This is a genomic window from Arthrobacter bambusae (assembly GCF_022606295.1).
Classification (GTDB): Bacteria; Actinomycetota; Actinomycetes; order Actinomycetales; family Micrococcaceae; genus Arthrobacter; species Arthrobacter bambusae_A.
On sequence record NZ_JAHHZS010000018.1, the window covers coordinates 1 to 57,671 of the forward strand.

General features: G+C 63.1%; 52 protein-coding genes and 4 pseudogenes (1 of these 56 running past the window's edge). 26 read left to right on the forward strand and 30 right to left on the reverse strand.

All coding sequences use genetic code 11. The features are described from left to right. The 4 genes from KNN17_RS13385 to KNN17_RS13400 all read right to left on the reverse strand — a co-directional run. Positions 1–1,043, reverse strand: a 1,043-nt coding sequence (locus tag KNN17_RS13385; protein ID WP_443627621.1) for an IS30 family transposase, incomplete at its 3' end; no start/stop codon positions are given. Between the two features lie 1,537 nt (positions 1,044–2,580). Then, positions 2,581–3,201, reverse strand: coding sequence for an AAA family ATPase (locus tag KNN17_RS13390; RefSeq protein ID WP_241709532.1), 621 nt, complete (start codon positions 3,199–3,201; stop codon positions 2,581–2,583). Between the two features lie 36 nt (positions 3,202–3,237). After that, positions 3,238–4,533, reverse strand: coding sequence for an MFS transporter (locus KNN17_RS13395; RefSeq protein WP_241709533.1), 1,296 nt, complete (start codon positions 4,531–4,533; stop codon positions 3,238–3,240). A 61-nt stretch (positions 4,534–4,594) separates the two neighbouring features. Further along, on the reverse strand, positions 4,595–5,242 hold the full coding sequence (locus KNN17_RS13400; RefSeq protein ID WP_241709534.1) for a bifunctional 4-hydroxy-2-oxoglutarate aldolase/2-dehydro-3-deoxy-phosphogluconate aldolase: 648 nt from the start codon (positions 5,240–5,242) through the stop codon (positions 4,595–4,597). A 91-nt stretch (positions 5,243–5,333) separates the two neighbouring features. On the opposite strand from KNN17_RS13400, the gene KNN17_RS13405 reads away from it, so the two are divergent. Both KNN17_RS13405 and KNN17_RS13410 read left to right on the forward strand, forming a co-directional pair. Continuing rightward, positions 5,334–6,167: a DeoR/GlpR family DNA-binding transcription regulator gene (locus KNN17_RS13405; RefSeq protein WP_241709535.1), complete on the forward strand. Its 834-nt coding sequence runs from the start codon at positions 5,334–5,336 to the stop codon at positions 6,165–6,167. Between the two features lie 536 nt (positions 6,168–6,703). Next, positions 6,704–7,848, forward strand: a pseudogene (locus KNN17_RS13410) (IS3 family transposase). A 63-nt stretch (positions 7,849–7,911) separates the two neighbouring features. Here the strand turns inward: KNN17_RS13410 and KNN17_RS13415 are convergent. After that, positions 7,912–8,835, reverse strand: coding sequence for a helix-turn-helix transcriptional regulator (locus tag KNN17_RS13415; RefSeq protein WP_241709536.1), 924 nt, complete (start codon positions 8,833–8,835; stop codon positions 7,912–7,914). A gap of 128 nt (positions 8,836–8,963) precedes the next feature. On the opposite strand from KNN17_RS13415, the gene KNN17_RS13420 reads away from it, so the two are divergent. The 6 genes and pseudogenes from KNN17_RS13420 to KNN17_RS13440 all read left to right on the forward strand — a co-directional run bounded on the left by KNN17_RS13420 (position 8,964) and on the right by KNN17_RS13440 (position 13,056). After that, positions 8,964–10,337: an MFS transporter gene (locus tag KNN17_RS13420; protein WP_241709537.1), complete on the forward strand. Its 1,374-nt coding sequence runs from the start codon at positions 8,964–8,966 to the stop codon at positions 10,335–10,337. A 79-nt stretch (positions 10,338–10,416) separates the two neighbouring features. Next, positions 10,417–11,274, forward strand: a complete 858-nt coding sequence (locus tag KNN17_RS13425; protein WP_241709538.1) for an aldo/keto reductase — start codon at positions 10,417–10,419, stop codon at positions 11,272–11,274. Positions 11,275–11,616: 342 nt separating this feature from the next. Next, on the forward strand, positions 11,617–11,976 hold the full coding sequence (locus KNN17_RS13430) for a flavodoxin (protein WP_241709539.1): 360 nt from the start codon (positions 11,617–11,619) through the stop codon (positions 11,974–11,976). A gap of 24 nt (positions 11,977–12,000) precedes the next feature. Beyond that, entirely contained in the window at positions 12,001–12,297 is a 297-nt protein-coding gene (locus KNN17_RS13435; RefSeq protein WP_241709540.1) for a hypothetical protein, read from the forward strand. 8 nt (positions 12,298–12,305) lie between these two features. Continuing rightward, positions 12,306–12,437: pseudogene (locus KNN17_RS22680) on the forward strand (NmrA family NAD(P)-binding protein); the annotation flags it as partial. A 46-nt stretch (positions 12,438–12,483) separates the two neighbouring features. Beyond that, a complete protein-coding gene (locus tag KNN17_RS13440) occupies positions 12,484–13,056 on the forward strand; it encodes an NAD(P)H-binding protein (RefSeq protein WP_308196810.1) in 573 nt (190 codons plus the stop codon). 6 nt (positions 13,057–13,062) lie between these two features. Here KNN17_RS13440 and KNN17_RS13445 read toward each other — a convergent pair whose 3' ends face one another. From KNN17_RS13445 to KNN17_RS13470, 7 genes and pseudogenes are all read right to left on the reverse strand, one after another. Next, a complete protein-coding gene (locus tag KNN17_RS13445) occupies positions 13,063–13,590 on the reverse strand; it encodes a low temperature requirement protein A (RefSeq protein ID WP_372489683.1) in 528 nt (175 codons plus the stop codon). A gap of 10 nt (positions 13,591–13,600) precedes the next feature. Then, a pseudogene (locus KNN17_RS22685) lies at positions 13,601–13,792 on the reverse strand (low temperature requirement protein A); the annotation flags it as partial. A gap of 52 nt (positions 13,793–13,844) precedes the next feature. Continuing rightward, positions 13,845–14,255: pseudogene (locus tag KNN17_RS13450) on the reverse strand (low temperature requirement protein A); the annotation flags it as partial. Positions 14,256–14,407: 152 nt separating this feature from the next. Beyond that, the gene (locus KNN17_RS13455; RefSeq protein ID WP_241709543.1) at positions 14,408–15,430 is read right to left on the reverse strand and encodes an alpha/beta hydrolase; all 1,023 of its coding nucleotides are present in this window, start codon (positions 15,428–15,430) and stop codon (positions 14,408–14,410) included. Between the two features lie 101 nt (positions 15,431–15,531). Continuing rightward, positions 15,532–16,563 (reverse strand): alpha/beta hydrolase, encoded by a 1,032-nt coding sequence (locus KNN17_RS13460; protein ID WP_241709544.1) that lies wholly within the window; start codon positions 16,561–16,563, stop codon positions 15,532–15,534. After that, positions 16,560–17,009: a cupin domain-containing protein gene (locus tag KNN17_RS13465; protein WP_241709545.1), complete on the reverse strand. Its 450-nt coding sequence runs from the start codon at positions 17,007–17,009 to the stop codon at positions 16,560–16,562. The genes KNN17_RS13460 and KNN17_RS13465 overlap by 4 nt, the downstream gene beginning before the upstream one ends. Next, positions 16,999–17,319, reverse strand: coding sequence for a carboxymuconolactone decarboxylase family protein (locus KNN17_RS13470; RefSeq protein ID WP_241709546.1), 321 nt, complete (start codon positions 17,317–17,319; stop codon positions 16,999–17,001). The genes KNN17_RS13465 and KNN17_RS13470 overlap by 11 nt, the downstream gene beginning before the upstream one ends. An 802-nt stretch (positions 17,320–18,121) precedes the next feature. On the opposite strand from KNN17_RS13470, the gene KNN17_RS13475 reads away from it, so the two are divergent. From KNN17_RS13475 to KNN17_RS13500, 6 genes are all read left to right on the forward strand, one after another. Next, the gene (locus tag KNN17_RS13475; RefSeq protein WP_241709547.1) at positions 18,122–18,307 is read left to right on the forward strand and encodes a helix-turn-helix domain-containing protein; all 186 of its coding nucleotides are present in this window, start codon (positions 18,122–18,124) and stop codon (positions 18,305–18,307) included. Beyond that, a complete protein-coding gene (locus tag KNN17_RS22690) occupies positions 18,229–18,507 on the forward strand; it encodes a helix-turn-helix domain-containing protein (RefSeq protein ID WP_372489680.1) in 279 nt (92 codons plus the stop codon). The genes KNN17_RS13475 and KNN17_RS22690 overlap by 79 nt, the downstream gene beginning before the upstream one ends. A 326-nt stretch (positions 18,508–18,833) precedes the next feature. Continuing rightward, positions 18,834–19,628, forward strand: coding sequence for an IS110 family transposase (locus tag KNN17_RS13485; RefSeq protein ID WP_241709548.1), 795 nt, complete (start codon positions 18,834–18,836; stop codon positions 19,626–19,628). A 105-nt stretch (positions 19,629–19,733) separates the two neighbouring features. Next, complete coding sequence (locus KNN17_RS13490; RefSeq protein WP_241709549.1) at positions 19,734–20,042, forward strand: type II toxin-antitoxin system RelE family toxin; 309 nt, start codon at positions 19,734–19,736, stop codon at positions 20,040–20,042. Positions 20,043–20,109: 67 nt separating this feature from the next. Next, the gene (locus KNN17_RS13495) at positions 20,110–20,361 is read left to right on the forward strand and encodes a hypothetical protein (RefSeq protein WP_241709550.1); all 252 of its coding nucleotides are present in this window, start codon (positions 20,110–20,112) and stop codon (positions 20,359–20,361) included. Between the two features lie 177 nt (positions 20,362–20,538). Further along, positions 20,539–21,396: a prephenate dehydratase gene (locus KNN17_RS13500; protein WP_241709551.1), complete on the forward strand. Its 858-nt coding sequence runs from the start codon at positions 20,539–20,541 to the stop codon at positions 21,394–21,396. On the opposite strand, the gene KNN17_RS13505 is transcribed toward KNN17_RS13500, so the two are convergent. Together KNN17_RS13505 and KNN17_RS13510 are read right to left on the reverse strand one after the other, a co-directional pair. Further along, positions 21,386–21,673: a hypothetical protein gene (locus tag KNN17_RS13505; protein ID WP_241709552.1), complete on the reverse strand. Its 288-nt coding sequence runs from the start codon at positions 21,671–21,673 to the stop codon at positions 21,386–21,388. The two genes, KNN17_RS13500 and KNN17_RS13505, sit on opposite strands and share 11 nt — an antisense overlap. Before the next feature lie 143 nt (positions 21,674–21,816). After that, positions 21,817–23,136, reverse strand: coding sequence for an MFS transporter (locus tag KNN17_RS13510; RefSeq protein ID WP_241709553.1), 1,320 nt, complete (start codon positions 23,134–23,136; stop codon positions 21,817–21,819). A gap of 559 nt (positions 23,137–23,695) precedes the next feature. On the opposite strand from KNN17_RS13510, the gene KNN17_RS22560 reads away from it, so the two are divergent. Continuing rightward, the gene (locus KNN17_RS22560) at positions 23,696–25,093 is read left to right on the forward strand and encodes an MmgE/PrpD family protein (protein ID WP_241709554.1); all 1,398 of its coding nucleotides are present in this window, start codon (positions 23,696–23,698) and stop codon (positions 25,091–25,093) included. Positions 25,094–25,784: 691 nt separating this feature from the next. Here KNN17_RS22560 and KNN17_RS13520 read toward each other — a convergent pair. The 7 genes from KNN17_RS13520 to KNN17_RS13550 form a co-directional block, all read right to left on the reverse strand. Next, entirely contained in the window at positions 25,785–26,681 is an 897-nt protein-coding gene (locus KNN17_RS13520) for an IS3 family transposase (protein ID WP_241709623.1), read from the reverse strand. A gap of 17 nt (positions 26,682–26,698) precedes the next feature. Next, positions 26,699–26,992 carry a transposase gene (locus KNN17_RS13525; protein ID WP_241709555.1) on the reverse strand — a complete coding sequence of 98 codons (294 nt, stop codon included), beginning with the start codon at positions 26,990–26,992 and terminating at the stop codon, positions 26,699–26,701. Positions 26,993–27,445: 453 nt separating this feature from the next. Then, entirely contained in the window at positions 27,446–28,264 is an 819-nt protein-coding gene (locus tag KNN17_RS13530; protein ID WP_241709556.1) for an HpcH/HpaI aldolase/citrate lyase family protein, read from the reverse strand. 68 nt (positions 28,265–28,332) lie between these two features. Beyond that, positions 28,333–29,232, reverse strand: a complete 900-nt coding sequence (locus KNN17_RS13535; RefSeq protein WP_241709557.1) for a cytochrome b/b6 domain-containing protein — start codon at positions 29,230–29,232, stop codon at positions 28,333–28,335. A 767-nt stretch (positions 29,233–29,999) separates the two neighbouring features. Next, a complete protein-coding gene (locus tag KNN17_RS13540; RefSeq protein WP_241709558.1) occupies positions 30,000–30,971 on the reverse strand; it encodes an electron transfer flavoprotein subunit alpha/FixB family protein in 972 nt (323 codons plus the stop codon). Between the two features lie 19 nt (positions 30,972–30,990). After that, positions 30,991–31,767, reverse strand: a complete 777-nt coding sequence (locus tag KNN17_RS13545; RefSeq protein ID WP_241709559.1) for an electron transfer flavoprotein subunit beta/FixA family protein — start codon at positions 31,765–31,767, stop codon at positions 30,991–30,993. A 179-nt stretch (positions 31,768–31,946) separates the two neighbouring features. Next, on the reverse strand, positions 31,947–32,645 hold the full coding sequence (locus tag KNN17_RS13550) for a GntR family transcriptional regulator (RefSeq protein ID WP_241709560.1): 699 nt from the start codon (positions 32,643–32,645) through the stop codon (positions 31,947–31,949). Positions 32,646–32,878: 233 nt separating this feature from the next. On the opposite strand from KNN17_RS13550, the gene KNN17_RS13555 reads away from it, so the two are divergent. From KNN17_RS13555 to KNN17_RS13570, 4 genes are all read left to right on the forward strand, one after another. Further along, a complete protein-coding gene (locus KNN17_RS13555; protein ID WP_241709561.1) occupies positions 32,879–33,340 on the forward strand; it encodes a MaoC family dehydratase in 462 nt (153 codons plus the stop codon). A 37-nt stretch (positions 33,341–33,377) separates the two neighbouring features. Then, complete coding sequence (locus KNN17_RS13560; protein ID WP_241709562.1) at positions 33,378–35,330, forward strand: AMP-binding protein; 1,953 nt, start codon at positions 33,378–33,380, stop codon at positions 35,328–35,330. Between the two features lie 10 nt (positions 35,331–35,340). Then, positions 35,341–36,501 (forward strand): acyl-CoA dehydrogenase family protein, encoded by a 1,161-nt coding sequence (locus tag KNN17_RS13565; protein WP_241709563.1) that lies wholly within the window; start codon positions 35,341–35,343, stop codon positions 36,499–36,501. Between the two features lie 184 nt (positions 36,502–36,685). Beyond that, positions 36,686–37,579, forward strand: coding sequence for an HpcH/HpaI aldolase/citrate lyase family protein (locus KNN17_RS13570; RefSeq protein WP_241709564.1), 894 nt, complete (start codon positions 36,686–36,688; stop codon positions 37,577–37,579). A 532-nt stretch (positions 37,580–38,111) separates the two neighbouring features. Here KNN17_RS13570 and KNN17_RS13575 read toward each other — a convergent pair. The 5 genes from KNN17_RS13575 to KNN17_RS13595 form a co-directional block, all read right to left on the reverse strand. Beyond that, positions 38,112–39,059, reverse strand: coding sequence for an NAD(P)-dependent oxidoreductase (locus tag KNN17_RS13575; protein WP_241709565.1), 948 nt, complete (start codon positions 39,057–39,059; stop codon positions 38,112–38,114). A 2-nt stretch (positions 39,060–39,061) separates the two neighbouring features. After that, a complete protein-coding gene (locus KNN17_RS13580) occupies positions 39,062–39,439 on the reverse strand; it encodes a carboxymuconolactone decarboxylase family protein (protein ID WP_241709566.1) in 378 nt (125 codons plus the stop codon). Between the two features lie 22 nt (positions 39,440–39,461). Further along, positions 39,462–39,992 (reverse strand): cupin domain-containing protein, encoded by a 531-nt coding sequence (locus KNN17_RS13585; RefSeq protein WP_241709567.1) that lies wholly within the window; start codon positions 39,990–39,992, stop codon positions 39,462–39,464. Positions 39,993–40,102: 110 nt separating this feature from the next. After that, positions 40,103–41,074: an NAD(P)-dependent oxidoreductase gene (locus tag KNN17_RS13590; protein WP_274619722.1), complete on the reverse strand. Its 972-nt coding sequence runs from the start codon at positions 41,072–41,074 to the stop codon at positions 40,103–40,105. A 16-nt stretch (positions 41,075–41,090) separates the two neighbouring features. Beyond that, positions 41,091–42,572 carry an aldehyde dehydrogenase gene (locus KNN17_RS13595; protein WP_241709569.1) on the reverse strand — a complete coding sequence of 494 codons (1,482 nt, stop codon included), beginning with the start codon at positions 42,570–42,572 and terminating at the stop codon, positions 41,091–41,093. Positions 42,573–42,799: 227 nt separating this feature from the next. Between KNN17_RS13595 and KNN17_RS13600 the strand changes: the two genes are divergently transcribed. The 3 genes from KNN17_RS13600 to KNN17_RS13610 all read left to right on the forward strand — a co-directional run bounded on the left by KNN17_RS13600 (position 42,800) and on the right by KNN17_RS13610 (position 48,379). Further along, positions 42,800–44,017, forward strand: a complete 1,218-nt coding sequence (locus tag KNN17_RS13600) for a CaiB/BaiF CoA transferase family protein (protein ID WP_274619723.1) — start codon at positions 42,800–42,802, stop codon at positions 44,015–44,017. Positions 44,018–44,022: 5 nt separating this feature from the next. Further along, the gene (locus KNN17_RS13605; RefSeq protein ID WP_241709571.1) at positions 44,023–45,438 is read left to right on the forward strand and encodes an MmgE/PrpD family protein; all 1,416 of its coding nucleotides are present in this window, start codon (positions 44,023–44,025) and stop codon (positions 45,436–45,438) included. A 1,648-nt stretch (positions 45,439–47,086) separates the two neighbouring features. Continuing rightward, the gene (locus KNN17_RS13610; RefSeq protein WP_241709572.1) at positions 47,087–48,379 is read left to right on the forward strand and encodes an MFS transporter; all 1,293 of its coding nucleotides are present in this window, start codon (positions 47,087–47,089) and stop codon (positions 48,377–48,379) included. A gap of 1,320 nt (positions 48,380–49,699) precedes the next feature. Here KNN17_RS13610 and KNN17_RS13615 read toward each other — a convergent pair. Beyond that, entirely contained in the window at positions 49,700–50,089 is a 390-nt protein-coding gene (locus KNN17_RS13615) for a cupin domain-containing protein (RefSeq protein ID WP_241709573.1), read from the reverse strand. 175 nt (positions 50,090–50,264) lie between these two features. Continuing rightward, positions 50,265–50,933: a GntR family transcriptional regulator gene (locus KNN17_RS13620; RefSeq protein WP_241709574.1), complete on the reverse strand. Its 669-nt coding sequence runs from the start codon at positions 50,931–50,933 to the stop codon at positions 50,265–50,267. Positions 50,934–51,210: 277 nt separating this feature from the next. On the opposite strand from KNN17_RS13620, the gene KNN17_RS13625 reads away from it, so the two are divergent. The 3 genes from KNN17_RS13625 to KNN17_RS13635 are packed head-to-tail and all read left to right on the forward strand — an operon-like array spanning position 51,211 to position 54,018. After that, on the forward strand, positions 51,211–52,362 hold the full coding sequence (locus KNN17_RS13625; RefSeq protein WP_241709575.1) for an acyl-CoA dehydrogenase family protein: 1,152 nt from the start codon (positions 51,211–51,213) through the stop codon (positions 52,360–52,362). A 2-nt stretch (positions 52,363–52,364) separates the two neighbouring features. After that, positions 52,365–52,823: a MaoC family dehydratase gene (locus KNN17_RS13630; RefSeq protein ID WP_241709576.1), complete on the forward strand. Its 459-nt coding sequence runs from the start codon at positions 52,365–52,367 to the stop codon at positions 52,821–52,823. A gap of 43 nt (positions 52,824–52,866) precedes the next feature. Then, on the forward strand, positions 52,867–54,018 hold the full coding sequence (locus KNN17_RS13635; RefSeq protein WP_241709577.1) for an acyl-CoA dehydrogenase family protein: 1,152 nt from the start codon (positions 52,867–52,869) through the stop codon (positions 54,016–54,018). 759 nt (positions 54,019–54,777) lie between these two features. Here KNN17_RS13635 and KNN17_RS13640 read toward each other — a convergent pair. Further along, complete coding sequence (locus KNN17_RS13640; protein ID WP_241709578.1) at positions 54,778–55,971, reverse strand: CaiB/BaiF CoA transferase family protein; 1,194 nt, start codon at positions 55,969–55,971, stop codon at positions 54,778–54,780. Then, entirely contained in the window at positions 55,968–56,762 is a 795-nt protein-coding gene (locus KNN17_RS13645; RefSeq protein ID WP_241709579.1) for an enoyl-CoA hydratase/isomerase family protein, read from the reverse strand. Before KNN17_RS13645 ends, KNN17_RS13640 begins: the two co-directional genes overlap by 4 nt. 81 nt (positions 56,763–56,843) lie before the next feature. Here KNN17_RS13645 and KNN17_RS13650 point away from each other — a divergent pair, with 81 nt between their 5' ends. Further along, positions 56,844–57,671, forward strand: the 5' portion of a protein-coding gene (locus KNN17_RS13650; RefSeq protein ID WP_241709580.1) for an FAS1-like dehydratase domain-containing protein. 57 nt of this gene lie beyond the right edge of the window; only the first 828 of its 885 coding nucleotides appear in the window; it begins with the start codon at positions 56,844–56,846; the stop codon falls past the right edge of the window.

A 57,671-nucleotide genomic window follows, 5' to 3' on the forward strand; every position in this document is an offset into this window, starting at 1 on the left:
ATGCTGAATGCCTTGTGTTTGGCCATTTCGGCGCCTTGGTCCCAGGTCAGGGATCCCCGCAGGTGCGCCGGGAGGGTGGACATGGTTTTGATCAGCCCGTCGCGGACCGATTCGGCGGTGTGATCCACCGGCAGGTGCACCAACATCACGTAGCGGGTGGTGCGTTCCACCAGCGTGGCGATCGCCGACTGGTTGTATGCTCCGGTCACCAAATCCCCCTCCCAATGGCCCGGCACGGCGCGGTCTTCGACCTCTGCGGGGCGTTCGGAAATGTTGATCATCGGGTCCCGGAAACGACTGGTGCGTTCCTCGGGATTCCTGTGCTGCTTGCGGCGTGTCCGCCCGCTGCGCAGGGCCTCTTTGACCTCGCGTTTGAGTCCGCCGCGGGCCTGGAAATAGAGGGCCTGGTAGATCGTTTCGGTACTCACGCGCATCTGCTCGTCATCGGGAAATTCCTTGATCAGCAGCTTCGAAATCTGTTCCGGGGACCAACGGGTGAGGAGCTTGGTCTTCACGTAGTCGTGCAGTTCCCCGGGTTCTGCCAGCTTACTGTCCTTCGGCCGTGCCCGGGCCGCAGTGGCGGCCCGGTGAGCACCGTAAGGCCGGTAACCCAGCATGGGGTGGCTGTTGCGTTTGATCTCCCGGCTGATGGTGCCCACGGACCGGCCCAGGGCCCTGCCGATCGCCTGCATGGAAGTCCCGCGGGAGAGCAGGTCCGCGATCCTCTCCCGCTCTGACAGGGAAAGGTAGCGGGCGCTGATGGGCTGCTCCAGAGCTTCCAACGCCACCGCGGCGGGCGCCTGCTTCGTCACTGAGACTGGCAGCTCCGGCACCGCCGCTGCTGTCAGCTCTGGTGCCGCTGCAGGGGCCGGCGGTTCCGCGAATGTAGTTCTCACCTTCTGTGTATACGGCAGATCCACGGCCTGGCCTTGGGTCGCGGCCGTGTCCTTTGCCGCCTGTTGCCGGTCCCAGTTGTAGGAACTCGGTTTGCTGGCACCGACGGCGAGGGCGGCGTCCCTCCGGCCGGCTCCTTCCTGGCGCAGGCGCAGGTAGTGAAGCTGCTTCGCCGAGGGGCGTCGCAGACAGGTGGAGGCCATTCCGGCATCGATGGCCCAGTTCGAGCAGGTGGAGCGGTTAAGGCCCAACTGTTCCGCCGCGGCGCTGACGCTGCCGATGTCACGCAGCAGACCCAGGAACTCCTCAATCACCGCCGGTGAGTAGCGTTGGGCCGGATCGGCCTTCACAGTCCTCATGGCCCGTGGTTTTCTCGCGGCAGGATTGACCCTGCCGGCCCAGTTCTGCGCCGTGCTGATGTTCAATCCCAGCTCCTCGGCCGCGGCGGTAATGGTGCCGGTCCGGTCCAGAACGGCATAGAAGTGGTCCCTGTCCGCCTGGCTGTACAGGCGCTGCGGCCTGATCCCGGCAGCGTTCGCCCACTTCTGGCACGTGCTCCTGTTAATGCCGAGTTCCGTGGCCGCAGCGGCGACAGTTCCCAGACGCGCCACGGCGGAAAGGAAATCCTGTCTTTGGGCACGGGTATGGGACTGCTGGGAACGTTTCCCGAGCGTCCCGGTCCTCGACGCCGGGTCTTCCGTTAAAGGAGATTCTTTCCTTAACGGGAGACTATTTTTCGATGTTGATTCCATGGTGTTGCAACTCCCGATTATCCAGAGGTGTTGCAACGATGACTAGAACTCGCCTCAGTGGGCATTTCCGTGGCCGCCTATGGGCAGTTTTTCATGGCCGCTAACACACCTATCACTCAAGGTTCAAGGACGCGCCACGGGGGTACTTCGATAGCGATGTCCTGCGGCCTGCGTTACCGGGAACGAAGAGGGTAGATTAGAGATTCGGGTGCCGATGGCTACTGCGAAGGATATCGATGCGGCCCGGCATCTGTCGCAGGTCGTGGGCGTTCCGGAGGTAACGGGGCTCGTTCCCGTGCGAGGATGGCGGGCCGCAGCGGGTAGTCACCCGAACCACTGACGGAATTGTCGCCTCACCTGCGCGTCAGACCGGCCCATGTCCTCCTAATGTCATGCGTGGGACGAAGGACCTCGTGGCTGGTAGCTATGCGTGCCCGCGGAAGAGGGATTGCGTCGAGATATTTAGTCGGGTGCATGGGGCTGGCTGCGGTTCGAATGATGCGCTGACGGTGACAAGACATTCGCACGAGTCCGACGCGCGCATGACGGTTCGTCCGTTATCGCTTCAAGAATCGGCCTGACTTGGTTGATTCTTTACCGAATGGCTTTGGCGCCCGCGCGCTTGCCCTGTTCGATCTCGAAAACTCCGAAAGGATACGCGGGGCGGCCGACGGCCCTAATGGGGGGAAGGTCGCTGCCCAAGTCTGCGAGGCCGTTACGGGGAAGATGTACCAGGGCAGCGTGCGGACGAGGGTGGCGGGACTCCTCCCTATCAGGTCCCATACGCTTCCCACCCGGATCCAAAACAAGGTCCCCCGCCCGCCTCATTTTGGTCAGACTGTCCATCGGGCAGAAGGAGTCGTCATCAGCGCCCTATTGACGAGTCAAAACGGCGTTACGGAGCAATCGATGGGCTTGTCCCGTTTCGCTGCGTTCAGCTGACGCGTTGTCCCGCCGCCGGGAGGCTGCGTGTCTCGTCCGCCGCCAGCGCCGCGGCGAACGCGGTGGCGTCGGCGGCCTGGGCGCTGTTGTCGAACTCAAGGTGCCGTGCGCCGGTCCACTGGCAGGAGTTGGCCTGGGCGCCGGACCAGAACGTTTCCCAGTTCGCCAGTTTCCATTCATCCCGCGGGTAGCCGCGGGCGATCAGGCGCTCCCGGAGTGCCTCTCCGGCCAGCTTCACATGTACCACCACGAGTTCGGCGTCGGGCCATTCGTGGCGGACCCGGATCTTGGCGAGGTAGTCGTCGTCGGGAAAGAACTTCCCGAACGGCGCGTCCAGGACCACGGAGTTCCCTGCCGCCAGGTTGTCCCGGGTGAGGTCCAGGATGGACGCGTACTCCAGGGGCATGATGGTCGATTGGTAGAACTCGTTGTTGTCCCGCTCATTCGGGTCCGAGTTGTTGAGCTTGAGCAGCAGCTCGGTGAACCGGATGGTGGCTGTGTCCTTGTCGATATAGGCAGCCCCGAACCGCTGGGCAATGAGCCGGCTGACGCTGGATTTCCCGGAGCCAGCCGGCCCAATCACAAAGAACACTTTGGGGAGGGTGGTAGTCAAGAGACGGTTCTTCCTTGAACGTTGTGCAAGCGGAGGTCAGGCGCGGCCGGCCGGCCGGCGGTCCTTGACGAAGAAGCCGTAGGACAGGGCGCCGACAATCAGCAGCACGCCGCCGATCAGAAACACCAGCGTATAGTTCCCGCCGGTTTCATTCAGGATGTAGCCGGTGACGATGGGAGCCACTGCGGCGCCGAGGAAGCCGCCGAAGTTCTGGATTGCACCCAGGGATGCCACTTGGCTGGAGTCCGCGATGTCCGAGGCCAGGGTCCACAGCACGCCGATCGGCACCTGAGCCGCGAAGTAGCCGACAGAGAGGAGCACGATCGCCAGGGTCGTGTTTTCGACGTACGCCACCGGCAGCACGGCGGCGGCGGCGAGCAGGGCGCCGCCCACGATCGGGATCTTGCGGGCGGTGATGGTGGGAATTCCGCGCCTGATCAGCTTGCCGGAGAGGATGCCGCCGGTGAGGACACCGATGATGCCGCAAAGGAACGGCAGCCCGGCGAGCCAGCCGATCTGGCTCAGGCTGAAGCCACGGGCTGTCTGGAGGTAGCTCGGCAGCCAGGTGAGGTAGACCCAGACGGTGTAGAAGATTCCGAAGGCACCCAAGACCATGAACCAGGTGTTCTGCTTCTTGAGCAGTTCGCCCCAGCCGGCCTGCTTCTCCTTGGGCTTCTGCTGTTCCTCGAACTCATCACCCTTGATGATGAACTGTTCCTTCATGGTGGGGTCACGGTAGATGCGGAGCCAGACGAGGGCGATCACAATGCCCAGGGCACCGATCACGACGAACATTCCGCGCCAGCTCATTGTGAGCATCAGGAATGTCAGCAGCGGCGGTGCGATCGCGTTGGCGAGCTGTGAACCGGTGTTAATGATGGATACCGGGAGTGCCCGCTCCGTCTTGTTGAACCACTTGTCAGCCACTTTCAGCCCGGAGGTAAAGAACGGCGACTCGGCAATGCCGAGGGCCACCCGGGCGGCGTAGAGGAAGCCGAAGGAGTTGGCGAGCGACGAGAGCATCGACACGATGGACCACAGCCCAGCGGCCCACGCGAACATGCGCTTCGGGCCGAACTTGTCAACGAGGTAGCCGGCGGGCAGGTTGGCAATAGCGTACGGCCAGGAAAACGCGGACAGAAGCAGGCCCATCTGGAAGGTGTTGAGTCCGAACTCCTTGGCGATCGTGGTGTTCGCGATGCTCAGGTTGTTGCGGTCCAGGTAGTTGATGATGCCGCCGATCACGAGCAGCGCGATCAGGTACCACCTGATCCGCACGTTCTTCGCGGGCTTTACCTCGGGTGTTGCGATTTCTGCGGAAGCTTGGCTCATGCAGCTCACTCCTTTGTGTTCTGTCGACATTTTCTGTCGGATGTAGTTGTGGTGCCAGACCCTACGGCCGGGCGTTATCTATCGCCGCGAGGAACGTCCGGGCAGCCCGGGCAACCAGCCCGTAGTCGCCGTCGTTCTGGGCGGCCTTGGTGACGAAGCTGCCAACGCCTACCGCGGTCACGCCGGCGGCGAACCACGCACCGACGTTCTCAGGGGTCACTCCCCCGGACGGCATGATCGGCGCCTGCGGCAGCGGCGCCAGGATGGTCTTGACGTAGGCGGGGCCGCCGAGTTCAGCCGGGAAGAGCTTGACGATGTCGGCACCGGCTTCCAGCGTGTTGAGGACCTCGGTGGGGGTAAAAGCGCCGCTGGCTGTGACCGCCTGGTAGCGGTTGGCCGAGGCGATCATGTTCGGGTTGAGCTGCGGGCTGACGAGCAGCCGAGCCCCGGCGGACACCGAAGCGTAGGCGGCCTCGGCGTCGAGCACGGTGCCGGCACCCACGACGATCCCCTGATCGCCGTATTTGTCGGCCAGCCGTTCGATGACACCGAGCGCGCCGGGAACGGTCAACGGGACCTCGACGGCGCGGATGCCGCCGTCGATGGCAGCCTCTGCAACCCGGTAGGCCTCGTCGGCCGAGTCCAGCCGCGCGATGAGCAGTGCGCCGGTGCGGACGATGGTTTCGAGTACTTCAAACTTGGTTAACATGATTTAAGAGATTAGCCCAAAGTTTCACAAATCAGAACACCTTGTGAAAAATTGTTAGGCTTGTTACGTCCCCATTCCAAAGGAGTCCTGCGTGAACCCGCCAACCCGACCGCTCATCCCGGAACAGCGCCACCAGGAGATTCTGCGCCTGCTGCGGCGCGAGGGCGTGCTGAGCATCCGCAACCTTACGGACTACATGAATGTCTCGCACATGACCGTGCGGCGGGACATCACGGCGCTCGAGGAGCTGGGTCAGGTGGCATCGGTGCCCGGCGGTGTCCGGCTGGCCGACTGGACCAGCCAGGAGCCGCCTCGTGAGCGGGAATTCCGGGCCCAGCTGGAACTGCCGCGTAAGCAGGCGATCGCCGAGCTCGCGGCGCAGTTCGTGGAAAATGACATGGTGGTGTTCCTGGACGCCGGAACCACCTGCCAGTCCGTGGTGCCGTACCTCGGAGGGCTGAAGAACCTCACCGTGGTCACCAACGACTTCTATGTGGTGACCAGCCTCTTCGCCTTCCCGAATGTGGAGACCATTCACACCGGGGGCGTCGTGGATCCTTCCAGCGCCTCCAGCTGCGGCCGCATCGCCGCTGACGCTGTCAAGGGCATCAACATTGACCTCTTCTTCCTCAGCACCGGCACGTGGAACATGTCCCGCGGCGTGACCACCCCCTCACTGGACAAGGTAGAGATCAAACTCGCGGCCCTGGAGGCGTCGTCGTCATGTTTCCTGCTGGCTGACAGCACCAAGTTCGGCACGGTCTCGAAGTTCCGGGTGGCACCCCTGGACAAGCTGGATGCGGTGGTCACCGACGACCAGCTCCCGAGGGAAATGCAGGAGAGCATCCGCGAACTGGGCGTGAGCGTCCATGTCGCAGCCCTTCCAAGCCGCGCCTTACATGGCACCTCAGGCGTTTCAATTTGAGATCTGGCCCGGGGATACCCCCAGCCGGTTTTCCTGCCCACCGACGACCGACCAAGGAACGCGGTGGAGGGACCTTGTTGTCGGGAGTACCCGCAAGGTCACGTCACGTATGCGGGAACCAAACCGATCGCCACGTCTCAGCACAACTAAGCCATCCGATGACTAAATCACAGATCCGCCGCCGGGCATGGCGCTGAGCTTTTACTGATGGTTGTTGGCACACGGCAGCAGTCCTCGTGACGGGCTCTTGGTGCGTCGCGCATCAATAGCATCCATTGCGCGAACGGTCACTGCACTGATGTGGTCGAGGCCGTCCAACTTGATGAGAGCGCGGCGGGCGGATTTTCGCGTCTCACACTCATGGGCGCCCATTCTAGCCATCGTCGTTCGCTGGCCAATTTAAGATCCCCGGCGACGGGCGTTAACTCATGACACAGCAACCGTGGCCTGCGAGCCGCAGAGTTACGTGGGGGACTGCCCCCGGTTTTGTTGACTCCTTGACCTAGCGAGCTTGTGCTCGTGGAAGGATGTTGACCATGCCCACGGCTTATGGGGCGGAGTTCCGCCAGGATGTTATTGATGTGGCCCGTAAGGGTGAGGCGCCGCTGGCGCAGATTGCGAAGGATTTCGGGCTGTCGGTCACGACGCTGAAACGGTGGATTGCCATCGCCGAACGTAAAGATTCCGGAGCCGGCCCGGCAGCGGACGAGTCGGTCGAGCTGCGGGAGCTGAAGAAGCGCAACCGCCTGTTGGAGCAGGAGAACGAGATTCTGCGCCGGGCTGCTGCTTATCTGGCGAGGGACATCAACCCAAAATGATCTACCCGCTGGTCACGGATCTTGCCGCCGACGGTGTCCCCGTGGCGGTGACCTGCAGGGTGTTGGGATTCAGCAAGCAAGGCTATTACCGGTGGAGGGCCAGCCCGGTGACGGACCGGGACTGGGCGGATGCGCACCTGGTCAACGCCGCCCTGGACATCCACGACGACGATCCCGCCTTCGGATACCGTTTCATCGCCGATGAACTTCCCGAGAAAGGCATCATCGCCGGCGAGAACAGGGTCCAGCGCTTGTGCGGGGACCACGGGATCTGGTCCGTGTTCTCCAAGAAGCGTGGCCTGAACCGGAAGCCGGGACCACCGGTCCACGACGACCTGGTGGAGAGGGACTTCACCGCCGAGGCGCCGAACGAGCTGTGGCTGACCGACATCACCGAGCACCCCACTGCCGAGGGGAAGCTCTACCTCTGCGCGGTGAAGGACGTCTATTCCGGGAGAATCGTCGGGTAATCGATGAACTCGCGGATGAAATCCTCGCTGGCCGTCGCCGCACTGGAGAACGCGGTGCGCTCACGCCGCCCGGCCGGAACGGTGGTGCATTCGGATCGGGGATCCCAGTTTCGATCCCGCCGCTTCGTCGAATCGCTCCGGCGCCACGGGCTCGCAGGGTCGATGGGCCGGGTGGGCGCGTGTGCGGACAACGCCGCGATGGAATCCTTCTTCTCGCTGCTGCAGAAAAACGTCCTGGACCGCCAGAGATGGCTCACACGCCAGGAGCTCCGCCTGGCGATCACCACCTGGATCGAAAGGACATACCACCGCCGGCGACGGCAAAGACGGCTGGGAAAACTCACGCCGATCGAATATGAAACAATCAACCGGACCGCGCTCTTAGCGGCCTAAGACCCCGAGTCAACAAAAGCCGGGGCAGTCCCTGGTGCGTTTTTTCGGACGGTTATGTGACACTCATGGGCGGTCCTGCGACTCGCTTTCGGGTGGCGGACTCGTTGTGGTGTGCGCGTTGGCTGGAGCCGGTTCGGCCGGACGTTTTCCGGTTGTGCTCCAGCTGGTCAGGAAGTCGAGTTGTTCCTGGGCATGGGATCCGGGGTCGGCGGTGTAGGCGATGACGGTCAGATCCTCGCCGGGTAGTTTGAGGGAATCGCCGGTGAGTTCGATGTCTCCAACGAGCGGGTTGTGCAGTGTCTTGCGGGCCGAGCGGCGGAAACGGACGTTGTGCCGTGCCCAGCGCATGGAGAATTCCGTGCTTCCCGTGGCGAGGTCACCAATGAGGCTGCTGAGGCCCCTGTCATGTGGGTTGCGTCCGGCTTCGGCGCGGAGTCCTGCGGCGAGGTCATCAGCGAGCGTCTCCCAGTCGAGAAAGAAGTCTTGGGAACGCGGATCCAGGAAAATGAACCGTGCGAGATTCAGCGGCAGCGTCTCGGGGCTGAGGACGCCGGCGTAGAGGGCGAAGCAGAGGCTGTTCGCGGCCACGATGTCCATGCGCGAGTTACAGACGTAGGCGGGCGTGCCTGTCATCCCGGCCAGGATCCGCCCAACGCTGGGGCGCACTTCCGCCCGGACCCGGCGGGTTCCCGGTGCCCGCGCTGGCCCGGCAGCCTTGGCGAGGTCGAACAGGTGGGCCCGTTCAGCCTCATCGAGCTGAAGTGCGCCGGCGAGGGACTCGAGGACACTTTCGGAGACTCCCCGCAGGTTCCCCCGCTCGAGCCGGGCATAATATTCGGTGCTCACGCCGGTAAGCATGGCCACTTCCTCGCGCTTGAGCCCCGCCACGCGCCTGGTCCCGCCGTAGGCGGGCAGCCCGGCCTGGGCCGGAGTGATGCGCGACCGCCGGCTCGTGAGGAACTCGCGGACGTCTTGACTGTTCTCCATGGCCTCTACGCCACGACGCCCCGGTCCGGCCTAACAGGAACTGCCAGTACACCGCACAACAGGCACTCCCGCGCGCAGGAATTGGCTGGTTTTCTTGAAGAAGTCCAGTTCCCCATCCTGCGAGGACCATGTCTGTATCCACCCTCAGCCCCCCGACAACAGTGGCCCGGCCGCGCGCGTCCCTGGCGGTCGCCATGCTGGGATTCTTCGTCGTTGCCCTGGATGCCCAGATCGTCAACGTCGCCCTGCCCGCGATCCGGAACGACCTTGGAGGCGGCCTGTCCGGCCTGCAGTGGATCGTCACCGGCTACACCCTGATGTTTTCGGCCCTGCAACTGTTCTCCGGGACCTTCTCCGACCGGGCCGGGGCCCGCCGCGCCTACGGCCTGGGCATGGTCCTGTTCACCGTTGCGTCCCTGGCGTGCGGGCTCAGCCCGAGCCTCCCGGTGCTCATCGCCAGCCGCATCCTGCAGGGCATCGGCGCGGCGATGATCACCCCCAGCTCTCTGGCCCTCATCCGTGAGGCCTATCATGACGCGGCACAGCGCGGCAGGGCCATCGTGTACTGGGGCCTGGGCGGCTCTGTCGCCGCCGCGGCCGGTCCGGTGCTCGGCGGCGTCCTGACCCAGATCGACTGGCGGCTGATCTTCATCGTTAACCTTCCCGTCGGGGCGGCAGCACTGTTCGTGCTCGCCCGCGTCGCCCCGTCGCCGCGGCGCCCGATGCCCTTTGACTGGATCGGGCAGATCACCGCCGTGCTGGCCCTGGCCAGCCTGACCTACGGCATCATCGAAGGCGCCGAGGCCGGCTATGGCAACCCCGGAATCCTCACCCTGTTCGCTGTGTTCGCGGCATCGGCGGCCGCCTTCGTGCTGGCCCAGGCCCGCGGAAAACACCCCATGGTCCCGCTGGACCTGTTCCGTTCACGCACGGTCTCCACCACCCTGGCCATAGCCGTTGTCACGATGGCGGCCTTCTACGGCGTCGTCTTCCTCCAAAGCCTCTACTTCCAGCAGCAACGCGGAGCCACCGCGCTGCAGACCGGGCTGCTGTTCCTGCCGATGACCGGCCTCCTCACGCTCCTCAACCCCCTCGGGGCCCGGCTGATGGCCCGCTACGGGAGCGTCGCCATGATCGCCGCCGGCCAGCTGATCATGGCCGTGGGCCTGGCCGGCCTGTGGCTGCTTCCCGCCGACGCCCCGCTCCTGCTCGTGTCCGTCATCATGGTGCCCGTCGGCGTCGGCGGATCCTTCACCGTTCCTCCGATCATCGCCCTGGTCATGGACCACGTTCCCGCAGAGAAGGCAGGGACCGCCAGTGGCGTCGTCAACACCGCCCGGCAGGTCGGCGGCTCCCTCGGGGTCGCGATCTATGGCGCCCTGCTCGCCGGAAACGCCTTCATGGGCGGGCTCCGCCTTGGTCTCGGCACCACCGTTGTCGTCCTGCTCATCCTCATCGCCGCGTCCCTGCGACTATGGCATGCGGACGCGCCACAGCCCTAACGTCCGTGCCGGAACCACAGCCCCGGCCACGGCCTCCGTCCGCAAACCACCGATGCCCACACACCAATAAAGGAACCCCATGAACAACGTGACCCTCAACAACGGCGTCCAGATGCCGATCCTGGGCTTCGGCGTTTTCCAGATCCCCGACGACGAGACCCAAGCCGCGGTCGAGGCCGCCCTCGCCGCCGGCTACCGCCATCTGGACACGGCCGCCTCCTATGGCAACGAGGCGGCCGTCGGAGCAGCCATCAAGGCAAGCGGACTTGCCCGCGAGGAGCTCTTCATCACCACCAAGCTCTGGATCCAGCACGCACCCACCGGCAGCGTTCAGGACGACACCAGGCGCGCCTTCGAAAACTCCCTCAACCGGCTCGGACTGGACTACCTCGACCTGTACCTGATCCACCAGCCGCTCGGGGACTACTACAGCGAGTGGCGGGCCATGCAGGAGATCAACAAGGAAGGCCTGGCCCGTGCAATCGGCGTGTCAAACTTCCATCCCGACCGGCTGGTCGACCTCATCGACCACAACGAGATCGTCCCTGCCGTCAACCAGATCGAAACCCACCCCTTCCACCAGCGCGCCGCCGATCAGGCGCTGATGCGCGAACACGGCGTCCAAATCGAGTCCTGGGGGCCATTCGCGGAGGGCAAGAACAACCTGTTCACCGATCCGGTCCTCCGCGCCATCGCCGGGGCACATGGCAAGTCCGTCGCCCAGGTCGTGCTCCGCTGGCTCATCCAGCGCGAGATCGTCGTCATCCCCAAGTCCGTCCGTCCCGATCGGATGGCCGAAAACCTCGACGTCTTCAACTTCGAGCTCACCGAGGACCAGACGAGCCAGATCGCAACCCTGGACACCGGCGCCAGCCTCTTCTTCGACCACCGCGACCCCGCCATGGTCAGCTGGCTGGGCGCACGCCGCTACAACTAATCCGGCTCTCCGTCCGTTGGGGTGACCAGCCGGTCACCCCAACGTACAGTCTCCGCAACGGGCAGTGGCCGCACCTTTAACCGCGAGCAGGGGTGCCCACGCTGGCCCTACACCCGACCCGGAGACCCGTGATGACCACAAATCCAAAAACGATTAGCCGGCGCTCGGTCCTGCAGTTTGCAGCCACCGGCCTGGGCGCTGCCATGATCGCTATCGGCACATCAGGCTGTGCCCCGGAGGAAAGGAACACGCCCATGCCCCCAAACCCAACCACCCCCGGCTCCGCCCAGGGGATGCCTGGTCCCGGAAATGGCGGACGAGTTCTGCTGGCCCAGTTCTCCCGTGCCGGGGAGAACTACTACTACGGGGACCGCTCCAACCATCGCCACCCCCCTGCCCTCCATCGACCAGTACGACACCGTGCTGCTGGCCAGCGGCATCTGGAACGTCCGGGCACCCATGATCATGACGACCTTCACCGAAGGCCACGACTTCACCGGCAAAACGGTCCACCCCGTGACCACCCACGCCATGAGCGGACTCGGCACCACCGAACGCGACTACACCCGCTCCTGCCCGGGGGCGACCATCGGCGAAGGGCTCGCGGTGCGGGGAGAGGAAGTCCGCGACGCCGGACCGGCCATCGAATCCTGGCTGCGCCGCACCGGACTTCTTCAAGATCGACCAAGCGCTACAGGCTGATCCCGTCAACCAACCGGTTCCTGGATGCTGGATGCCGTGACGAGCGCGCCGATGTGGGTGCGGGTTCGCATGGACTGCGTGGCAGCCAACCCGCTCGGGCGAGAACTCGACCCGCCGATGTGTGAGGGCCCGGCGAACAAAGGGAACACCGCCCGACCCGTGTTCCCAAAACCCGCCGCGGTGCCAGACGGGGTGATCGGCGAGGCCGCCGTCCTGGCCGGCGCCAGCGGCCGAGGGGACGGGTTCAACGGCTCGATCACGAAGCTCCGCGACGAAGAAGATGAAGAAAAGCAGCCAGCAACAACTAAGGAACGATCATGACTGAAGAAATGTCCACAGTGCTCGTCGTCGGTGCAAGCGGCAGCATCGGACAACTCGCCGTCGCGCAGGCGCTCGAGGCGGGCTTTGACACGCGGGCCTTGGTACGTGACGAATCCCGGAAGGACCGGTTCCCGGAAGGTACCGAGGTTGTCGTTGGCGACCTCACGGACGCGGGGAACCTTCGGGGTGCGATCAAGTGTTACCGGAATCATTTTTACCCACGGAAGCCACGGCGGCGCCCAGGAAGCCGAAGAGGTGGACTACGGTGCCGTGCGCAACGTCCTGAGCGTCCTGGAAGCTCCGGCTCGAATCGCCCTGATGACCGCGATCGGGGTCACGAAGCACACTCCCGGTCACGATTGGAAGCGCCGCGGGGAACGGCTCGTCCGGGCCAGCGGTATGCCGAACACGATCGTCCGCCCGGGCTGGTTCGACTACAACGGTGCCGACCAACACCGGCTCGTCATGCTGCAAGGCGACACCCGGTGGGCAAGCGATCCCTCTGACGGTGTGGTCTCCCGCGCCCAAATCGCGCAAGTCCTCGTCGCGTCGCTCACATCGGATGCCGCCGACCACAAGACGCTGGAGCTCGTCGCGGAAACGGGGCCGGCGCAGACTGACCTAAACCCGCTCTTCGACGGCTTGCAAGCGGACCGGGCGGGCGCGCTCGATGCCGTCCTCGACCGCGACAACATGCCACTGGACCACGAGCCGGCCGGAGTCGTCGCCGAACTCGACGCCGTCCGCAGACGCTTCTGAACCAGACTATTCGCTGCCGTACTGCTGTCGGAGATCGGCGAAGCGCACTCGTTCGAAAACGACCAATGCGGCTAGGACTGCGGTGACGGAGGCGAGGGCCGCCAGCGCGGAAAGCAGCCCGATCACGGACGAGAGTGCGGCCAGGACGAGGATCGTGCTGCTGCGGGCGATGTTCCTCGCCCGCAGCACACGTCGGTCGAAGATCAGGTGCCCAGCCAAATGGAGGATCACTCCGCCTGCCAGGCAGAGCCCGTAGAACGTGCCGATCGGTTCGGGAGTGTCTGCCAGCCGCAGGGTGCCGTCGACGCCGACGGCGGCCATGACGATCCCTGCGATTAGGGGGAAGTGGCCGTAAACGTAGGCTTCCAGCGCGACCCGGACGCGTCGCGCTCCGGCCAGTTCCGCGATGCGGCGTTCGGTGGCGGGGGCCACCAAGTCGAAGTACAGCCACCAGAGGCAGATCGCAAAGCCGACCCCCCGGCCCGGCCACGATCCGGAGCGGCAGGCTGAGCGGGTGTCCCTCGGCGCAGACACCGACGGCGACAAGGGATTCGCCCAGGACGATCAGAACGAACAGTTCATACCGCTCCGTCCAGTGGGAGGGGCTGTGAATTCTCCAGCTGCCCCGCCAGGACATGAGGTAGATGGACAGCCACTCGCCGAGGACCGCTACGGTGAACAGGATCATCTGCGCGTCGCCACCGATGGCAGCCCCGAGAATCAGCAGCACGCCCATGCACCCGCGGCAGCCAGGAGATGGCGATCTGCCTGCGCAATCCCTGGTCGCCCTGCGCGGCGATGGTGTAGACCACGCGAACGAACAGGTACGCGCAGACCAGGACGGCTGGGCCAGGTAGGCCGCTGTCCGCGTGTTCCCAGGCGGTGGGAATCGACAGGGCGACGACGAAGACACCGACGGTCGCGAGACCGAAGCCGACCATTCCAATGCCCGCGTCGGCACGGACTTGATTACCCAGCCAGGTGAATGCGCACCAGGTCCACCACAGCATGCCGAGCAGGATCAGGCCGTGGAGGATGCCTATGACGCCGTGTTCGTGCATCATCAGGCCGGTGACCGGGGTAGCGGCGAAGACGAAGACCAGGTCGAAGAACAATTCGAAAGCCGTCGCGACCTCGCCCGCATGCGCGCCGGCAGGCCAGCGTCGTCCTCGTGCCGGAGCCGGTGACGTGCCATCCATTTAGTGGTTCTCCCGCCTCAGACGGGAACGACTCGCACTGCGTCCCGGGGCATGTTCGAGTGCACCCTTCCAAGCGCCGTGTTCCGCGACGCCCGCGGAGCGGCGCTCTCGGGTGGCTCAGGCAGCGGCGTCGCTGGAGCCCTCTATTTCGTCTAGACGGTTCGGGCGTAGAAGGCCGTCAGCTTGTCCAGCGCGGCGTCCACGTACTCATCGATCCAGTACGTTTCGATGTGCCGGGCACCCTCGATGAGGAACAGCTCCTTATCCTCGGTGCCGGTCGCCTTCGGGATCGCGTCCTCGCTCATATACCTCGTATCCGCCTCGCTTCCAGCGATCATCAGCAATGGCACGTCGATGAGCCCAAGCTGGTCGGCAGCGTCGAAGGCCATCAGGTCCAGCAGGCTGCTCATCGTGTACTTAAAGGTCGAGCCCGGGCAGGCGTGGGTCCTCCAGTAGTACTCGTACCCCTGCCGGTACAGGTCAAACGGGAGGGCCGCGATCTGCTTGTCCGTCAGGTCCGCATCCCCGGCGTAAAGGACTTCGCCGCCGGCAGCTTCCTGGGCGCGGGCCTCGGATGCCTGCCGCAGGCGGTCCTGGGTGGTGTCCAGCGCCGAGTCCTGGAGCCCGTTGCGGCGGACGCGCCCGGAGTTGAACATGCTCACCGTGGCGACGGACTTGAAGCGCTTGTCGGACTGGGCCGCCTTCAACGTGTACCCGCCGCCGCCGCAGATGCCCAGCGCACCCAGCCGGTCGACGTCCACGCCCGGGAAACCGGCGATGAAGTCGGCCATGCCGTGAATGTCGTCGGTGCGGAAGAAGGGCTTATCCACGCTGCGGGGCTCGCCCTCACTGTGTCCCTGGTAGGCGGCGTCCGCGGTGATCGTGATGTAGCCCTGCTCCGCGAGGCGCTGAGCGTACCGGCCGGCGACCTGCTCCTTGGTGCCACCGTTGGGGTGCGCCACGGTGATCGCCGGATATTTGCCGTTCGGGTCGTAGCCTGCCGGGGTGTAGACGTTCGCGGCGATCGTCAGCCCGCGCAGCGTGTAACTGACGGGGTGGATGTTGACCTTACCCGGTTCGTTCTCCGTGATGGCGTACTCATAGACGAGGCCGAACGGGTTCTGGCGGTAGTCGTGCACCGGACCCGCTTCCGCGGCGATGTTCGTGTCGTTCATGTACATCTCCTTTTCACTCGTATGCCCGGGCTGGCAACGTTGCTGCTGTTCTCGCGTCGTCAGCGTGGCGGCGCCCTGGCGTGCCCTCCTGACCGGTGCGATCAATCGAGCTTCTTCTCGGCGAGGAACGCCGCGATCTGGTCGGCGATCTTCTGGTTGTTGAGGTCGCTGAACGCGAAGTGGGTGTTGCCGTGAATGCCCTGCTCCGGCAGCGACACGAACGTCGCGTCGCCACCGTGGCGGTTGATCGTGTCGACCCAGATGCGGGCCATGGCGACCCTAACCCGCCAGTTGTCGCGGCCCGCGATGTCGGTCGGCTCGGTCGGGATGTTGTCGCCGTAGTAGACGATGATCGGCACCCGTGCCAGCGCCTCGAACTCTTTGAGGGGAACGGGCACCGGTCCCAGGGTGCCGTTCGAGCTGGGCATCGGTTCGGGCAGTTCGCCCTCGGGGAAGACGAATCCGCTGCCGGGTTCGATGCTGACAACGGCACGGACGTTGTCGTTGCGCAGCCGGGCGAGCCACCCGAAGCCGCCGGCGTGGGAGTGCGTGACCAACACGAGGGGACCGATGCGGTCGATCGCCGCCGATGCTCCCGCAACGATCACCTCGGTGTCCAGCGGGCCGGTGTCTGGCACCATGGCCCGGAAGAACTGCTCCAGCGCCGCCGGGACGGAGGAGAACTGGCCGCCCTCGTACAAGTCCGGCCACAGGCCGAGGCGGAACTGGTTGAAGAACCACTGCTCGTTCGGCCCGGTGCCGATCTCGGCGGCCATCGTCGTCTTGCCCGCCGAACCGCGCCGGGGCTGATCGAGCAGATACACACCGTACCCGCGGCGTAGGAACAAGGTGCGGAACCCTTCACGGCCGTCAGGTGTGGTGTCCCAGCAGCTGCTGTCTACCCACCAGCCGTGCCAGAACAGCAAAGGCACTGGTCGCGCAGCAACCGGGACCTGATAGCTGACACGGGCGTGGTCGCCGTGCAGCGTCTGCCCCGCGGGGTCCACAGGGTTCCGTGGGTCAAAGCTTCCGCCCCTGGTCACGATGGTGCCGCCGACGGCGAAGCTGCCTTGCGCCGCGACGGCCAGCGGAGCGGCTGCCTCCCCGGATGCTGTCGAACCGTCGGGCGTCATCGGGTCCTCGTCGTGGCCTCGCCACTGGCTGCGGCGGTGGCGTACTCGTCGTCACCGACGTGTCCGTCCCATTCGACATCTCCGCCGGCGACGGAAAGTGCCAGGTGCGTCATGAAGGAATCGGGTGCCGCGCCGTGCCAGTGCCAGGTGCCGGGCGGGGTGTAGACGGCGTCTCCGGGAATCATGACGATCGCATGCCCGTCGCGGCTGCAGACGATCCCGCGCCCGTCGGTCACATGCAGGGTCTGGCCATTGGCGTGGCGGTGCCACGCGGTGCGCGCGCCCGGCGAGAAACGTACGGCAGCGAGCGTCGCCGTGCCGGGACCGGCCCCATTCGTAATGCCATCCACCCACACGTCGCCCGTGAATCGGTCCGCTGCCGCCTTCACCGTGGCGGGCGCGGGCAGGACGACCATCGGGTCTTCGCTCACGTCGTCAGCGGCCATCGAGGACCTGCTTGAGCGTGGTGGCCGCGCTCATCCCGGCCGGCCACCCGGCATAGAACGCGAGGTGGGTAGCGAGCTCAGCCAGCTCCCCCTGGGTCACGCCGTTGTCCAGCGCCAGACCCAGGTGGGATCGAAGCTGATCAGTGCGTCCCAGTGCGGTCAGCGCTGCGACAGTGATCAGACTGCGATCCCGCGGCGAGAGCCCGGGGCGCGCCCACACGTCGCCGAACAGCACCTCGTCGGTCAGCTCCGCCAACTTCGGGGCGATATCACCCACCAACTGCTGCGCTCGGCTCTTCTCCTGTGCCATGCAATACCTCCTGAGATAAGTGAGAACCGTTCATTCCCACCTCCGACGCTACACCGCTCGACGGAAGAAGGGAGGAACTGTCATTACACCCATCGGGCGCTCATCGCGGGTCCGCCGCATCAGCCTCCAGACACCAGTGCCTGTTGACCACGGCCGCAACTACTCAGCCGCGCGACGGTCGCCGCGATGACGAGCGCGGCATAGCAGGCACCGACATCCGGCAGCGCCAGCCGAGCGGGACCGCTGACCGGCGACGAGACCCGGTAGAGCGGCACCGCCATAGAAGATCAAATCATGGCGAGCGTGCGCGCCCGCTCCTCCGCGACGACATGAGCGAGGGCCGCCCTTACCGGTGTGGGTTTCGGATCGTGATGATGGAGATGATGGCGACGGCGGCGTAGCCGATCGCATCGAGTGGGGGCACCGCCGATAGTGTCCAGCAACAAGTCCTGGCGCCGCGGCGCCGCCGGAGGAGATGAGGTCGAGCTTCGCGAGCACGCCGAATCGTTCTGACGGTGTCGTCCAGCTAAGGACAGTGCGCATCCCGCCTGTGTTCGATATCCCTTGCACTGCGACAGCCACGAAGCTGACGATCAGGAAGGGCGCCATTGCGTCGGCGTGCACGAAAGCGACGACGGCGATGGGACGCCACCCCACTCTCAAGGTCGCCGAATCCCACGGCGGCCGACCGCTGCTGCCACTCGGCAAGGACGCCGCGGTTTCTCATCATCGTCGAAACACCTGACTGAAAAGGGTGCTGTTTATGGGACGTTCGGCGCGTCGTTTACGGAAAATGGGGCCTGTGGGCCTGGTCGATAAGCGGCCCGGATATGTTCAGCTCATGAAGGACGGGCATTCGAACTTAGCGGCATGCAGGATCCTCGGTATCAGCCGCAACACGGGAAGCCGTTGGCTGAACGGCCGCAATGGCGTGCCCGGGTTGCGTCAACAGGTCTGGATCCGCGCCGGCGGCTTCCTGTTCCGGTAGCCAGTGGGTCCAGCCGTTATCTGTCCGAAGATGAGCGGGTTTTCATCGCTGACCGTTTGTTGGCACGATCAAGCCTTCGATCCATCGCCCGTGAGCTGGGGCGCTCCCCATCAACGATCAGCCGGGAGCTGGCTCGCAACCGCCCGGACACGAGGCGATACCCTTCGATCAGCTCCAATTTCCGTTGGCCCTGTCGATAACCACGCCGGCACGTCCTTACCCGATCAATGTCGTAGGTCTCAATCTCTAATGGTGGATGGCTGGTCTGGGACTGGCTGGCAGACTGGCGTCCGATCCCGCTTCGCGTGGCTCGGTCTCTATCTGGCCCCTCCGGGGTGCCTTTCCGCTGACTTGCCCGGGTTGCGGGGTCGGCGTTGGTCTGGCCTGTTCCGATGGCTTGATAGAAGGTTGCCCGCGTCCGGAGGATCTCCGGCCCGCGTGGCTCGGTAGAGATGCGCCTCGCAACAGCTCCTCTTCCAGACCGACGCCGATTGGCAATATCCCTCGGCACGGAAGGAGCCATGGCGTGACCATCGTGGCAGAGCAATACCAACATGTCATCGGCGTGGACACCCACGCCCAGACGCACACCTACGCAATACTCAACGCCGGCACGGGACGCACCGCGGGCTCGGCGACGTTCCCCACGCACGCGGCCGGACTGGCCCGCGCGGTGACCTGGATACAGCGACGCTCGGCCGGGAAGGTGCTGGTCGCGATCGAGGGCACGGGCTCCTACGGGGCGAAGCTCACCCGCACCCGCCGGGCGGAAGGCATCGCGGTCTGTGACGTCCGTCCGCCCAGACGTGCTTCCCGCACCGGGAAAGGTAAGTCGGATGAGATCGATGCCGTGGCCGCGGCCGGTACAGCCCTTGCCTCGGAGGCAGAAGCGCTGGCGGCCCCAAGAGCGGACGGAATCCGCTCAGCATTGAGGGTTTTGCTCGTGGCTCGGCGCGCAATAGACAGCCGTAGGACCGGGGACCGGAACCTGCTCACCGCGCTGCTGCGCAGCTTCGATCTCGGCATCGATGCCAGGAAGCCTCTGACCGACGCCCAGGTGCGCGCCGTGGCCGCTTGGCGGGCCCGGCGTGACGACGACACGCCCACCCGGACGATCCGGGCCGAAGCGCGCAGGCTCGCGGCTTCGGTCCTTGATCTGACCCGACAGATGGAGGACAACCACGCGGCACTGACCAGCCACGTCAGCGAACTCGCGCGATTCACCGGACCTTCCTGTCCTCCTTCGCGGACGGCAATCGGGACGGGATCGGCGACTTCGAAGGCGCGAGGCCCACTTGGGTTATCTGGGTGGCCGGCGTAGACACCATCTGGTTCAACCCCTGCTTCGCTTCCCCCTTTCCGGAACGCCGGTTAAGACGTCGCCGGCTATCTCACGGTCGCTCCGCGATACTGGAGCAGTGAGGACATGGTTGCGTTCATCACCCACGCCAGGCGCCGGGGGAATCCGGGTCCTGTTGGACCTTGTCGCCGAGCTCTGCCCTGCAGGTCGCGCCGGCCACCCTCCCGCAGTTGCGCAAACTCCCGCCCGACGCCCATCGGCGGATCCAGGCCGCCATCGTCTCCGCGACCGCCAGGAGCAAAGAAGTTCTCCGGAATAAGCGGTGACTGGCGTGTCCGCACCGGCGATTACCGGATCATCTACGAAATCCGGGACGCACAGCTGATCGTTCTGGTGGCCGCCCTTGGCCACCATCGGGACATCTACCAGCACTAGGCACAGACCACGCCGGGACGTCAGGTGCTGTCAGTCTGCCCTGGGAAGAGCCCAAAGGCGGAACACATTGGTAGTCGTAGAGTCAGCACTATCGGACATCTCGGACAAAGACTGCAAGTTCCTCGACGCCATGGCCCTTCAGGATGGACCGTCCGTGGCCGGTCAGATAGGAAACATCATGAAGGCCAAGCCTAACGTGGTGTCCAAGTACAGAAAGAGACTCATCGCCGAGGGCCTGATCGAGTCAGCCGGCCACGGCAAGGTGGTCTTCGCAATCCCCGGACTCCGCCCATACCTCCGTGAAACAGCTTCCGCCTGAAACAGGTTGACGGAAAATCCGCTCTCGGCGATGCGTTTCCCGGGGAGAGCCGAGACATGGAGCTACGGCGTCGACAGGCGACCAAAGGCGCATTTTCAGCCCCGGACGGAGGTCCCGAAGGGACACAGTGGGTCTCCAGTTGGGTGAGCTGGCCCCTGAGGTGAAACCATACGGACCATGGCCCAGAAGATTGCGTACCAGGGTGAACCCGGCGCCAACTCCAATATCGCGTGTCAACAGATGTTCCCCGAGTTCGAAAGCGTTCCCTGCGCCAGCTTCGAGGACGCTTTCGAGCTGGTTTCCAACGGGGAGGCCGACCTGGCTATGATCCCGATCGAGAATTCGATTGCCGGCCGCGTGGCGGACATCCATATTCTGCTTCCCCAGTCGCACCTGCAGATCGTGGGCGAGTTCTTCTTGCCCATACACTTCGACCTCTTGGGCATCCCGGGCAGCACCATCGAAGGTGCCACCGAGGTCCACAGCCACATCCACGCCCTCGGACAGTGCCGCCGACTGATCCGCGACGCCGGGCTCCGGCCCGTCATTGCCGGCGACACCGCCGGATCCGCCCGGGAGGTCCGGGAATGGAACGACCCCGCCAAACTGTCCCTCGCTCCCCCGCTGGCGGCCCAGATCTATGGTCTGGAGGTGCTGGCATCGCGCGTTGAGGACGACCCCTCCAACACCACCCGCTTCGTGGTCCTGGCCCAGGAAAAGAACCTGCCCACCCGGGATGAGTTGGCCGGGCCGGCAGTGACCAGCTTTGTGTTCCGCGTCCGGAACGTCCCCTCGGCGCTCTACAAGGCGCTGGGCGGGTTCGCCACGAACGGTGTGAACATGACACGGCTGGAGAGCTACATGGTGGGTGACGAGTTCGCCGCCACCATGTTCATGGTGGACGTGGAGGGCCACCCCGAGGACCTGCCGCTCCGACTGGCCCTCGAGGAGCTGGATTTCTTCACCACCGAGGTGCGCATCCTGGGCGTCTACCCCGCTGCCGACCATCGGACCGCACGGGCACTCAGCAGCTAAGCGCCACCGGCTGAAAGGCCACCGGACACAGCCGTCGCCGTGCCGGTTCCGGTTCGCGACCGGCCGTGGATCGTTCATTGGGCCAGACCGGGACGTGATTTTCGGCGAGGTCCAGTTCATAGAGATCCTCGAACACTTCGACCCGGTTCAGCACGCAGATCGGGTAATCCCAGCCGTCGGCCAGTTTCCTAGTCGCGTCTGCGGCCACGAAGAGGAAGCGCCGGGCGAACAGCCCCGTATATCGGTGCGTGTACCGCTGCGGAAGCTCGGAAAGCACCTAAGTCTATTCGATCTTGTTTGGCGTATTGCCCAACGAAAGCTCGGATCGGAAGAGGTGCTAGAGGGTTGAGCTGCCCCAGAGACTGGTATAGGTGGGCCCGTTGCGCCTCACTCCGCGAAGGGCCCACCGACCAGGCTGTATCAGTCAGTCGCGGTGGTGGTCCTCGGAAGCCTGATCATTGCCACGGCGACCAGGCTCACGACAGCGGCCACAGCCATGTATATTGCTACCGATACCGTGGTATGCGTCCCAGCAATTAGGGCAACCATAATAAAGGGAGCCAATCCACCGCCGAGAACGTTCGCCAACTGGGTGCCGATGGAGGAGCCCGAATACCGCATGCTCGGCGGGAACATCTCGGCCCACATTGCGTTTCCAGGACCAAACATCGCGCCGACTGAGATCTGACCGACGCCGGCCGCCAGGAGGATCAGCCCGAAGTTACGGGTATCCATCAGCGGAAACAGCGCGAATGCCCACAGTCCGCTCAGGGCGACGCCAGCGGCGTAGATGCCGCGCCGCCCGATCCTGTCGGACAACCAGCCGAAGAAGACCGTGCTCACCGAGAACGCGACCATTGAAAGCATCACCGCGATGAGCATCACATTCTGATCGATATGCTGGTTTTGCACACCGTACTGAAGCAGGCCTGCCACGATGACGTAGAACATAATTGTCGGGGGTAGGAAGGCGAACACGACCAGCAGGACTTGCTTCGGATTGCGGAGCACCTGCACGACAGACGAAGGGCGACGCGGCTGCATGGCGACGTTGCTCTCCGCCTTTTGGAACTCCGGGGCATCGTCGATGAAGCGGTGCACAATGTAGGCGACCGGGAACATAAGGACGCTGAGCAGGAAGGGGATCCGCCATCCCCACGCGATGAACTGCTCGTGGGTGGTCAGGTTCCCGATCAGCAGGAAGACCAGGGTGCCGCTTGCCATACCCACGAACACCCCCAGCTGCGGCAGCGCCCCGAAAAGACCCCGCCGCGTAGGTGGTGCGTTCTCGAGCGAGAGGAGGGTGGCGCCCGTGCTCTGTCCTCCCAACGATACTCCCTGAAGGACCCGGAGGATCACAAGCATGACCGGGGCGGCCACACCGATGGTCTGGTAGTTGGGTAGCAGGCCGATCAGCATAGTCGATACGCCCATCAGCAAGATCGCCAGCAACAGCCCGGGCTTGCGGCCGAACCTGTCGCCGATGTGTCCGAAGATCGCAGCCCCGATCGGCCTGCCTGCAAAGCCGACGGCAAATGTGGCGAACGTCGCCAGGACGCCCACCACTGGGTCCACCGAGGGGAAGAACTGACTGTTGAGGGCAATCGAGGCAGCAGTCCCGTATATCAGGAAGTCGTAGTTCTCGATGGACTGCGCGCCGATAGTGGCAACAAACAGACGGCCCCGCCGCTGAGGGGCCCTCCTCTTGACTGCTTGCGAGACTTGTGTTTCTGCGTTCAAGGTCTACCTCCGAGCTCTGGTTTTAATGACAGTGAGACCCGGGCCACGTCGGCGTGGCTCACTGAGGATGGCAATACTGTGCACTCTGTGATTCAAGAACGCATTACGTATAAAATATTTTGTACGTCGATATAATGCTAGATATATCACAGTATGACAAGGATCACGTCGCGGGAGTCCCATTAGGTAGGGAAAGGCACGCGTGGGGATGGATTCGCGCGTAAGAGGGATGCCCTAACGGCGTCGGGCGCCAGTGCCCCTGCTCATGGATGCCTATGTTGTGGAAACTAGGGGGCCGACAAGCGCAACTTCGACCTGGCAAGAGGCCTTACGGGGCCGTGGGGGCCGCAAGTTCCTTACTCTGGTGATCTTCATCGGAGGCTCGAATCTGGACCGGACGGCCTTCACGGTTAGCGGTCCTTGCGGCCAGATTCGTCGCGGGCGCGGATGGGGCGGGCAATGAACTTCTGTGTATAGAATATTATATAAAGGAAATACGGTGCATACGGCTGTCCGACAAGCCCCAGTTGGCCTTCCAACATCCCCGAGGAGGACCAGCGTGCAGCAGGCAATAGCAATAGAACAACAGCTCGCCCGTCATGCCGCCACGCTGACGTGGGAGCAGCTCCCGCTTGGCGCGAGGCGTCAGGCTATACGAGCGACGCTGTGGTGGACGGCCACGGCACTTGAGGGATCCTTGGATGCACAGCAGGAACAACTCCGGGCCTATGCCCTGCGGACAAGCGCTTCCCCGGAGGCAACGATACTCGGCGGCCGGTCGCGCGTGCTTGCAGAATTCGCAGGCCTCGTTAACGGTCGGGCTGGCAAGGCCATGGAGCGTGAAGACAAGTACATGGTCGATGAGGCCATCGGGTTCGCGATCGGATGCGCAGTTGTCCCGGCAGCGGTAGCCCTCTCCCAGGCGAGGCTCAACGGTCCCGTATCCGGTACCGACCTGCTAACTGCCGTAAGCCTCGGAGTCGATGTTGAAGCGAGACTTGTTCGTGCTGTCGGGCTTGGCTTTATGCCTGGTCGTACGGCGGCAAACGCTACCTTTGCAATGGGCACCTATGGTGCTGCGACGGCTGCAGGCAAGATCCTGGGCCTTAACGAGCTGCAGATGCTTGATGCGTGGGGACTGGCTCACGGGCAGGCTGCTGGAAACTTCCAGGGCCAAGTCGAGGGCCGGGGGGTCGCGGTGCAATGTGGATTTGCTGTCCGCAACGGGGTGGTCGCGGCGAAGCTCGCCGCGGTAGGCATAGAAGGCCCGCATAATTTCATCTCTGGAAGGGCAGGTCTCTACGAAGTCCACTTCCCGGCGAGCCAACCTGAGCTGTCCACAATTATCGAACGCTTGGGCTCGTACCACCCGATCGTCGATCTAGCATTCAAACGATACCCCTGCGGAATCGTCGCCCACCCTGCCGTAGGCGGTGTCATTGCGCTGCGCAACCAGATGAGGCGACCCGGGGACATTGCGGCAATCAAAGTGGTTGGCCCCCGTAGTCTGAGTATCATGGCGGAGCCTTTGCCGGCCAAACAGTCGCCGGGTTCCCCCGTGGAAGCACAGTTCTCCATTCCCTGGGCCGTCGCGTGTGCGGCGCGCGACGGCGATCTGATGGTCGACCACTATTCCGTTGACGCAATCGGCGACCCCGCGCTGCGTCAGCTGGCCACCTGTGTTGACGTGGAGTTGCGCGATGTCGAGGCGACGGTCGTGAGCCTCACCACACACGACGGAACAACAATTGTGGGTGAGCCCGTCCGCTGGGCGGAGGGGCATCCCTCAAAGCCCTTGTCCACCCACATAATGGAACAGCTGTTCTTGTCCGCAGCTCACCGAGCAATGATCCCCGAGGGTCAGGCGCAGGAAGCGCTCGATCGCTTGAAGGCGCTCGACGCCGAAACGGACATCGATGAAGTGTTCTCACTTCTAGGTGGACCGCTTGGCTCGTAGCAGCTCTGAGGCGACTTCACGCGGGCCGGTGTATCACAGGCCCGAACCAGGTATCCGGCGGAACGTTCTGATTAACGCATATTCGCCAGGCGGCCGATCCGGAACAGGCCCCGTCGTGATTTGGACGGTAACTGCAACAATTATGCCTGTCCTCAAGAGCAGGAATTCCCATGAGACTCGACGTACAGCCTTTCGAAGATCCAGTGAGCGCCCTGTGCCGAATGGCATTCGAGACCACCTTCGATGAGCTGCCGGACGATGACATAGTCCGCGCCAAGCGGACTTCCCAGCTCCCCCCCGTCATGACCGAAGGCCTTGGCCTCGGAGAAGGGGCGGCCCGAGCAATCTGCCATTCCCTTAATGGCGATCGCGTCCCGTCAGCCGAAGCCGCCTTCGCGATCGGGCCCATGCCGCGTGCGCCCATGGTTCCGACGCATCCTGCGCGGTCTGCCAAGAGGCGATCACGGTCTGCCCATGACAAGAACAGGGGGATCAGCGACCCACGGCAATCCGTCCTGACAGGCACTAACGGAATTGCTCACAACAGTCCAAATGGGAGGGCGATCCAGAAGCATCGACCCGGGACTTCGGCGATCACTGGGAGATGACACGGATAACGACCAAAGCACACCCGCCTGCTCCTTCTCTGCGCACGTCAAGTTTCTGAGACAGTTTCATCGTTGTATTTCGGTTACGCGGCCAGGGGTTCCTGGTCGCGGGTCTGGTGGGCGGTGAGGGCTGCTGCTGGTGGCCGGTGGCCGGCTCTGGCGTTGGGGCGTTTGCGGTTGTACCAGGACTCGATGTAGTCCATGACCGAGGTGCGGGCAGCGAGCCTGTTCGTGAAGCTGTGGTGGTGGTAGAACTCGGTCTTCAGATGCGAGAAGAAATTTTCGGCGACGGCATTGTCCCAGCACACCCCGACTTTGCCCATGGATTGGGTGACGTTGTTACCGGCGCACCAGCCCTGAAATTCCGCGGAGGTGTACTGAGCGCCGCGATCGGAGTGGAAGACCGCCCCGTCCGCGTGCAGGTAGCCGTGATCCCGGGCCATGGCCAGCGCCCCGGTGCACAGCTCGGTGCGCATGTGGCGGTCCATGTTCCAGCCGATCACCATGCCGGTGCACAGATCGATCACGGTGGCCAGATACAGCCAGCCCTCGCCTGTCTTCAGGTACGTGATGTCCCCGCACAGCCGTGTGCCCGGCACCTCGGAGGAAAAGTCCCGCTTGCCGTTCTCGTCGAGCATGTGGTTCTCGATATGAGCCGTCTTCGCCTGCGGATCCTGCTCGGTGGTCTTCTTCCACGCCCGGGTCCGCGCGGCGCGCAGGCCCTGTTCGCGCATGATGGCCCCGACGGTGGGTTGGGAAACACTGATCCCGTCCTCGTTGAGCATCCGCGTCAGCTGGTCCCTGCCGGCTCTACCCTTGGCGTCGTTAAACTTTCCGGCCACAGCTTCCACCAGCGTCTGGTGGCGCACGGCTCGCGGGGACGGGCCCGCAGGTTTACGCCAACGGTAGAACGAGGCCCGGGAGACCTTCAGGGTCCGGCATAGCCAGGCGACCGGGTGGTTCGCCTTCTGAGCTTCGATGAACTCGTAGAAATCCTCTACCGTTGCTTCGCTGCAAAGAAGGCGCTGACTTTTCCCAGGAACTCAATTTCCTGCTTCAGCTTCGCGTTCTCCGCCAGAGCCTTCTGGTGCTCTTCCCACGGCACGGCCGCCTTCTCCTCGGTGACAAACCGATCCGGATGATCCTCACGGTACTTGCGCACCCAGGTCCCCAGAGTGCCCTCGTTCACGCCAATATCCGGTGCCACCTGGGCAATCGGACGGCCCGAGGAAATCACCAGCTCCACGGCGTCATCCTTGTACTTCTGGCTATACCTCTTACGGTCGGTCATGCGAAGAAGGGCTCCTAACAAGCTGTCTCACAAAACCATACGGCCGCACTCCTCCATCGACGCCAAGTGCCAACCCAAGATGCTTGTCGATGAGCAGGACTTCATCGACAAGTTCCGTAGGCGTGTCCCCTACTCGACATTCCGCTGAGCCGACAGACAGAGGACGCTCTCATCAACAGCATTCTCGGGCTCGAAGACATGTTGTCGATGCACCGCTTCTCGCCCGTACTCCAGTTGGTGAGACTTCCGGTTCTCGCCGCGTCGACCCTGCAAATGACGCCAAGTAAAAGTTCAACGGTCCGCCTTGCCGCACCTGCATGAAAGATTTGCAGACCAAGGACCAGTTGTCCGCAGGGGACGGGGCCCGGCCGACGCCTTTGGATGACTCGAACGGCAAATTAGTCATTGCAGGGAAACTCGGGTTCTGCAAGGGCACGAGCGACGAGAGTCAAACTACCGGTCTACCTGCGCAAGGATCCGCTCGGCCCGCTCACGTACCGGCTTGTCCACCATCTGCCCGTCAATCTGCGCCGCTCCCCCAACGGACGTGACGACCCGCCGCGCCCAACGGACCTGCTCATCATTTGGCCGGAATCCGGTGTGGATCGGGTCGAGTTGGGCAGGATGGATCGCGAGTTGTGCGGTAGCGCCTAGGGCCCGTAGGCGCCTCGCATCGGCGCAAGTCGACTCGGCTTCGGAGATGCTAAACGGCGGCGACGCGACTGGGCCCAACAGTCCGGCGAGCCGTGACTCGACGACGAGTTGCGCGTAGACGTAGTCAATCGTGGATGAAGCGATCTCCACGTCGAGGTCGAAGGAGAGATCGGCAGCGCCAATGCCCAGACGGGTGAGCCGGGGGGCACCCGCGAGCTCTCGCAACCGGGAGAGGCCGGCAGCGCTCTCGATGAGGGCGATGACCTCTCCCCGATCTCCTAGGGCTCTGCGCACGCGTTCAAGCGACGCTATATTCTCGACCTTTGGAACGAACACCCCCGCAAGCCCGGCACGACCGGGGGCGGACAACCCAGCCAGCATGTGGAGGTCGCGCTCGAACCACTCGGTATCTGCCGCGTTGATGCGCACATGGACAGGTTCAGCGAGGCCCGATTCCAACGCTTCAACGAGCTGCGCGAGTGAGGAATCTTTGTCCTCGAGCGCGACTGCGTCTTCCAGGTCAATGATTACGCTGTCAGCCCCGGCCATGAGCGCCTTCTGGTACCGGTCGGGACGGGAGGCAGGCACGAATAGGTAGGAAATGGCGGATGCTGCCACGAGTGTCTCCTGACGAGTGAGTGAGGCTGGGCTGGGGACGGCCTTCTGGCCATCCACAGCCCAGCCGGTTAGCGGTTGGTGACCTTGCCGAACAGGTTCGCAATGGGCGCGAGCACGAGCGGGCGGGCAGCGAACCAGGCCCCCGCGATGACCGCGACCGCGGCTGTGAACCACCAGAATCCGATCCAATTCACCAAGTCGGTGCCCCCGAACATGTGGTTCAGGTTGCGCAGTGCTCCGGTGGCGAATACGAGGAACACGTGGATCAGGATGAAGACCACAAAAAACAGCATCGTCGGGAAATGGATCGCACGGGCGAGCGGCGCCGGATATAACTTGTTGAGGGTCTTGGCCTCCTTCGGCCACCATTCGCTCATGCGCACACCGGTGATCGCCGCCAGCGGCGCGGCCACGAACACGACCAAGAAGTACATGAGCTGCTGGAGGCTGTTGTAGTTGTCCCAACCGTTCTCGACCGGCCACTCCAGCGTCATGTACTGCAGCAGCGCCGAGGCGGCGTTTGGGAACACCTCCCAGCTCGTCGGCACGATTCGCGCCCAGTGCCCCGAAGCGAACAGCAGCACGATGAAGACGATGCCGTTGGCTAGCCATAGCAGGTCAAGCGAGGTATGCAGCCAGAGGTTGATGCTGATCTTCTTCCCGCCCCGCTTCGGCGTCCAAAAGGCGGGTGGCTTCTGCTGCTGTCGCACTTGCAGACCGCTTCGGATGATGAGCACCATGAGGAAGACATTCAGGAAGTGCGTCCAGTTCACCCAGCCAGCGAAGCCGGGTTCCACGAACTCGGGGAGGTTGTACTCGCCCGGGTACCGGGCCAGGAACTCCGGGACGTCTGGTAGCGTCGTCACGCCGCGTGCGGAGAGCACGAGGATCGCGGCGGTGGCGATCGTTCCGGCCGCACCGAGGATGACTAGCCGCACCCACTGGGCGAGCCGCTTCGGGCCGATCATTATTGGCTCGCGTTTCGGCTTCGCTCGCTTGAGTTCTATTGGCGAAGCCGTCACGGCGGGTTTGGGGGTCGGCGCGGTTTGGGTGGGTGCCGGGAGTTGCGTAGCCGGTGCGACCTGGGGGGGCTGCGGTGCTTGGGGCACGGTTTCGGGCGGTGCTATGGGCACGCTATCCGCTGGGGTGGCCGAGGTCGCGGCCGGGAGAAGCGGGGCGAGTCCGGCTGGCGGCCATGGGTCCCCGCCCGAAGTTCGGGGAAGCCCTCGGCGTAGTGGAGTCTCGATCTCGCCGATCGTGTCTGTGGCCGTCGGCGCCCCAATCGGCGTGTCCGTGCATGCTTCGTTCTTGGCCACCGGCTGCGATTCATGCGCCTGACTTGCAATAGAGTCTGATTCCGATTCGGCGGGCGCCTGAACGTTCCCAGCGTGCACGGCTACGGCGAGGTTTCCGGCGGGTGGCCAAGGTTCACCTGCAGGGATTCGCGGCAGTCCGCGGCGGGAATTCGTGGAAGCGGTCGCCTCCGGCTGCTCGACCGCGAGCTTGGGCGCTGCAGCTTGGGGCGCCGTTTCGGTGGACGCCTGAGGGGCCGTGGCAGGCCCGGCGAGCAACCCGGCGGCCTGTGCGGGTGCCGACCTGTGGTGCGATCCAGCTCCGGGTGCGGGTGCGGCGACGGAGGATGGCGGAGTGGTGACCGCTCCACCGACGGGCCAGGCGTCGCCGCCGGGCACGCGCGGAAGACCGCTCCGAAGGGTCCGAGAAAAGCTCGCCATTGCTACTTCCTCCGCGACTCGAGGGCATCGATGAGCTGCGGCACGACCTTGAAGACGTCGCCCACGATGCCGAAATCCGCGACCTCGAAGATGGGTGCGTCCGGGTCCTTGTTGATGGCGACGATGGTCTTGGAAGTCTGCATGCCGGCACGATGCTGTATCGCTCCCGAGATGCCCAACGCTACGTATAGCTGCGGCGAAACCGAGACACCGGTCTGGCCTACCTGATGCGACTGTGCGATGTACCCCGCATCGACGGCGGCGCGGGAGGCACCCACCGCGGCACCTAATGCATCCGCGACCTGCTCGACGAGTGCGAACTGCTCCTGCGACCCCAGTCCGCGTCCACCGGAGACCACCTTCTTCGCACCGCGCAGTTCAGGGCGCGAGGAAGTCTGTGAGGCCGACACGAATGACTCGATCCTCGCGGCCGGCCGTTCGGAACCAGCAACGGCAATGTGCTCGGAGACGAGCAGCTGGGCGGTCGCCCGGGCGTCGATTGAGCCTTGGCGGACTGTGATGACCGGAGCGCCGAACGTGGGGGCGGAGGTGACGTTGTACGCTCCGCCGTACACCGAGTGCTGCGCAACGATACCGTCGCTGTCGCGTGCCACTCCAACTGCATCAACCAAGAGCGCGGCACGTGCCCGCACCGCGTAGCGGCCGGCTAGATCACGACCGTCGGCGGAGTTCGAGAAGAGGATCGCGTCGGGTTGTACGAGGGCGGCGGCAGCGGACAACGCATCGACCATGATCGTGCCGAGAGCCCCTGTGTCGGACGGGCCGGCAATGAGCACACGCGCGGCGCCGAGCTCAGCGGCCTCGGCTGCAAGATCCTGATTGGCGACCACGAGTGCAACGGCGGTGCCCACCGCGGCTGCTGCACCGAGCAGCCCCGCTGCGGCCTTCTCAAGTCCGCCAGAAGCCTGTGTTTCCAGAACGACAAGGATCGCGTCGCGGGGAAATTCAGTCATTTCCATACTCCTTCGGTACCTAGACCAGTCGGTTTTCTATCAGGAAGTCCGCCAGCTTCACGCCTGCGTCGCCTTCGTCCTGGATTTTCACTCCCGCTGCGCGCGGAGGCTTCTCGGAAACCGTCAGCATGATCGCCCGCGCAGTGGCCGGGTCATCGGCGACAACGCCTAGGTCGGCGAGAGACAACACTTCGAGAGGCTTCTTCTTTGCGGCCATGATCCCCTTGAAGTTCGGGAACCGGACTTCCGGGAGCGCCTCAGTGATGGAGATGACCGCGGGGAGAGGCGCCGAAACCTGTTGAGTTCCACCGTCGATGGGGCGCGGACCGGATACCGCATGCGCCTGAAGCGAGACGGCGCTCAGTCCAGTGAGGTGTGGGACCTCCAGGTGCTCGGCCAGCATCGCCGGGATCACCCCGCCTGACCCATCGGTGGAGATGTTGCCGGTGATCACGAGATCGAAGCCGGTGCGGCGGATAGTAGCCGCAAGGGTTTCCGCAGTGAGCCCCAAGTCGGCACCAAACAGCGCCTGGTCGACGACGTGGATTGCGGACTCTGCGCCCATGGCCAGGGCCTTGCGCAGGCTCGCCGTCGCGTGCTCGGGCGCGACCGAGACCACGCTCACCTCGGTGCCCTCATTGGCATCGGCATACGTGAGCGCGACCTCGAGGGCGCGCTCCCCGATTTCATCGAGCACCGCTTCCGATGCGCTGCGATCGGCCAGGCCGGTCTCCATGTTGAGCTTTCGATCCCCATATGTATCGGGGACCTCCTTCACCAAAACGACGATCTTCATGGATGGCTCCTCCCGGGACCGGTGCGCTCCAATGTTTGCTTTACCCGCATCCTCATGCACCGAAACGAATATTGTATTAAATATATTATCTATGAATGACGAAAGCAATATTACTGGCTCGAACGCCCAGAGCACCTCTGGGGTGACGCGTCTAGGTGGGAGGGGGCGGCCGCGGAGAGCTACGCCGCGCCTTCAGAGTTCTTCCAGAGGCCGCGTTCCTCCAGCATCCGCACGACGATGTCTCCGCCGGCCAGCAGGTGCCTACGCATCAGACGCTCAGCTATCTCCGCATCCCTTCGCACGATTGCTTCGTAGATCGGTCCGTGAGCCGTGGCCGACGTGTCAGCGTGCGTCTCGAGGGATGCATAAAATTCACTGGGCAGATGATTCACGATTGACTGCAGCAAGCGAGCCAGCCGAGCCGAACGAGCCGAACGATTGATGACCCGATGAAACTCCGGGCCGAGCTGACCGATGGCCACCACATCACTGGCCTCCAGCGCCGATACACACCGATCCTGGATCCCATGGAGTCGCTCCAGTTCCGAGTCAGTGATGCGGACGGCGGCGCGCGCAGCCAGCTCGCCGGCGAGTTGCGACTGCGCCCAGAAGAGATCCCTCACGTCCTCCCGCGTAACCTCGGCAACCATGAAGCCCCGCCTGGGTTCCCAGGTCACAAAGCCCTCGCTGCTGAGCACCACCAGCCCTTCGCGTACCGGCGTTATGCTCACCCCAACAGCCTCGGCTATGGGCTCCATCCGCACGAACCGCCCGGGCCTAAGTTCCCCCGAGAGAATCTGGTTGCGTACATAGTTCGCAACTTCATCGGGCAGCTGATTCCGTGAAGCACTGCGCCGAGGCATCTCGATTTTTACCACGGCTCTCAGGTCTCCTTTACTTCAGCGATATGTCTTTTCATATTATCCATGCCTTCTCCTCCGAGCGGGCGAATGCTGGGGATTCGAGCACGGCCTCCGGCCCGACAACACCCTATACGCTGCCTTGAATATATGATATACAATACTTAGCAATTGATTCCAGTCGGACAGCAGGAGACTGCCCCGGCCCACGAGAACGCAGCATGTGCCGACGCTGAGAAGGAAGGGCAACGATGCCAGGTTTGTACTTCGAGGAATTTAGTCCCGGAATGATCATTGAGCACGAGGTGCGGCGGACAGTCACTGAAATGGACAACGTGCTTTTCAGCACGATGACTCTCAATATGGCGCCACTGCACCTGGATGCGGAGTACAGCAGCGGCTCTATCCACGGGCAACGGCTCGTCAACAGCCTCTTCATCCACGGTCTGGTGTGCGGCATTTCCATGCATGAAACCACCTATGGAACCACCTTGGGCAACCTTGGCTTCAACGAGACGAAATTCCCGAAACCCGTCTTTCACGGTGACACCATCCGTGTGCGGACCGAGATCGTTGAGGTCCGCGATTCCAGGAGCCGCGCCGACTCCGGCATTGTCACGTTCCGTCACCAGGGGATCAATCAGCGCGGCGAAGTGGTCTGCGACACGCTCCGCGTCGGGCTCATGCTCAAGAAGTCGGCCCCCAGCGCCTGACGGCGCACGAAGGCCCTGAAGTCAAGGAGGACATCACATGCCAGAAACAGGACAAATCCACCCCTACCCCTGGGTGCCAACTGCGTCCGTTCGCGAGCGTTCAAGGCTTTTGAGTGCGATGAAGCACTGGGGCTTTGAACAAGACGCCGCCGGAGTCACCGAGCTGAATCGACGCGCCGTCGCAGACCCTGAGTGGTTTTGGCGCGCAGTAGTAGAGGACCTGAACGTCGATTTCTCCGTTCCGTTCAGCCAGGTCCTCGACGATTCCGCGGGCAAGGAGTTCCCCCAGTGGTTCAAGAGCGGCGTCGTGAACGTGGCGCAGCTCGCCGCATTGCGTCATGGTGAAGGTGAGCTCGCGAAAAAGACCGCGGTGATTTACGAGGGCGACAACGGGCAGCGGCGGACGCTGACCTTTGATCAGCTCGCGGATGAGGTCCGCTGGTTCGCCGCGCACCTCGTTAGGCTCGGAGTGCGCCGCGGAGACCGGGTTGTCCTGTTCATGCCGGTTGTCCCCGAGGCCGCTGTCGCCTTCCTCGCCATTGCGATGCTGGGCGCAATCGCGGTACCCACCTTTTCCGGGTACGCGTCCGAAGCCCTTTCGACCCGCCTGCAGGACTCCGAAGCGGTACTTCTTGTGACGGCTGACGGTACGACCAGGCGAGGCAAGACGGTCGAGCTCAAGCGCATCGCCGATGCGGCGGCTGCTGCAGCGCCCACCGTGCGGTCTGTCGTGGTGATGCGGCATCTGGGCACTGACGTGCCGATGCAGGAGGGGCGCGATGTCTACTACGACGAGCTCGGAGCGGAGCCCGAGCCGGTAGGCGTCGCCGAGACGGGATCAAACGATCCGCTCGCCATCGTCTACACCTCAGGTACGACTGGCCGGCCGAAGGGGATTGTCCACTCCCACGGTGGATTTGCAGTGAAGACCGCCCTCGATTTCGCCTATGGCTTTGATGTACATAGCGACGACGTGGTCTCGTGGATCACCGACCTCGGCTGGCTGGTGGGACCAATGCTGATGACCGGCCCGCTGCAATTGGGGGCCACGATCGTGATGATCGAAGGGCTCCCCACCCACCCGACTCCAAACCGCATGTGGGAGATCATCGAACGCAACGGGGTCACCGTGCAGGGAATCGCACCCACTGCTGCACGTGCGCTGAGGGCCGCTGGCGCCGGTTCGATCCCGGCGGCATCGACATTGTTGACCTTCGTCTCGACCGGAGAAGCTTGGGACGAGCCGACCTGGTGGTGGCTATTCGATGAGGTCGGTGGCAGGACAAGGCCGATCGTGAATTACAGCGGTGGCACTGAGGTCGGCGGCGGCATCCTCATCGGGTATCCGTTCCTCGCGGGCCCGCCCGCGGCATTCACCGGCCCCCTCCCGGGAATCGATTCTGCCGTCTTCAATGACAGCGGGGAGCCAGTTGCCGGAGAGATCGGCGAGCTGGTTGTACGCAACACCTTCCCTGGTATGACACACGCGTTCTGGCACGACCGGGACCGCTACCTCGAAACCTACTGGAATCGCTGGGACGGCGTGTGGGTGCACGGTGATCTCGCCAGTGTTGATGGGGAAGGAATGCTGCGCATCCATGGCCGCTCCGACGACACGCTGAAGCTTTCGGGGCGTCGGGTCGGGCCAGCGGAGATCGAGGCGTCCCTGCTCAAGGACAGCAGGATCGCTGAGGTCGCGGTGATCGGCGTCGGCGATGAGATGCGTGGTCAACGGGCGGTTGCTTTCGCTGTGCTGCGGGATAGTGACTCGAATCTCGAGGATCTGCGTCGCACGGCTCTCGAGAACGCTGGCCGGTCTTTCGCCCCGGAACTCTACACAGTGCTGACCTTGCCCAAGACCAAGAACGGGAAAATCATGCGGCGCGCCATCCGTGCCCGCTTTCTAGGTGCCCCGGTCGGCGACATGTCGTCGCTGGACCCGGCGACGCCGTTAGAACACATTCCCGTGTTGACGATTGAACAAGACTAGGAGCATAGAAATGCAAGACACAGAGAACAACATCGACCTCGTCCGATCGGCGACTCGTGAGCTCGCGCGTCGCTTTGACAACGATTACTGGCTCGACAAAGACCGCAAGCACGAATACCCCTGGGATTTCATCAATGCCTTCGCAGCGGGTGGATGGTTGGGCGCTATGATTCCCGAGGAGTACGGCGGAATCGGTCTTGGTATGCAGGAGGCTGCCGTGATGATGAACGAGATCACTGCCTCCGGTGCAGGCATGAGTGGCGGCTCCGCGATTCATTTCTTCCTCTTCCCGCCCGTCCCGATCGTGAGATACGGCTCCCAGGAAATGAAGAAGAAGTATCTACCGGCGCTGGCGAGCGGCGAGATGCGCACTGCGTTCGCGCTCACGGAGCCCACCGCAGGTGTAGACACCTCGCGCATCACGACGAAAGCGGAGAAGGTCGACGGCGGCTGGGCAATCAATGGCCAGAAGGTCTTCATCACGAACTCCAAGCACGCTCACCGCGCCGTGCTGCTGGCCCGCACCTCGCCGCGTGACCCGGAAAAACCGCTTGGCGGCATGACGCTCTTCTTCGCCGAGATGGATCCCGCTCACGTGACGATCCGCGAGATCGAGAAACTGGGCCGCGCGGCCGTCGACAGCAACGAGCTGTTCTTCGATAACCTCTTCGTGGCCGACGAGGACGTTATTGGTGAGGTCGGCAAGGGCTTCTATTATATTCTCGATGGTCTTAACCCCGAGCGCATCATCGTGGCGATGGAGGGCGTCGGTATCGGGCGTGCGTCGCTCGAGATCGCGACCGAGTACGCGAAGAACCGCGTGGTGTTCGATCGCCCGATTGGCAAGAACCAAGCGGTCGCGCATCCGCTGGCAGATTCGTGGATCCGCCTCCAGGCCGCGGAGCTAGCGGCGATGCACGCGGCAAAGTTGTTTGATGAGGGCAAGGATTGCGGTCCCGAGGCGGCGGCAGCGAAGTACTTGGGGGCCGAGGCAGGCTTTGAGGCCGCCGACCGCTCATTCTCAACGCTCGGCGGTTACGCCTACGCGAAGGAGTATCACATTGAGCGGCTCTGGCGTGAAGTGCGTCTGCTGCGCAATGCCCCCTTCTCCCAGGAGATGGTGTGCAACTACATATCCCAGAAGGTCCTCGGCATGCCTCGCAGCTACTGATCGGGGGCACGTGACCGGGACCGAGACTGCGCCCGGGATTCGTGCGGATCCTGCCACTCGGTCCCGCACATGTAACGGCCCACCAGCGTTGGTCCTGCTCTGTTCCGGGGCATCGCGGCAAACGGGTCCTACAGATAACGCAGGCATGAAAACTTCTCGCCCCCGATCCAAGGAGAACCAACCGATGAAGCCGTATCGTTCGATGCTGTTCGTGCCCGGCCACAAGGAAGGCTGGGCCGACAAAGCCGTCGCCTCGGGTGCCGATGCCCTGATCCTCGACCTCGAAGACTCAGTGCCGGTCGCAGAGAAGGATCGCACGCGCCCGAGCGTCGCCAAAACTATTGACCGCCTGCATGGGGCAGGAACGCGAGCCGACGTTTGGGTACGCCCGAACCCGCTCGTTAGCGGTATTCAGGGGAAAGACCTCGAGGCCGTGATCCGTCCCGGCCTTGCGGGGCTCTTCCTGCCAAAGGTATTCAACGCCGAGGAGATCGTGCGCATCGACGCGGTGGTCAGCCACATCGAGCAGCGTGAGGGCCTCGAGCCCGGCAGCGTCGGTCTGCTGATCAGCTTTGAAACGGCCGCCTCCATGGCGAACTGTGAGGCCATCGCGGCGGCTAGCCCCCGGGTGGTCAGCCTGCTCGGCGCGACAGGACCCAACGCCGACGTCGGCCGCGAGCTAGGCTTCGAGTTCACCCCCGCGGGCCTCGAGACGCTCTATCTCCGCAGCCGCATAGTCCTGGCCGCCCGGGCCGCAGGAATCCACCACCCCGTCGCCGGCCTCTGGCAAGACATCCACGACCTTGAGGGGGCCCGCCAGTTCACCCTCGACAACAAGCAACTTGGTTACCGAGGCATGATTTGCATTCACCCCTCCCATGTCGCCATAGCAAACGAGATCTTCACACCGTCCGCCGCTCAGGTCGACTTCTACCGACGCATGATCAGCGCCTTCGGCGCGGCGGAAGCGACCGGCGACGCGGCCGTTGATTTCGAGGGCCAGCACATTGACATCGCTCACGTGAAGACCGCCCAGGGAGTGATCGCGCTTGCCGAGGCCATTGGCCTGAATAGCTGATTCCGCTGAGTTTCCGGGATCACCCAGGGCCGCCGTTCGCGAAACGAATAGTCTGACGTTGATTCGGATGCTGACGTAAGGCTGCACAGGGCCTGAGCGTGGTTGTTGAACCAGGCTCAGGCCCTTCCGTGGCCTTGAGAGGCCCGTTCAGTGTTTCGCGCTAGTCTGCCGGTTACCCGTGAAGGTGCTGTGATGGGACCACTCCTCCTGAGTCGACCGGAAGATTCTCGCCGCTATGGTTGTTAGGCAGGCGGGTTATCTTGCGGGACATGACAAGCGGTGCTCCGCCGGCATGCTGGGGTGTGCCAGTCATAATCCGGCACCTGCCTCATTCGGCCGGCGACCAGTGGCCCGGTCAGCGAAGAGCAACGCCTCCCGCCCTCGGGCGCACATCTTAGGACAACGATGTCTATGAGCGCACAAAAACTGCTCTCACAGAATTGGCGCTGAACGGCTCAGTTCCAATCCCGTGAGAGCAGCTCCCAAGTTCCAAACTCCGGCCCGCTCGGCGGTCACGTGTCGGTACGACCCGTCATTGGCCTTGGTGATATCTCGTGGCTTGGTCTACGGCGGCCCGCAACCGCTCAGGATCGACCGCGATATCCACACCGGAACGTTCCACCTGCAGCTTCATGAACGAGCGGGAGTCCAAGTCACCGAATCCGCGACCCACGGCCTCGCTAATCTCCTCGTGGACCAAATTCGCAAGGCGCATTGGAACGCCGAGCTCCTTGCCCATCCGCACCGCGAGCCCGACATCCTTGTGTCCAAGCTTCAGCTGCATCGACGGCGGCTCGTACTGATTCGGCAGGAACTGCTTAACGGCATGATCGAGAGGGCGCGCCTTGCCGACGACACCAAACTGCAGCGCCTCCCACAGATCCAGTGGATCGAGCCCCGCCTTGACTGCGAGGGTAAAGACCTCGGCAATCGACGCAAAAATCATGTTGCCAAGCAGGTTATGGCTGAGCTTCGTCACGGTCCCGGCCCCGATGGCGCCCACATACCTGGGGGCACTCGCGAAACTTTGCAGCACGGATTCGTGCAGCTCGAACGCCTCTTTGTCTCCGCCGGCCCAGAGCACGAGGTTTCCGGAGGCTGCTCCGGCGGGACCTCCGCTGACGGGCGCGTCGAGCATGGAGATACCTCTCCCGGCCAGTTGCTTATGCAGGCGGGTGACCGTTTCGCGCGAGTTTGAGGAGAGGTCGAAGAAGACGGTGCCCTCACGCGCGTTCTCGAGGATACCGCCAACGCCACGCACCGCATCCTCCACCTGAACCGGTCCGGGCAGCGAGGTGAAGATGACGTCACTGCCGGCCGCCAGCTCGCCGATAGATCCGGCCACTGCAACACCCTGGTCTGCGAAGGGAAGCATCGCGGGTTCGAAGACGTCGAAAACAGTCACATCCTGTCCGCTCTGCACGATGTTCGCGGCCATGCCGCCGCCCATCCTGCCGAGGCCGATGAAACCAATTTTCATGCTCAAATCCCCATCTCGTCGAAAACCCTTTTTGCCACTCGGAAGGCCCCAAGACCAGCGGGCATTCCCAGGTAGATCGAGATCTGCAGCAGCAGCTCCTGAATCTCCGTTTTCGTTAGCCCATTGGTGATGCCACCCTTGATGTGGCCTGCGAGTTCCTCGGGCCGATTCGCCGCCGCGAGCATTCCGATGTTCAGGATGCTCCGGCTGCGCCGGTCTATCCCGGGCCTTGTCCACACCGCCCCCCAGCAGTACTCCGTAACGAAGTCCTGCATCGGCTTCGTGAAATCATCCGCCGCGGCGAGGGTAGCCTCGACAAACTCTGCGCCGGCAATTTCCTTGCGTACGGCCAGGCCGGCCTCGTACAGTTCCGCACTCACCGATATCCCCCTTCGCAGTCTTCTAGCGCGTCGCCGAGATCATCAGCACGGCCGCGGTAGTCGGCTCGGTTGTTCGGTTGTTCCAGGAGTGCTTGGTACCGCGCTGCACCAGGGTATCGCCCGGGTACAGGGTAGTCTCCTCCGTCTCCATGACAGCAGTGAGTTCACCGGACAACACGGTGACTATGTCAACGGTGTCGGTCACATGCAGACCCACGATGCCGCCGGCCTCTTCGGGCGGGACCATCCCCTTGAGCGGTCCATGGGAGTCGCCGAAGCCCGCTGATATGTCCCATTCCGAGTCGGGGCGGAATGTCACGATCCGGTACACCACGCCTCCATCGTTCGGCTCGGTGTACACACCGCCCTCCAGACCGTCGTCGTTGTCCACCGGCACAGGCAGCGTGCCGGTGCGCCAGATCTCGCACTTCGTGTTCGCCTCGCTGCTGAACCGGACCGGGGTTTCCTCGTCGGATACGAAGCACGATTTGCCGTACTCGTCGACGCCGGTGATGATTCGCCGCGCCTGCGCGGTCGCGTAGTCCTTCTTCATTTCTGATTCTGCCGTTTCTCAGGTTGGGGACGAGACGGAACGCCGGCCCTGCTGGGGCATCCGCCGCCTGTGGGATTCGGTGGCATTCTGTTCGATTCTCGACAGGCTTTCTACCCGGCCGTTTCGCCGTCTTGTGGCACGACCCGCGTCTTTGCCCAGCGGTCAATGACAAGCGCTGCGGTGTCAACCTGTGCCTCTGCACCGTTCTCCGCGATGCACAGTTGATAGAGTTCTCGCGCGATGCCGCCGAAGAGGCTCGGTACGCCGCTCACGCGGGCGAGGTCGGTGGCGAGTCGTACGTCCTTGTGCGCGAGACCCAGGGTGAAGCCAGGGCTTAGGTTCCCCAGCATTACGCGTGGCCCGAAGCTCTTTTCCAGGTAGGCATTGCGTCCCCCGCTTGCCATCAGGATCTCATGTGCGGTGCGGGAGTTGACGCCATTCTTGTCCGCCAGGGCGAGCGCTTCGAGCGACAGCAGTCGCTGCGCATGGGACAGCAGGTTGTTGACGAGCTTGATGACCTGCCCGTTGCCTACGCCGCCCGCGTGGAAGATGTTCGGGCTGATGTCGGCGAGAATCGGTTGCACGGTCTCGAACTGCCCGGGGTCGGCGCCGACCATAATAGCGATGGTGCCTGCCTGAGCCGCGGTGATCCCTCCGCTGACCGGGGCGTCAATCATCTGCACGTCCTGCTGGCGCAGCCGCTGGGCCATGGCCCTGGTAGCAATCGGATCCCCTGTCGTCTGGTCGATCACGATTGTGCCGGGCCGGAGCACCTCCGCGATGCCGCCCTCGCCGAACAGCACTGTGTGGACGTGATCGGAGGTCGGCAGGCACAGGAGTACAACCTCGCAGCCTGCTGCGAGTTCTGCCGCCTCGCGCGCCGGTTGGGCTCCCAAGGCCACAAGTCTCTCAGTCACTGCGGGATCGCGGTCGAACACGATAAGCTCCCGGGACAGCTGCAGCCGGGATGCCAGCGCTCCCCCCATGTTCCCGAGGCCAATGTATCCCAAGTTCATTTGCTCAGCTCTCATTTTGCACTTCTCCTTCGTTCTTTCCGTTTCTCCGCATGCGGAGCCCCTCATCGGCCGTTCTTATTGCTCATCGGAGCCGGTCGAACACTTCTCGTGGGAGGCCGTAGGACTTGACTTCGACGTAGGCGTCAAAGCCCTCCATGCCAGACTCCCGGCCGATCCCGCTGCGTTTGAAACCGCCGATCGGGGCTGCGAACCCACCAGGCGAACCGTTGACTTCGACCGTTCCGGTTCGAATGCGTCGGGCTACACCGAGCGCGCGTTCCGGCTCGCCGGCGAACACCGAACCGCTGAGTCCGTAGTCGGAGTTGTTTGCGATCGCCACGGCCTCCTCCTCCGTGTCGAAGGCGTGCACGGTGAGCACCGGTCCGAAGATTTCCTCCTGAGCGATCCTCGAGTTGGGGTCGACATCGGTAAAGACCGTTGGCGAAATATAGAAGCCGCGATCGAGGCCGGACGGACGGTCGCCTCCTATCAGCAGGGTCGCTCCGGAATTCTTACCCTCGGCGATGTACCTCTCGACTCGCTCGCGCTGGTTCCGGTTCGCGAGCGGACCGATCTCTGTCGCTGCGTCGAATGGATCGCCGACCGGCATCGACTCGATCATCTGGACCAGCCGCTCGTTGAGTTCCGCAAGTCGGGGTCGAGCGACAACAATCCTGGTCTTGTTGCTACACACCTGACCGCTGTTGCGCAGTGAGACTGCGCGGATCGCGGCGATGGCCGCATCGAAATCTGCGTCCTCAAGCAGGAGTGCAGCGGACTTTCCGCCGAGTTCCAGGGTGCAGCGGCGGATCTCCTCGCCGCAGATTGCAGCGATCCGGCGGCCGGCCGCCGTGGATCCGGTGAAGGAGACCTTGTCAATACCCGGGTGACGCACGAGGTACTCACTTACCTCGCGCTGTGCCGGAACCACGCTCAGCACCCCTTCAGGGAGGCCCGCTCGTTGCAGTTGATCTGCAAGGAGGTAGGCGTCGAGGGGTGTCTCGGGAGTTGGTTTGAGCACGACGGTGCAGCCGGCGATAAGGGCAGGGACCACCTTGAGGATTGAGGTGAGTAGCGGAGCGTTCCACGGAATGATGGCTGCTACGACACCGACTGGCTCACGAGTGACCAATGCGTTGCCCGTGTCGGACGTGCGGGTGTCGACCCAAGGGTATCGCTGCGCGGACTCAATGAAGGTGTCTGTCATCAGCCGCGGCAGTGTTGCCTGGTAGGAACGCGACAACGTGATCGGGCACCCCATCTCGGCCGTCACGAGCTTCGCAATATCCTCGACGCGCTCCTCGATCCCCGCGCTGAACCTACGTACTACGGCGAGCCGCTCTTCCAAGCTCAGCCGCGGCCACGGTCCGTGGTCAAAGGCCTCCCGTGCCCGGGTGATCGCGGCATCGATATCTGCCTCGACCGCTTCCGGCACCGATGCGATGATGTCCTCCGAGGACGGGGAAATGACCTGGATCCTACGATCCGATGACGGCCGCACCCACCTTCCTCCGATGAACAGTCGGTCGTATTCACCCTGCCAGAGGTCCTGTGGAATGCTCATGTGTAGATCCCTACGTCGTTGTGGCGATCCGCGGAGTGGCCGTCCAGGGCGCTGGCCCGCACAGGGGCCGCGCGGCTTTCCGAGCTCCTTCGGAGTGTGTAAAACCTTGCGATATGAGTCATACTAGAATATATAATATTGTGATTGCAACTACCCTGTATAGCGCTTCGGAGGTTCACCGAGCGCCGGGGGTCAGGGCAAAAACACATCATGGAGGCAATGGAGTCATGCAACACAGGCCACTGGAGGGTATCCGCGTCATGGAGATTGGCGCCTACATCTCCCTGCCCACAACCACTTCCCTCCTCACATCCCTCGGAGCAGAGGTCGTCAAAATCGAGCGCCCCTTTGCGGGTGAGGACTTTCGAAGGCACCAGAACGACCAGAGCCCGTACTTCCGGCAATATAACAGCGGTAAGCGGAGCCTGGCGGTCGATTTAAAATCCCCGGAGGGCGTTGCGCTGGTGAAGTCGCTCGTTCCCCGCTTCGACGTGGTGCTCGAGAACATGCGTCCGGGCAAGCTCAAGGCGATGGGTCTCGGAGTGGAGGCATGCCGTCAACTGCGCCCCGACATCATCTACGGCTCGATGACCGGATTCGGCGAGACCGGTCCATTGGCGAACCGGCCGGCCTACGACACGATCGGTCACGCTTTCGGGGGCCTCTATTCAGTTTGGGGCGATGAGGGCAACCCCCGGCTCGCTGGCGGTCTCAGTGCGGATCTCATCACCGGCATCGTTGGGGTGGCCGGCGTGCTTGCGGCCATCATCGCGCGCCTACGCACGGGTGAGGGTCAGCGCGTCGAGACGTCCATCATGGAGGCAATCAGTACGCTCACAGCCGACAGTATCGCGCAGACTTTCGAACTCGGGAAGAGCCCTACTCGTACAAGCCGTCATCCGCAGGCACAGAATTTTTGCGTCCCCACCTCGGACGGCAAATTCATCGCCCTGCACCTCTCCTCATCCCAGAAATTCTGGCGGGCGATGTGCCGTGCGATCGGCCGTGCCGATCTCGCCGAGGATTCCCGTTTTGCAGAGTACCGTGACCGGGAGGCGAACTACTTCGACCTGGCCCCCATTGTGGAGAAACAATTCGCGACGCAGCCGTTCGCGCACTGGGAGCGGGAACTGATCAACGAGGACGTGCCGTTCGGCCCGGTGCTCTCCATCGCCGAGTACATCGAGAACGAACAGGTGACACACCTCGGTATGTTCGATCACCAGCCCGACGGGCTCCCACTACTGCGCGCACCATGGCAGTTCAACGGCGAGCGTCCCAAACGCAGCCCGCGCACCCCGAAAGTCGGGTCCGACACGCGCGCGGTCGCCGGCGAGGTACTCTCCAGCGAAGAGGTGGAGGCTTTGATCTTCGCTGGCGTACTTTCGGCCGATGACTCCGAAAGTGCTCCAGACCGACCCACCCAAATCGACAACGAGGAGTGACGAGGATGTCCACCATTATCGAACAGTTGGCGGAATTCGCCACTGGAACCACCGCGGAATCAATGCCTGACGAAGTGGCGCACGCTTCCAAGCGAGTGCTGCTGGATTCGCTCGGCTGCGCTGTCGCCTCGGTCGGTGAGGCCGGTGCCGAGCGCGGTATCGCCTACGCCCAGATCCTTGGTGGGGACACCGGCCCGGCGACCATCCTCGGCACCGGAAAGACCACCTCGGTGCCGGGCGCCGCCTTCGCAAACGGCGAGCTCATCAATGCCCTCGACCAGGATTCTGTGCTGCCTCCGGGACATGTCTCCCCCTACGTACTACCCGGCGTCGTTGCAACAGCCGAGGCGCAGGGGGCAGACGGGGCTACCCTACTTGCCGCTGTGGCCGTTGCGCATGAGATGTCGTTCCGCATCGGAAAAGCCCACGACTACCTGCGCGACATCAAGGACGGAGTAGTCACAATCCCGAAGGTCACCGGCTACAGCAGTACGCTGTTTGGCGCAACTGCCGCTATCGGAATGGTCAAGGGTTTCGACGCCGAGATGATGGCCGACGCGCTGGGCATCATGGGATCTACGATGCCGACGAACACGCAGGGCGCCTGGATCATGCACGCTCCCCCTACGACCATCAAGTACCAGCTCGCGGGCGGCTCGGCACTCGCTTCCGTCACCGCGGCGAATCTGGCCGAGTTGGGACACACCGGCGACCGGTTGATACTGGATGACCGCGAGTACGGCTTCCCTCGCTTCATCGGAACGATGCGGTGGGAGCCCGCATCAATCACTACGGACCTCGGCTCCGACTGGCGCTTCCCCCGGTATGTCTCAATCAAGCCCTACCCGCACTGCAGAGTGATGCACGCCCTTTTCGACGGCCTCATCGACATCGTGGATTCAAACGATATCCGTCCGGAGGAGATCGAATCGATCCAAGCCTGGGGCGAGAGCTTCGTCATACAGCCGGCGTGGACGAACACCGTGATCCGAAATGTGCGTGACGCCCAATTCGGCATGACGCACGGTCTTGCGATGGCCGCACACCGCCTTGCACCCGGCATTGAGTGGCAGCAGCCGGAGGCGGTTCAGAATCCCTCTGTGCTGGCGCTGATGGACCGAACTACCTTCAATCCCCACCCTGAGCACGCCGCCGCCCTGGCGAACGACCCTGCGGCGCGGCTGTCACGCGTCGAAGTCCGCGCCCGCGGTCAGGTGTTTGTACAGGATCGCAACTTCCCGAAAGGCAGCCCATCCGCCGATCCGGCAAGCTACATGACCGACGAGGAGCTGATTAACAAGTTCCTGCATAACGTAGAGCATGTTGTGACCAACGATCGTGCCGGTGCAGTCGTGGACTCGGTCTTCAACCTTGAAAAGCTCGATGACTTTAGCGAGGTCGTCCGCCTCCTGCGGGCATAGGCGCTTATGCGACCAAAATTAGGGAAATTATTCCCCGCATCGTGAAGAGCTATCTGACCGGGGCAAAGTTTTTCCTAAAGCCGCCTAATGTAGAAAATATTTTTAATGGCGGTGGATGGCGGCCTTTTTCAGGCCGGTCAGCGACGCTAGCCAGGATTCTAGGAGCCGCTTCAATGGTTCTCAGCATCTGCCTGCGTGGACCAGCTATCTGGCTTGCCGGTACATGCAAACGACCACGTTGTTGACGGCTCGGGCCGAAGTCCTGCACGGGCGTCGTTTGAGCTCTTCCGTTGTGCACGAATGACGATCTGCCGGCACCGAGCCCAGAGCTCAAGGCCGACGATCAGAATCATTTGTACCGCGGGAAGGCGTCACCATGGTCTTCGCCTGCTTCGAGTGTCGACATCGCCAGGCGAAAGCACCCCTGGCAGCGTCTGTTCGACCTCGTTGGCGGCAGGCAGCCATCGAGCTTCGAAACCGTTGCCTGTGCGTGTGACATGGCCAGTGCGGTCGTGGCGGGGCCCGAGGTGCGGAATTCATCAATACGGAGGCGCCGGTGTCGGTTCAGCGACTGCCGGCTGGGAATGGTGTGGGGATCGCAACCGCGGCACGCGCCGTCATTGACAGGTTGTCCGCAGGCGATGCTGGTGTCTATGACCATCAGGGCGGATCGGCTTGGCTCCGGTGACAGCGATTGCTCAGCCTCAGGCCAGCGCAACTGTCGGCAGGGCGGCCGTACTCGCGATAGACGCGATAGAAGCGAATAGCCGTTGATGGGGACCGCTATCCAAGAAAAACATGACCTTTGCGATATCAGGGGGTACTTATGCAGAAGATCTGACCCTATACCCCGGGCACATTGGGCATCATCGGCCGCGCGGGACGCGGCGAAAGCTCAAAGGGCTCTGGCGGCTCGACGGGGTCACTTCCCTGCGGAGCGCAATGCAACATCCGTCCTTCCGTCCAAGGATGTGACGCTAACAAGCGAAGGGCGGTACCCATGGAAACCGGGAGTATGAGCGGTGTGACGATGTACGTCACGGACCAATGGCAGTCTTTGATTGGCGAGATCGTCGAAATCTGGCGCCACGGATCCCTGTATCGCACGGGGCTAGTTGATGACGCGATGCCAGACGCGTCGGGCATCTGGGTAGCGCCCGACGGTGTTCTACAACGGGAGTTCATAGACGCCGCATCCGGGTGCGAGGTCAGGACTAGGCTGTACCCGCGCTCCGGGTATGCCCAGGAGACAGCTCCTTAGTTCACCAGGGATTCAGCTGAAGCAGTCGAGCGAGCTCACGGCAGCGTGAGCGGCGACTATGCCCGTAGCGAGTCCTATGCGCGATGAGTAAAAATCCATTGACCCGGGAGTTTTTATATATTATATTCAATGTGATCAGCGTTACATGGTGTAGATCACCGCTGCCGCCGGCGCACAACTCATTCCGGAGAATGTCCGTCGGCGCGACCGCTGCATGGGGCTCGATTTGAGAGTGGCATGAGCGCGCGATTGCTTATTTTTCAAAGAAGACGGCAGCTTTACGAGCCGTTTCCGTTTCGGAAGGAAGTTCAATGATGAGCCCCGCTAAACTGCCCAGCCCCGACATGACCGACGACAACGCCGCGGCAAACTGAAAGGTTCACGATCATGTCAATTAAGAGTCTCGGAATCTCCGCTCTCGAAGGAGGCCCGCGGATGGGCCTCAGCCAGTACTTGGTGGTCTTCCTGTGCATGCTCCTAAACATGATGGATGGCTTTGATCTCTTCATAGTGGGTTTCGCCCTGCCGCATCTACCTAACGGGTTTGCTTCCGCCAGCGAGAAGGGCTTCATCATCAGCGCCGCACTGTTCGGTATGGGCATAGGTGCGATGTTCCTAGCCAGATTGGCAGACCGCGTCGGACGCCGAATAACCGTCCTCGGCGGTCTCCTCGCAAACCTGATCGGACTCGTCGTCTCCGCCCTGGCGGTCAACGCAGCAATCCTGATGACTGGTCGGTTCCTAACTGGTCTCGGAGTCGGCGTGGTCAGCGTCGTCATCGTCGTCATCGCTCAGGAGGCGTCCCCCGCCGAACGCCGCAGCATGTCCACTGGAATCGTCATGATCGGCTTCCCCCTAGGAAGCACGGTGGGCGCATTTGCCAGCGCAGCGGCACTGTCCTTGACCGGCAACGCCTGGCAGTCCTTGTTCTGGGCCGGCGTCATCCTCGCAGTAATCGGACTAGCGGTCGCTTACTTCACAGTTCCGGAGTCCGCCGCTTTCCTCGCTCGGGCTGCACGGGCCGTCCCTGGTGGCGAGACAGGAACGGAATCGGCGAAGGCTCCAGAAGAGCGTCCGACAGCGGAAGAGACCAGGCCCGCCTTGTTCGGTAGATCCCTTTGGGCCACCACTCTCCTGCTGGCAATTGGGTACGGCATGCTGTCGGCGGCCTACTATTTTGTAGGAACGTGGACACCACAGCTCATCACCAATCTCACCGGGGACCAGGCAGCCGGTGCGATCGCAGGTATAAGCGTGAGCGTGGGAACGCTCGTCGGTGCGGTCCTATTCGCCCTCGTCAGCCTGCGCTTCAAGGCAGTGGGCCTAACGACGGCGTTTCTGTGCATCGGCATCCTCGCGATCATCGGATTCGCCCTCTTGATGCCGAGCCCCATCGCTAACATCTTCGGTGGTCTTTTGGGCCTGACGGTCTTCGCGTCGATGGCGGGATACACGGCGATGGTCCCAACGCAGTATCCGGTGCTGGCGCGGGCCAAAGGGTACGGCATGATGTTGGGCATCGGGCGCGTAGGTGCGATCATTGCTCCCCTGCTCGTCGGCTTTGCAGTGAGCGTCATCGACACCCGGGTGATCTACTTCCTGGCTATCATCCCCGTCGGCTTCGCGGTCGCCTTCTCGCTGATCCTCCAGTTAAGGTCACGTAAGACGATCACGGCCTAATCCAGAGTCATCCGGCGCACGTAGAAATCGTCCCGCCGAGTTGATTTCCCACCTCGTTGACCAGCGCTGGCAGGCCCAGTTCGTATAAGCGTCCGACATGACCTCCCGCAATCTGGAGCCCACTCACGCTTCGCCATAGACGCGCGGGCGGGGCAGTCGACCGAATGCAACCGCTAGTGCGATACCGCACGTATCCTGAGGAGGGGGCCTGAGCCCGGTGTAGCACGGGGCTCAGGCCTTTTTCGGCTGGCTCATACCTTGACTAGGCTGAACCTTCAACGACAACTGCTATTCGTGCCAAGGGTCGCCGACGTGATTGCTCCGATCTGAGCTGAGACATCTAGAAAAGACGCTGGGGGCATGCACTTGCCCGTGACCCGCGGCAGGGACCCTAGGGCTGACCTTGCCACGGCCCGTTTAGCAGGGAACCGGCGCAAATAGCTCGGTGTCATCTCGTCCCCAGGACCTCGGAGTAGGTGGGCTGGGAGTAGCCAATCTCATATTCCGGTAGGAGGGCCGCCGGGTAGCCTCGCATTCGCCGACCTTCGGGTTCCCACGCCGCAGACCGCGGTTATGCCGTCGGGTGCTGGCCAGGTACAGTCGGAGTCCACAGAAATGGGGGAGCGGGAAGCTGCCCGACAAAACCCGCGCCCAGCGAGTTTCAAGCTTCCAAATTGATACCTAGACGTGCCGCATGGGAGCGGGTGGGGTCGACAAAAACGGAGGTTCCCGTGTCAGGACGGTGTGTCCGGCCCAGTGCTGTGTGGGATACGGGGGCCAACGGACCAGCCGTGCGGACCCTTTGTTGTGCCGGACATACGGGAAGTGCCTGCGCAGATGCGCCCATGATGCGGATCAACCGGGACTCCGAGGTCGAACCGTGCAGCAGCTGCCGGGTCACGACCAGGCACAGGAGTTCGGCATCATCGAGCCGGACTTTTCGGCTTGGCCGGCCAGACCGGGTGTAGCTCAGCTTCGACGGGACGCAGTCGGCGAGGGAGATGCAGAGTGTGGCCAGGGGAGGCCTGGATAAGGAAGTCGTAATGTGGAATGTTGCAGAATAGACCCTTACGCCTAGAGGCCGGGGTCTGTTAGTTGCTGGAGAATCCGCTTAGCCTTTGGTGTCAACCATGAACTCAACAGGCCGAAACATCACGGCAGCATCGCGTCACGCTAGCCTCGGCTCGCGCCAACTTGCCAGGGCGGCGGAATGGCGAGGTGCATGATGCGTCGCTGTAGGCACGGCACAGTCTCAAAGGTCCTCGTTCATCTCGACCATCGCCCAGTGCACAGACGGTCTCGCCGCTGCGTGGAGGCCGGCTACGAGCCCGCCGCCGACGTCACGGCATTCCTTGTAGGTGACGAGCCGTATACCTCGTCGCTCACCAGCTCGAGCCAAGTGTTGGAGTTCGCCGCGTCATCACAGAGCTCAATCATGGCCAGGTGTTCCATGAAGCTGTCGGGGGTCGCGCCGTGCCAGTGCTCCTCCCCCGGCGGCGTGTACACGGTCTGCCCGGCGTGCACCTCGATGACTTCCCCTCCACGGGATTGCATCAAGGCAACACCGGCAAGGACATGGAGGAACTGTCCACGGGAGTGTGAGTGCCACGCCGTGCGGGATTTTGGGGCGAAGCGTACGCGTCCGACCACCATGCGGTGATCGTCCTCCACGGGCTCCACGATGAGCTCGGACCAGACTTCACCGGTCATTCGGGTCGGCGCAGTCTTAGTCACTGCAGCGGGGGGAAGAATATGCATTGTGTCCTCTCCGATATTGGGTCTAACAGGGGGCGGAGCATCACGCCGTGGATGAGTCAGTCGGTCGACTGCAGCGGTACCTGGGTGTTTCGGGCCCGGTCCATGTCCGGCCGTTGGGGCAACCCTCTTACTCTCCCGAGGCGAGTTGCCGGCCTTCGAAGTATTCGGCAAGCTTCTCACCGGAGTTGCGGATATGCTGCGCCATGGCCTCCCGGGCCGCCTTGGTGTCCCGGGCAACGATGGCGTTGATAACCTCCGAGTGGTCATGGGCCGTCGTTTCAGGCCACCCCGGGATTTGGGTATAGAACGCTCGCGGCACGTAACGCGCAAAGTTTCCGAGTGCCCAGCGCAGGCGCTCTGAGCCGGACATGCGGTAAACGAGCTTATGGAACTCGTGGTTCTTGCTCTCAAGCATCTCATAATCGCCGCGGTCTGCCGCGTCCATGAGTTCGCGGTGGATGGCGAGCAGTGTGTCGGTCTGGGAATCGTTGGCGCGCACGGCGGCTCGGGCGGTGAGCTCGCCAGCAATGAGTGCATGCGCTTCGAAGAGGTCCCTGATGTCATCGGCCACCAGCGGAACGACGACGAAGCCTCTGCGCGGAAGAAGTTCGAGAAACCCCTCGACCCGGAGCGCTTGGAGGGCTTCCCGTACCGGCGTGGCGGATACCTCCAGAGCCTCCCCCACAGCATCGGCACGCACTGAAGATCCGGGGGCCATTTCACCGGCCATAATCGCTTGCCTCAAGTACGAGGCGACCTCATCGCTGAGCTGGGCACGCCTATTCGTAACTGCCATCCGTACTCCCTGCCGGGGCAGCCCAAACAGGGCGCCCTTCATCCGTGTCTGTATCCAACATTTAATAGTATGCCCGGTCCTGCAATACTGACCCACCCGCCCCTGCGCGTGCCGAAGCGGGCGGCCTGAGTGAAGGTCCAAGTCCGGCACGGCTGCTGTATTGACCTGACCTCGCCCTATTTTCGGATTTATTATATTATATAGTAGTTCTCGCCTCGATGTGTTTGCTCGTCGCGAAAGCCCATCCATCCTCCACCGAAGGAGCCGTGAGGTATTAATGCACCGTCTAATTGAAGAAGAAGCCCTCCTGATCGAGACTGTTCGGGCGTTCATCGACCGCGACGTAAAACCGACTGTGCGTGAGGTAGAGCACGCCAACGAGTACCCGGAGAAGTGGATCGAGCAGATGAAGGAGATCGGTATCTACGGTCTCGCCGTTCCCGAAGAGTACGGCGGCATGCCAGTGTCGATGCCTTGCTACGCCAATGTCACCGAGGAGCTCTCGCGCGGCTGGATGTCGCTGGCGGGTGCCATGGGCGGTCACACAGTCGTCGCAAAACTCCTTGCTCAGTACGGCACTGAAGAGCAGAAACAGAAGTACCTCCCCCGCATGGCCACCGGAGAGCTCCGCGCCACAATGGCTCTCACCGAGCCGGGGGGCGGATCCGACTTGCAGGCGATGACTACCCTCGCCAAGCCCCAGGGCGAGGATCTGGTGATCAACGGATCGAAGACCTGGATCTCGAACGCGCGCAAGTCTGGCCTGTTCGCACTGCTATGCAAGACTGATCCCGAAGCGCGGCCACGCCACAAGGGCATCTCGATCGTGCTCGTTGAGCAGGGCCCCGGCCTTGAAGTATCGCGTGACCTTCCGAAGCTGGGCTACAAAGGCGTCGAAAGCTGCGAGGTGCGATTCACGGATCTTCACGTCCCGAAGAGCCAAATCCTCGGCGCAGAACCCGGCAAGGGCTTTGCCCAGATGATGCGAGGACTCGAAACCGGCCGCATCCAGGTCGCCTCCAGGGCCCTCGGTGTCGGCGCCGCGGCATTGGAAGCGGCGCTTCAATACGCACAGGAGCGCGAAAGCTTCGGCAAGCCGATTTGGAAGCATCAGGCCATCGGCCATTACCTCGCCGACATGGCAACGAAACTCACCGCAGCACGGCAGCTGACCCGTCTCGCTGCCGAGAAGTTTGATAGCGGTGAGCGCTGTGACATGGAGGCCGGAATGGCCAAGCTCTACGCCTCGGAAGTCGCGATGGAGATCGCGCTGAACGCAGTTCGTATCCACGGCGGCTACGGGTACTCGACCGAGTATGACGTCGAGCGCTACTTCCGCGACGCGCCGCTCATGATCGTGGGCGAGGGTACGAACGAAATCCAGCGCAATGTCATCGCGTCGCAGCTCGTTCAGCGGGGAGGAATCTGAGCATGACTGTGCGCATGGTCGCCGGAACCGAGGGGCTCGAGGCAGCTGTCGGCGAGGAACTGGGTGTCAGCGACTGGGTCATCGTGGATCAAGACATGATCGACGGTTTCGGCGAAATAACCGGCGACGAACAGTGGATCCATGTGGATCCAGTCCGTGCCGCCCAAGGACCGTTCGGCACCACCATCGCGCACGGCTTCCTTGTGCTGTCGCTCATCCCGTCACTCGCGAACCAGGTGTACGACGTGCTGGGATTCTCCGCGCGCGTCAATTACGGCCTGGAGAAGGCTCGCTTCCCCCAGCCCCTGCGCTCAGGGGAGAAAGTCCGGGATCACGTCACCATCGTGGGCGTAGAGCGCACCGCCACCGGCACTCGTGTCACCTTCTCACATCAGATTGAGTCGGATCGGGGCGGGCGGCCGGTGTGCGTCGCGCAGACCGTAATCCTCTTCACCGAGTAGTCACCGCGTCGGCTTAACAAAACTTTCAGAAAGGAGTCTTCGCATGGACGCCGAAGATTTCAAGGACGTACTTTCCGCAGTGCGCGATTTCGTTCGCACACAGGTTATCCCGCTCGAGGAGCAGATCGACAACGAGGACCGCATCCCCGACGAACTCATCAAGGCTTCGCGCGAGATGGGCCTGTTCGGCTGGGCGATCCCGGAGGAGTACGGCGGGATCGGCCTCGACGCGGTCCAAGATGTACAGCTCGCGATGGAATTGGGATACACCACCCCCGCGTTCCGTTCTCTGTTCGGCACAAACAACGGGATCGCTGGGCAAGTGCTCGTGAACTACGGCACTGATGAGCAAAAGCTAAGCTGGCTCCCCCGTCTCGCCTCGGGCGAGGTGATCGCCTCGTTCGCACTCACAGAGGCGGACGCCGGCTCCGACCCGAGCGGTATGCGCGCGACCGCGATCAAGGAGGGCAATAGCTACCGGATCAACGGGTCGAAACGCTTCATAACCAACGCTCAACTCGCACAGGTGCTCGTGGTATTCGCGCGCACGGATCCGAGCGCGGCGGGCAGCACGAAGGGGATCTCGGCATTCCTCGTCGACACAGATGCCCCCGGCGTCACCATCGGCCCCCACGACAAGAAGATGGGGCAGGAAGGTGCCTGGACGAGCGAGATCTACTTCGATGACGTCGTTGTGGGCGAGGAACGTCTCGTCGGCGGCCAGGAAGAGGTGGGATTCCATGCGGCAATGGCGTCGCTGGCGAAGGGCCGTCTCCACATATCCGCAGTCTGTGTCGGCCAGGCCCAGCGCATCCTCGACGAATCGATTTCCCACGCGGCGACCGCAACCCAGGGGGGCAAGGCCATCGGCACTTTCCAGCTCATCCAAGGGATGATCGGGGAGTCATATGCAGAGTTGCGCGCCGCGAAGGCCCTCGCGCTCGATGCCGCCCGCGATTTTCAGGATGGAACGGACCGCAAACTCGGGCCCTCCGCTTCGAAGCTCTATGCGAGCGAGATGCTCGGCCGCGTAGCTGACCGCGGCGTGCAGATCCACGGCGGCCTAGGTTATATGCGCGCGGTCCCTGTCGAACGGTTCTACCGCGCCGCCCGCCTGTTCCGCATCTACGAGGGCACGAGCGAGGTACAGAAGGTCGTCATGGCGCGCCATCTGTTGAAGTCTGCCGGAATGTAGAGCCACGCTAGCGGCGAGAAAGCGCCGGTTACCGGATGCTGCCGTCACTTTGAGAGCAACACGCCGAATCATCCATCCGCACACAGCGAAGCGCATGATCTGGCCGGCCGAGACGATCGAGCCTAACCTTGATGGCGAAACGCCAACGCAGCACGGCAGTGGACCAGCACTCCTACGGGGTATTGCGCCCGCTGCCGTGCGCATGATCGCCCCTGCCCCGCTCCTCGTGCCTCCATCCCCCGGCGAGCAGGGGGAACGCTGCGTGGCTTCCAAGGAGTTTCGGCGATCGAGAATCTGAATTTGCCGAGCTGCCCAGGAGCTCCTGGGAAATGATTCATGCCGACGTCAAAAGGGCGGGAGTTTCCCGGCGGCTCCGTGCCCCCGTCCTCGGACGGCTAACTGCGGAGTGAACTCGCGGGCTCAAAACGGTGCCGAAAACCACACCAGACCAGGGGTCTGCGCTTCGTGCACAACGCCGTCGATGCCGTCACTTCCGCACCTGTGTTCGAGATCCTGCGGATGACACCAATGGACAAGCGACCGCTGTCATAAGCAACGGCGTCGCCGTTCACAATGAAGGGAATTAGGTTCCATGCGGGTGGTGGCTGACGGAGGCTCCCTCTACCGGGCCCGGGACTTCGCCCGTTCTGGCAGACGCCGGCAATAGCGACATACGCACCTGTCCCCAGTGGCCAACGGCAAAGGCCCGTTGCCGCCGAGCACCGGTTTGATAGATTCCGATTCCTTGGCGGTAGGACGCTATGCGTTCCTTCCCACTGGGAACTCGTTGCGGATTCGCTCAGTGTCCTCGCCGAGCTCGGGCACCCGCTCATCCGAGAACGAGTCCCAGCTCCCTCCGACGAACGGCGCTTTGAGCGCTGGCACAGATCCGCCTTGTACCGAGGCCTGATGCCATCGGCCTCGGTCACGCAGCTGGGGATGCTTGGAGAGCTCGATGGTGTTGTTTAGCCTAGCGTTGCCCAGCTGCGCGGCATCCGCCTTCGCCTGCAGCTCGGCCAGCGTGTGCCGTGAGGTCCACGCGGCGATGTGCGCGTCGAGCGCTTCGCGGTGTTGGATGCGAACCTCATTCGTCGCAAAGCGCGTGTCCGTCGCGAACTCGGGATCCGCCATCATGTTGTCACCCGTGAGCTTCAGCCATTCCCGGTTGGATGTCGCGCCAAGCACGATTGTCTGTCCGTCTCCCGTGGGGTAGGCCCCGTAGGGTGCCAGCATGGGCGTGCCCATGGGAACTGGATCCGGCTGTACTCCGGTGTGGATCACCTGGTTGAGCGCAAAGCCGCTCATTTCGGAGGCGACGTCGAACATCGCGAGCGGAATGTAGGCTCCCTTTCCTGTTCGCGTCCTCGAGAAGAGGGCGGTCGCGATCGCTGAGAATGCGTAGAGCGCGGTGCCGATGTCGACTGTCGGCACACCGGGTTTGACCGGAAACCCGGGCGCCCCCGTAAGTGAGCACACGCCGCTCTCGGCTTGGACCAGCAAGTCGTATGCGCGGCGATGCGACAGCGGGCCGCCGGCACCGAAACCTGAGATATCCACGATGATGAGCTGTGGTAGCCGCTGGTGCAACTCCTGGGGATCGAAGCCAAGACGGGCGAGCGCCCCTGGCGCCATGTTTGTGACAAACACGTCGGCCCCTGCGAGCAGCGTCTCGAAGACGCCTCGGTCGGCGTCTTCCTTGAGGTTCAGCCGTGCAGACTCCTTCCCGCGATTCAGCCACACGAAGTGGGCCGACATGCCGTTAACGCACTGATCATAGCTGCGCGTTGAGTCGCCACCGGCAAACTCCACTTTGATCACGCGCGCGCCGAGCTCCGCGAGATGCCTTGTGGCCAACGGACCGGAAATGGCCTGCTCGATCGAGACGACGGTCACGCCCGACAGCGGGCCGGTCGAGGCCTGGGAGTCACCCTCCATGGTTGTGCCGCCGGTCATGAGAACTTCGGGTTCCGCTTCTCGCGATGCGAGGCGACGCCCTCGCGCACGTCGGGTCCGCCGAACCCAAAGAACTCGTAACCGAGCGAGGCCTCGAAGATCGGGAAGGATTGGCGGTACCAATGGTTGAGTGAGTGCTTCGTCGCCGAGAGCGCGGGTTTCGACCCCGCGGCGAGCTTCTCGGCGACCTCACGCGCAGTCTGTTGCACGAGTTCGTCATCAACGACACGGGACACCATGCCGATGCGCTCGGCTTCCTCACCGCGAAGCACCTCGTTTGTAAGGAGATAATATTTTGCCTTTGCCATCGAGGTCAGAAGGGGCCAGGCGACAGCTGCGTGGTCACCTGCCGCGACGCCGAGACGCACATGCCCGTCGATAATCTTGGCATTCCGGCCAGCGATTGTGATGTCGGCAAGCGCGGCGGTCACGAGGCCGGCACCAGCGGCCGGGCCATTGATGGCAGCGATTACCGGCACGGGACACTCGATGAGATTACGTACGAGTTCACGGGCTTCACGGTAAACGCGGGCACGTACATCAAAATCCGCGATCATGTCCTCGACGACGTCGAAGCTTCCACCCGCGGAGTAAGCGCGCTCCCCTTCCCCTCGGATGATGACGACGCGGACGCGCTCGTCCTTCCCGATGTCCTGCCAGATCTCGACAAGTTCACGGTGTGCGTCATGGCCAATTGCATGCAGGCCCGGACCGATGAGGTAGATGGTAATGATTCCCAGCTCATCGGGGCCCTCGATCTGAAGGGCGGAATACTGCTCATATCCAGACACGTGACTCCCTTGTTCGCAACCAATTGTATCTACTATATAATATTAGATAACACCGAAGGCGGGACACAAAGGAGTCAGTCCATGAGCCAAGCTATCGACTTGCGCGAAGACTACAGCGCATGGGTCTCGCGCAGTGAAACCCAAACGGACACCGCGTCGCGGTTCGCCGCGACCGGTCTGGCCGCTGTGCTCGATCACCGAATCGGCCCGGACCTGGATGTTGGTTTTCGTCTCTTCCCGTTGGCGCATTGGCTGCAGTTCCCGCCAACCGCCACGATGAGTGAACTCGGCGCTGACGGCCACCCCAAGCTGGGAGGTTTCATGCCGCCGCTGCCGTTGCCGCGCAGAATGTGGGCAGGCAGCAAGATCGCTTTCCACTCACCCATCCTGGTCGGCCAGCAACTCAGTCGCACGACCACCATCGAATCCATCACCCCGAAACACGGATCAAGCGGACGACTCTGCTTTGTCGGTCTGCGCCATGACGTGAGCGCAGACGGCATCTCCGCGCTGACCGAGCATCAGACCATCGTTTACCGGGAAGCTGCCGAAGCGGATCCCGCCGCCCCGTCACCGCGGCGTCCGCCCCGTGCTGATACCCCCGCGCCTGAGGGCTGGGACTGGTCACGGGTCAAACGTGTGGACGAGGTGACACTGTTCCGTTACTCGGCTCTGACGTTCAACTCGCACCGCATCCACTACGACCTGCCCTATGCCACGGAGATCGAAGGGTACCCCGGTCTTGTCGTGCACGGCCCCCTCTCCGCCACCTTGATGATGGACTCTTTCCTGACGGAGCACCCCGGCTCTCGACTCACCAAATTTGAATTCTCGACGCGTTCTCCGGTGTTCGTAAACGAGCACGTTCATATCGTCGGACGCGCCGCCGCGGATGGCACCGAGGAACTC

Coding starts and splice junctions, on each gene's coding strand:
- KNN17_RS13395 (WP_241709533.1), bottom strand. CDS start 4,533: ATGAGCCAAGCTTCCGCAGAAATCGCAACACCCGAGGTAAAGCCCGCG.
- KNN17_RS13400 (WP_241709534.1), bottom strand. CDS start 5,242: ATGTTAACCAAGTTTGAAGTACTCGAAACCATCGTCCGCACCGGCGCA.
- KNN17_RS13415 (WP_241709536.1), bottom strand. CDS start 8,835: ATGGAGAACAGTCAAGACGTCCGCGAGTTCCTCACGAGCCGGCGGTCG.
- KNN17_RS13420 (WP_241709537.1), top strand. CDS start 8,964: ATGTCTGTATCCACCCTCAGCCCCCCGACAACAGTGGCCCGGCCGCGC.
- KNN17_RS13425 (WP_241709538.1), top strand. CDS start 10,417: ATGAACAACGTGACCCTCAACAACGGCGTCCAGATGCCGATCCTGGGC.
- KNN17_RS13435 (WP_241709540.1), top strand. CDS start 12,001: ATGCTGGATGCCGTGACGAGCGCGCCGATGTGGGTGCGGGTTCGCATG.
- KNN17_RS13455 (WP_241709543.1), bottom strand. CDS start 15,430: ATGAACGACACGAACATCGCCGCGGAAGCGGGTCCGGTGCACGACTAC.
- KNN17_RS13460 (WP_241709544.1), bottom strand. CDS start 16,563: ATGACGCCCGACGGTTCGACAGCATCCGGGGAGGCAGCCGCTCCGCTG.
- KNN17_RS13465 (WP_241709545.1), bottom strand. CDS start 17,009: ATGGCCGCTGACGACGTGAGCGAAGACCCGATGGTCGTCCTGCCCGCG.
- KNN17_RS13470 (WP_241709546.1), bottom strand. CDS start 17,319: ATGGCACAGGAGAAGAGCCGAGCGCAGCAGTTGGTGGGTGATATCGCC.
- KNN17_RS13490 (WP_241709549.1), top strand. CDS start 19,734: ATGGTTGCGTTCATCACCCACGCCAGGCGCCGGGGGAATCCGGGTCCT.
- KNN17_RS13500 (WP_241709551.1), top strand. CDS start 20,539: ATGGCCCAGAAGATTGCGTACCAGGGTGAACCCGGCGCCAACTCCAAT.
- KNN17_RS13525 (WP_241709555.1), bottom strand. CDS start 26,992: ATGACCGACCGTAAGAGGTATAGCCAGAAGTACAAGGATGACGCCGTG.
- KNN17_RS13535 (WP_241709557.1), bottom strand. CDS start 29,232: ATGATCGGCCCGAAGCGGCTCGCCCAGTGGGTGCGGCTAGTCATCCTC.
- KNN17_RS13540 (WP_241709558.1), bottom strand. CDS start 30,971: ATGACTGAATTTCCCCGCGACGCGATCCTTGTCGTTCTGGAAACACAG.
- KNN17_RS13545 (WP_241709559.1), bottom strand. CDS start 31,767: ATGAAGATCGTCGTTTTGGTGAAGGAGGTCCCCGATACATATGGGGAT.
- KNN17_RS13555 (WP_241709561.1), top strand. CDS start 32,879: ATGCCAGGTTTGTACTTCGAGGAATTTAGTCCCGGAATGATCATTGAG.
- KNN17_RS13560 (WP_241709562.1), top strand. CDS start 33,378: ATGCCAGAAACAGGACAAATCCACCCCTACCCCTGGGTGCCAACTGCG.
- KNN17_RS13565 (WP_241709563.1), top strand. CDS start 35,341: ATGCAAGACACAGAGAACAACATCGACCTCGTCCGATCGGCGACTCGT.
- KNN17_RS13570 (WP_241709564.1), top strand. CDS start 36,686: ATGAAGCCGTATCGTTCGATGCTGTTCGTGCCCGGCCACAAGGAAGGC.
- KNN17_RS13575 (WP_241709565.1), bottom strand. CDS start 39,059: ATGAAAATTGGTTTCATCGGCCTCGGCAGGATGGGCGGCGGCATGGCC.
- KNN17_RS13585 (WP_241709567.1), bottom strand. CDS start 39,992: ATGAAGAAGGACTACGCGACCGCGCAGGCGCGGCGAATCATCACCGGC.
- KNN17_RS13590 (WP_274619722.1), bottom strand. CDS start 41,074: ATGAGGGGCTCCGCATGCGGAGAAACGGAAAGAACGAAGGAGAAGTGC.
- KNN17_RS13595 (WP_241709569.1), bottom strand. CDS start 42,572: ATGAGCATTCCACAGGACCTCTGGCAGGGTGAATACGACCGACTGTTC.
- KNN17_RS13600 (WP_274619723.1), top strand. CDS start 42,800: ATGCAACACAGGCCACTGGAGGGTATCCGCGTCATGGAGATTGGCGCC.
- KNN17_RS13605 (WP_241709571.1), top strand. CDS start 44,023: ATGTCCACCATTATCGAACAGTTGGCGGAATTCGCCACTGGAACCACC.
- KNN17_RS13610 (WP_241709572.1), top strand. CDS start 47,087: ATGTCAATTAAGAGTCTCGGAATCTCCGCTCTCGAAGGAGGCCCGCGG.
- KNN17_RS13615 (WP_241709573.1), bottom strand. CDS start 50,089: ATGACCGGTGAAGTCTGGTCCGAGCTCATCGTGGAGCCCGTGGAGGAC.
- KNN17_RS13620 (WP_241709574.1), bottom strand. CDS start 50,933: ATGGCAGTTACGAATAGGCGTGCCCAGCTCAGCGATGAGGTCGCCTCG.
- KNN17_RS13625 (WP_241709575.1), top strand. CDS start 51,211: ATGCACCGTCTAATTGAAGAAGAAGCCCTCCTGATCGAGACTGTTCGG.
- KNN17_RS13630 (WP_241709576.1), top strand. CDS start 52,365: ATGACTGTGCGCATGGTCGCCGGAACCGAGGGGCTCGAGGCAGCTGTC.
- KNN17_RS13635 (WP_241709577.1), top strand. CDS start 52,867: ATGGACGCCGAAGATTTCAAGGACGTACTTTCCGCAGTGCGCGATTTC.
- KNN17_RS13640 (WP_241709578.1), bottom strand. CDS start 55,971: ATGACCGGCGGCACAACCATGGAGGGTGACTCCCAGGCCTCGACCGGC.